Below are 56,295 nucleotides of genomic sequence, written 5' to 3'. Positions count from 1 at the left end.
TTCGAGAGTGTGATCCCGACATCGGTCGCCGCGCCGCTGCACCCGAACGCGGACGGCATGGTGGCCATCGGCGGGCTGGTCACCGCGGCGGTCAGCGGCTGAAGTCCCAGCGGGCGGCGCCGTGGGGCTCGGCGGTGGCGACGCCGACGGCCCGGTGCAGCGTGAGCCGGTACAGGTACCACGGCGCCGGCCCGGCGCTCGCCGCCATGAACGGCGCGTTGAATCCGCCGTCCTCCACCGTCGCGGGCCAGCCGCCCTCGCGGTAGACGGCCGCCACCCGCTCCAGCGTCGCCGGGTCGGCGACCCGGTGGGCCTCGCCTTCCATCGTGACGTCGAGGCCGCGCAGCCGCACCGACACCGTGCACGCCGGGTTCGCCGCCAGGTTGCGGGCCCGGCGGGTGCCCGGGCCGCTCACGAAGTACAGGGCGTCGGCCACCCAGATGGCGCCGACGCCGGCGGCGTGCGGCCGTCCGTCGGGGCGGACGGTCCCGACGAAGAACGTCAGGTCTTCCTTGGGGGTCTGGGTGGCGAGCAGGTCCCGCGCCCGGCTCCACGGCAGCGCCGCGGACCCGGAGGTTCGGTCGAGGTTCTGGGTTGCTTTCGGCTCCGTCATGCCTACGCGTCGAACGGGACAACGGCGGATCGACACGCGGCGAGAGTTTTCGCGCCGCCGGGGTCGTCGTCGCTGGTCGCGGGCACGATCGCCAGCTCGTCGACCCCCGCCTCCGCGTACTCGGCGGCCTTCGCGGCGATCTCCGCGCCGGATCCGAGCAGCCCGACCACGGCAATCGCCTCGACCGGCACCGCGGCCAGCAGCTCACGCGGGTGCGGCCGGGTGCGGGCGAAGTCGGTCAGGTCGCCGAAGCCCGCCGCGCGGAACATGTCCGCGTAGCCCGGCGCGGCGAGGTAGCCGACCACACCCCGGCGCAGCTGCTCCAGCTCGGCCGGCCCCGGGTCGGCCGCACCGATCACCCAGGCGGCGACCGGCGGCGGCGTGGCGCCGATGCGCGAAGCGGCTTCTCGCAGTCCTCGCACCAGCGTCGCCGCGGCCGCCGGGCTGACCAGGTTGATCACCATCCGGTCGGCGTGCCGCGCGGCGACGTCGAGCGCCCGCGGCCCGAACGCGGCGATCGTCAACGGGGTCTTCGGCGCGGGCAGCCGCAGCCGGTAGCCCTGCGAACCGACGACCTGGCCGTCTACAGTGGACTTCTCGCCGGTCAGGAGCTGCCGGACCGCGACGGCGGACTCCGCCAACGCCGTGGCCGCCCGATCGCGCGAACGCCCGTGCCAGCCGCGCACGACGACGTCGCTGGACGTCCCGAGCGCGACGCCGGTCGCCCGGCCGGTCAGCGCCGCGACCGACGCGACGCCCATGGCGATCGTCGCCGGGTCCCGCACGGTCACCGCCAGCGGCCCGAAAGTCAGGGAAATCCGCGAGGTGGTCGCCCCGATCGCCGTGCCGAGCGCGAAGGCGTCCCACGTCGCCATCTCGCCGATCCACAGCTCCGGATAACCCGCGGCTTCGGCCGCGCGGGCGGTCTCCAGCGCCTCCTCCGGCGGCCGGTCCTGCCAGAGCCCCAGCGAAACCGAAAGCCTCATGCGGTGACCACCATCGTGACGACCGTGGTGAACGAGCCGCCGACATTGAGCGTCAACGCCGTCCGGGCGCCCCCGATCTGCGTCTCGCCCGCCGTTCCGGTCACCTGCCGGGCCGCGTCGCGCAGCATGCGGACGCCGGTGGCGCCGACCGGGTGGCCGAGACCGATCAGGCCGCCGCCCGGGTTGATCCCGGCCGCGTCGAGCCCGCCGTCGGCGACGAACCGGCCGCCGTCGCCGGGCGGTGCCGCGCCGAGGTGCTCCAGCGCGACCAGGCCGGTGATCGTGAAGCAGTCGTGCAGCTCGACGACGTCGAGCGCGTCCGGCCCGGCGACGCCCGCCCGCCGGTAGGCGTCGACGACCGCGCCGCGCAGGTGCGGGAACAGGTACTCGCCCTCGGCCGCGAGCTTCTCGGCGAGGCCGATGTGCGCGGTGCGGTGCCCGAAGCCCGCGATGCGCGGGAAGCCGCCACCGAGCCGGGCGGCGAACGCGGGTGAAGCCAGCAGGACCGCCGCGGCGCCGTCGGTGATCCGGCCGCAGTCCTGCTTCCGCAGGCGACCCTCGATGACCGGGTTCAGGACGTCGTCGGGCCCGAACGCGCCGGCCGGGAACCGCCAGTCGCGGGCCTGCGCCACCGGATTGCGCGTCGCCCGGGCGAACGCGTGCTCGGCGAACAGCCCGAGGTGCCCGGGATCGAGGCCGTACCGCGCGTCGTAGGCGTCGGCCACCTCCGCGAACAGCGCCGGCCAGGGAAACTTCGCGGAGACGGCTTCGTGACCGGCCCACGCGGCGGACCCGAGGTGCTCGGCGGCCCGCTGCCCGTCGGTGTTGCGCATCAGCTCGACCCCGACGACCAGCGCCAGGTCGTAGCGGCCCGCTTCGAGGTCGGCGCACGCGGCGAGCACCGCGGTGCTGCCGGACGCGCACGCGGCTTCGTGCCGGGTGCTGGGCACGCCGTCGAGCTCCGGCACCGCGGCCACCAGCACGCCACCCAACTGGGCCTGGCCGGTGAACAGCTCCGCCGCGAGGTTCCCGACGTGCGCGACCTCGACGTCGGCGGCCGAAACACCGGCGTCCGCAAGGGCCGCGGGCACGACCTCGGCGAACAACTCGAGGAGCCCGCGTCCCTCCTTCGTGAAGTTGCGCGCGAAGTCGGTCTGCGCGCCGCCCAGGACGAACACCGTCATCGCCTCACCCCAGACTTTCCCGCAGCTGCCGCTTAAGGATCTTCCCCACCGGGTTGCGTGGCAAGGACTCCGCATACGCGAGCCGTTCCGGCAGCTTGAACGCGGCCACCTTCTGCTCCCTCAGGTACGCGACCAGCTCGTCCAGGGTCGGCTTGCGCGCGCCCGGCACGACGACCGCGCACACCCGCTCCCCCATGACCTCGTCGGGCACGCCGACCACCCCGACGTCGGCGACGTCCGGGTGCCCGGCCAGCAGCCCCTCGACCTCGGCGGGCGAGATGTTCATGCCGCCGCGGATCACGAGGTCCTTCCGCCGGTCGACGTACCGCAGGAACTCGCCGCGCTCGCCGTCGATCTCGAAGACGTCGCCGGTGTGGAAGTGCCCGTCCTCGTCGAAGGACGAGGTGTCCAGGGGTTCCCCCACCGACGTCAGGTAGCCCGCGAACACCGTCGGCCCGGCGATGCGCAGCTCACCGGGGTGTCCGGGTCCGGTCACCCGCTCGCCGGTGACCGGGTCGTGCAGCCGCACCGACGTCCAGCCGGCGACGGGCGTCGACCATGTGACGTCCGAGGCGTAGTTCGGGAAGTAGCTCGCGCGCTGATCGGGGTCGGGGATGTCGACCGGGCCGGACAGCAGCGCGGTGCCTTCGTTGGAGCCGAAGAAGTTGATGATGTCGATGCCGTACCGCTCGGCCCAGGTGCGCACCAGCCACGGCGAGAGCGGCGCCGAACCGGAGCCGATCTTCCGCAGGGCGGCAATGTTCACTCCGGACAGGATCTTCTCGTTGTGCAGCAACATGGTCAGCAACGCCGGCGGCGCGAGGGTGTAGGTCACGCCCTCGGCGGCGAGCTGCCCCAGGAACACCGGCAGGTCGAACGGGTGGTGTGGGACGAACCGCGCGCCGGTCAGCAGCCACGGCAGGAACATCCCGCCGATCCCGGCCATGTTCGTCATCGGGAACGGGGAAAGCAGGACGTCGTCGCGGGTGATCCCGGCGGCCTGGACGCAGCCCGCGGCCGTCGCGAGCCAGTCGCCGTGACAGCGCGGGACGGCTTTCGGCTCGGCCTCGGTGCCGGACGTCCAGCAGATCGTCACGCAGTCGTTCACGTCGGTGCCGAGTCCGGACAGATAGGAGTCCAAAGTGGATTGCTCCGCAGTGGACAGTGGATCTTCGGGCCAGGCCAGGGCGCCGGCCGGTTCGTCGTCCCCCCTGGCGACGACGAACCGGACCGACAGCGCCGAAGCGCTCAATAGCCCAAGGGCCGCCCCGGCGAGCGGGTGCTCGCCGTATCTGGATGCCGTGATCACCCCGACCGCCCCGGTGCGCCGGCACATCGGAACCATCTCGTGCTCCCGGTAGGACACCGGGAACGGGGTGACGACCGCACCGATCCGCACGATCGCGAGGAACGCCTGGACCAGGGCCGAGCAGTTCGGCAACTGCACAGCCACTACGTCACCTGCTCGCACCCCTCTGGCGAGCAGGAACGCGGCCAGGACGTCGACGCGTTCGTCGAGCCGGTTCCAGGTCCACCGCACCGGGTCGCGTCCGACCAGTGCGGTGGTGTTCGGTGGATCGACCAGCGCGAGACCCTCCGGGTCGGCACTGACCCGCTCCTTCACGAGCCGGTCGATCGTCTCCGCACTCCACCATCCCCGTGTCCGGAAGTTCCGGGCACGACCCTCTCGATGGCATCTCATGAACGGAGGTTTTCCAGCTGGTCCGCCCGGACCCAGGTCGCGTGAAAACCGAGCGGGACACGCTGGGGAAGCAGGACCCTGGCCACGGGTCCGGCAGCGAGGTCGGTGGCGTCGAAGATGTCCAGTTCCGAGCGCCCCTCGCGCTCGTCCTGCACGAACGTCACCAGATACCCGTCCGCCGAGTCGACGGGTGCTCCTTCGCAGGGTGCAAACGGAGCCTCACTGCCCCACCGGCCGGGACCGAACCGGTATTCGGTCTTCGTGCCGGCAAGATTGTCGTGGCGCACCAGCCCGTCGAACTTCAGCGTCGACTCGGGCGAGATGTGCACCGCGTAGGAGTACCGGTTCCGCCTGCCGACGCCGCGGGCGTCGACGGTCGGGAACTCGGTGTTGTCGTCGTCGAGCGGGGTTTCGCGGCACGCGCCGGTCCGCAGGTCGAAGCGGTAGCGGTGCAGCTGTGCGTCCAGCCGCAGGTAGGACAGCATCTTCGCGAGCGGCGTGTGCGCGTCGGCTCGCGGCTGGGGGTGCTGCACGCGGCAGACGTCGAGGACGACTTCGTCGCCCTCTTCCCAGGCGTTGACGACGTGGTAGATGTAGCACGGGCTCGCTTCGAACCACCGGATCTGGCTACCGTCTCCGTAGCGTGGCAGCACGCCGAAGCGGCTCGGTATCGACCGGTCGAAGTGCAGCTTGTGGCGGCCCTGCTTCGCCGCCGCGAGGTCCTGGACCAGCGGCAGGTCCATCAGCACCGCGTAGTGCTCGGTGATGGCCATGTCGTGCGGCAGGCGCGGGCCGGGCAGCTCGACGTCGGTGCTGGTCACGACCTTGCCGTCCGCGCTGATCACGCCGTAGCGCAGGTACGGCGGGCGGGGCCCGTAGTCGAACCAGAACAGCTCGCCGGTGGTCTCGTCGACCTTGGGATGGGCCATCATGTCGCCGGCCAGCGTGCCGAGGAAGTCCTCGGCGCCGAGGGTTTCCAGTGACAGCGGGTCGACCGCGTACGGCGAGCCGCACAGGTACCAGGTGGCGAGGATGCGGCCGCGGTGGAAGATGACGTCGGTGTTGGCGTTGTCCTTGAGCCCCAGGCCGTGGGAGTTGCCGAAGGGGTTGCCCTTCGGGTTCTCCATCACGCCGGTCCAGAGCGCCTTGCCGGCCGCGGACTCGGCTTCGAAGGCCTTGGTGCGGATCCAGCGGTTGCGGTAGCGGGCCTTGCCGTTCTCCAGGTGGACCGCGTGGATCATGCCGTCGCCGTCGAACCAGTGATAGCGGCCTTCCGGGGCGAACCGCGGGTTCGGGCCGTTGCGCAGGTAGACGCCGTTGAGGTCCTTCGGGATTTCGCCGATGACCTGCAGGTCTTCCGCGTCGATCTCGGTGCTGACCGGGGCGTGGACGCCGAGCAGGTAGGGGTTGTCCTCGCCGGTGTCCGCCGTCCGGGCCACCATCAGCGGCTGTTCGGAGGTGCTGGTCATCGGGCTGCTCCCTGACTCTCGGGCTCACCGCGCTGGCTGATGGAGACGAGACTATGATTTGTGTACCCAGGTGTCAATAGGCTTCTTTTGGTGTAGCCAGGTGTTACCCTGAGGGCGTCGTGTAACGAGGGGGAAGTGGTGACCGAAGCGACTGCACACCGCGTCCGGCCGGCGGGAGATCCGCTGCGCCGAGCGCTCGAGATCGTCGGCGACCAGTGGACGCTGCTGATCCTGCAGAGCCTCTTCCTGCGCTTCCGCCGGTACGAAGAGCTGCGCCTGCGGCTGGGCATCTCGCCGACGGCATTGTCGGGACGCCTGCGGGACATGGTGGACGCGGGCATGCTCGCCCGGGTGCCGTACCGGGACGCGCGCCGCACGCGGCACGAGTACCGGCTGACCGAGCGCGGCCTGGAGCTGTGGCCGCTGCTGATCTCGATCTGGGCGTGGGAGCGCGAGTGGGTCGAAGGCCGCCGCGAGGTGCTGCCGACGCTGATCCACCTCGACTGCGAGCTGGCTACATCAGCGCCCCTCGGCTGCGCCGCCTGCGGCCGCCGCGTCGATGCCCGTGACGTCCGCGCGGAACGGCTGGACAGCACCGGCGTCGCGGCGGCGACGGCGTCCAAGCGCTTCCGCCGCAAGGACGCCGATGCCCTGGCCAGCGACCCGATGATGTTCTTCCCGGACACGATGGAGCTGCTCGGCGACCGGTGGTCGACCGGCCTGCTGGTCTCGGCGCTGCTCGGCTGCCGGCACTTCTCGGAGTTCGAGCGCGAGCTGGGCATCGGGCCGAGCGTGCTGTCGGCCCGGCTGAGCAAGCTGGTCGAGGTCGGCGTCCTGCGCACCGGCGCGGCGAAGACCCGCACCGACGCCCGCGACTACCGGCTGACGGCGAAGGGCCTGGCGTTCTTCCCGGCGCTGGCGTTCATCGCGGAGTGGTCGCGCGGGTTCGAGGTGACCGGCCAGGAGCCGGACATCACGCTGCACCACGTCGAGTGCGGCGAGCGGCTGCGCCCGATGCTGCTGTGCGACCACTGCGGCCGCCCACTGACCCGCAAGTCGGTGCAGTTCGGCGGTGTACCGTCCCCCAAACACTGACGACGTGACCAAATCGACTCGCCAATCGCCCCGCCCGATGCCAGGCTGGAGCGGTCACACGTCGTCACTTTCGGAGGTAAGCATGAGTGAACCGGACCCCTCGCCCAGCGGCGAGGAGGACGACGACGTCAAGCGCAAGTTCCGCGAAGCGCTGGAGCGCAAGCAGGCTCACGCGCGCACGGGTTCGTCCCACGAGAACGGCGGCGGCAAGAACCAGCACGCCCACGGCCCGGCGGCGAACAAGAGGACGTTCCGCCGCAAGAGCGGCTGAGCCGCCGGCGCAAGACTCGTGAAGGCCACCTCGGGGAGTCCCCGAGGTGGCCTTCACGGTTTCAGGGCGTGAACTCGCCCAGGTGGTCCAGCACCACGAACTCGCTCCCCGGGCTCGCCGCCGCCACCGCCTTCCGCAGGACCTCCACCCCGCCGTTGGGGTCGTGCGCCTGGCCCAGCGGCAGGTCGAAGTCGTCCCAGTGCGTCGCCGCCACCCACCTCGGATCGCCCACGGTTCGCAGCAACCTCGGGACGTACTCCCGCACCTTCGCCCCGCCCGGCGGCAGCAGCACGACGTCCGGCCGCAACCCCGCCAGCTCGGACTCGACGTAGTTCGAACCGCCGAAGTCCAGCACGCTCGCCCCGCCGCCGGACACCAGGTACGCCAGCGTGCCGCCCTCCAGCAGGTCCGAGATCACGCGTGGCCGGTCACGGCGGGAAAGCGGCCGGGTTCCCGGGAACGCCACCTGGGCCCGGCCGCCCGTCGCCGAATGCAGGGACCGCAGCACGCGGATCGAGTACCCGTCGAACGCCAGGTCCTCGCCGCCCGTCGCGATCGCCAGCTGGTCCTCCGGGGCACCCATGGCTGCCATGAGACTCAAATGGGTCTCGGTGCCAATGACCGTCGCTCCGGTGCGTTCGGCCAGGTACGGGACGTCCGTCAGGTGGTCGTAGTGGCCGTGCGTCACCAGGATGTGGTCCGCGCGGAGGAAACCGCGGTCGAGGTAGCCGTCGATCAGGGCGCGGTTCACCGAGAGCGGCGTGCGGGGGTCCGCGCCCGCCGGGGTGTACGTCCCCGTCCTGAACCGGGTCAGCCACGGGTCGATGAGGACCGTCTTCGGCCCGATGCGGATTTCCCAGCCGTTGTTCCCCCACCAGCGCAGTGTCATCTCAGAACCGGTCATTTCAGAACCGGTCATCTCAGAACCGGCCATCCCAGAACCGGCCATCCCAGAACCGGCCATCCCCGAAGCCGCGCGTGCCGTGGCCGGTGCGCCCGCGAGGATGGCGGCGGCCGCCGCGCCCGCGCCGAACAGCCCGCGCCTGCTGAATCCTGTGTCCATGCCGGACACCCGACCACGAGCCGCGCATCGGTGTCCAAGATCGACCCGGCGGTATGTCGATATTCGAACGGCTATCGTCGCAGCGTGGACCACCTCCGTTCGCTGCGGTACTTCCTCGTCGTCGCCGACGAGCTGCACTTTGGCCGGGCCGCCGAACGGCTCGGGATCGCGCAGCCGCCGTTGAGCCAGCGCGTCAAGCGGCTCGAAGCCGAGCTGGGCGCGAAGCTGTTCGAGCGCGGCCGCCGCGTCACGCTCACCGAAGCCGGCGAAGTGCTGCGTGCCGAAGCCCGGGACCTGCTCTCCCGGTGGGACCGCATGACGGCGCTCGTCGCGAAGGCCGAACGCGGCGAGCTGGACAGCCTGCGCGCGGGCGTGCCCCCGGACCTGCCCGGCCGGGTGCTGGCCGCGATCCTGACGAAGTTCGCCGACGCGTGCCCGGCCGTGCGGCTGGACCTGCAGGAGCTCACCACCGCCGAACAGGCCCGGCTGCTCGCCGATCGCGAACTCGACGCCGGCCTCCTGCAGCTGCCGGTGGACGTGGTCGGGCTCGACCTCGGCCCGGTCGTCGACACCCCGCTGGGCGTGGTGCTGCCCCGCGACTCGCCGCTCGCCCGCCGCGCCGAGCTCACCCTCGCCGACCTGGCCGGGGAAGGCCTGGTGCACGCTCCGCGCGCCGCCGCGCCGGGAAGCTACGACACGCTGCTGCGCACCTGCTGGGACCACGGCTTCCGCCCGGCCGCGATCCGGCACGCCCGCAACCCCGAGTTCGTGCTCGGCCTGGTCCTGGCCGGGCACGGCGTGGCGTTCGAACCCGGCGCCCGCAAGGAACCCCGGGTGGTCTGGCGGCCGCTCGAAGGCGAGGTGCTGCGGGCCCGGATGGCGTTCGCCTGGCCCTCGACCAGCCCGCACCCGCAGGCGGCCGAACTCGCCGGAATCGCGGCCGCGGTCCTCGGGAACGACGGTGTCTCGCGCCTGGTGCCGCCTCCGCGGGGCCCCCGCCCGTGGGACGTGTTCTACGAACGCGGCGGCTGATCGGCCGCCGCAGCCGGCCCCGTCCGTGGAGCCTCCGCTACGCACGCAGCTGATCGACCGCCGCCCGCGCGGCCGCGCCGATCGCGCGGTCGATGTCCGGGCGCCGCAGCGTCTCCGCCCCGCCGGTCGTGAACACCGCCACCGCGTACGCGGCACCGTCCGGGTAGGTCGCGACGCCGATTTCGTTGCGGATCCCCGGCATCGTGCCCGTCTTGCCCGCCACCGCCACCTCCGGCGGGAACCCCGCCGCCAGCCGGTGCCAGCCGACCTGCGCGGACATCCACTCGCGGACCGGCGCACCGACGTCGTCGGCCCAGATCGCCGACAGCAGTGTCGTCATCTCGCGGGGTGTGGTCGCGGACGTCCGCAGTGGGTCCAGGGCCCGCAGCGGGCGGCCCGCCGAAGTGTCCTCGATGATCGTGCGCAGGACGTCCCGAGGCGCGCCGACGACGGAAGTCCGCGTCAGGCCCAGCTCGGCCAGCAGCGACCGGACGTTGTCCACGCCGACGCGGTCGAACAGCAGGTCCGCGGCCGTGTTGTCGGACACCGACAGGGCCAGCAGCGCCGCGTCCCGCAGGCTGTAGGAGACGTCGTCGGCGAACCCCGCCGAGCCGGTTCCGCCCAGCCGGTCCGCCGCGGTGGCGCGCACCCGGTCGGCCGGGTCCAGCTGCCCGGCCGCGACCTGGCGCGCGAACTCGAACGCCAAGGGCACCTTCACCACGGACGCCAGCACCACCGGCGAATCCGCGCCCCACCCCAGCGCATCGGAAGAACCGAGACGGCGGGCGTGCAGGAAGCCCTGCACGCCCGCCGCTTCGAAGAATGCGGAAGGACTCACCCGGTCATGATGGACCGCAGCCGCCCGACCTCCGCCATCCGGCGCTCGGCGAGGCGGTCGGCCGCCGTTGCGGGCGGCACGCCGTCCGCCTCCGCCAGCGCGAACACGGCCTTCGTCGTGTCGTAGATGGCCGTCGTCTTGCGCTTGGCGCGCTCGAAGGTGAAGCCGTGGCGCTCGTCGTCGACCTGGATCACCCCGCCCGCGTTCACCAGGTAGTCCGGGGCGTACAGGACGCCGCGGTCGGCCAGCTGCTTGTCGATGCCCGCGTGCGCGAGCTGGTTGTTCGCCGCGCCGCAGACGATGCGGGCGCCGAGGACCGGCACGGTCTCGTCGTTCAGGACGCCGCCCAGCGCGCACGGCGCGAAGACGTCCAGCTCGGTGCGCAGCAGGCTGTCCACATCGGACGCGACCTGCACGGACGGGTGGCTCTCGAGCGTGCGCGCAATCGCCGGCGCGTAGACGTCGGTGATGGTGACCTGCGCGCCCGCCTCCACGAGGTGCCCGACGAGGAGGTGGCCGACCTTGCCCACCCCCGCGACGCCGACGCGCTTGCCGGCCAGGTCCGGGCTGCCCCAGACGTGCTCGGCCGACGCCCGCATGCCCTGGAAGACGCCGAACGCGGTGAGCACGGACGAGTCGCCCGCGCCGCCGTCCTCGGGCGAGCGGCCGGTGACGTACTGGCACTCGCGGGCCACGACGTCCATGTCCTGCACGTAGGTGCCCACGTCGCAGGCCGTGATGTAGCGGCCGCCCAGGGACTGCACGAAGCGCCCGTACGCGCGCAGCAGCGCTTCGGACTTGAGGGTTTTCGGGTCGCCGATGATGACGGCCTTGCCGCCGCCGAGGTCGAGCCCGGCCAGCGCGTTCTTGTACGCCATGCCCTTGGACAGCGCGAGGACGTCGTCGAGCGCGCCGGATTCGGTGGCGTAGGGGTGGAAGCGCGTCCCGCCGAGTGCGGGGCCGAGCGCGGTGGAGTAGATGCCGATGATGGCCTTGAGGCCACTGGCCTGGTCGTGGCAGTACACGACCTGTTCGTGCCCGGTACCCCGGGCGAACACTCCGTCGGTCACGGTGGTGACTCCTTTGTCATCCGCGCCCGGTTTCGTGGCCGGGACGCGCTTCGGGTGGCCGGGAACCGGCGTCGGGCGGAGGTCGTCCGCCGCTGCGCCGGGTCCCGGCACCAACCTAGATCCCTACCGTTCGCCGGACCAGTGGAGGTCCGGCCTGAAGGGCACTTTCACGTGAAAGTGCCCTTCAGCGCACCACCGTGGCGAGCGTGCCCATCGCCGTCTCGAGCTGGGTGTCGGAGAGGTACGGCGCCGGGCCGAAGCGCAGGTGCGAGCCGCGGCTGTCGGTGCGGACGCCGTGGGCGGCCAGTGCCGCCTGCAGCCCGGCGGCGTCGGCGCAGCGCAGCGAGAGGAACCCGCCGAGCATCCCGAGCGGCGTCTCGCGGTCGCGCGTGACGACGTCCTCCGGCAGCGCGAGCTTGTCGAACACCGAGGCCAGGAGCCCCACCTGGTGCTGGGACACCTCGCGCAGGAACTCCGGGGTCAGCCCCTGCTCGGCGAAGAACCGCTGGACCCGGACGCCGCGGTAGTGGCTCACCGGGTCGTAGGTGGCGCCGGCGAACCGGTCGCCGCCGATGGCGTAGGGCACCCGGTCGGGGTGGCGTTCGTCGGCGAGCACGCCGAACTCGGCGTACCAGCCGGTGATCACCGGCCGCAGCTCCTGGGCGTGCGCGGGCAGCCGCAGGAAGCAGTTGCCCTCACCGAGCTGCAGGTACTTGTAGCCGCCGCCGAGCACCCAGGCGTTCGTGAGCCCGAGGTCGTGCAGCGCGAACGGCACGACGCCGAGCGCGTGGTAGGCATCCACGACGAGCTCGATCGACCGGCCGCGGCAGACGTCGGCGAGGTGCGCCAGGCCGGGGACCAGCCTCGACGTCTCGAACAGCACCGCGGACACCAGCACGGCGGCGGTGTTGCCGTCGACCTCGCCGGCGACCCGCTCGGCGAGCGTCGTCACCGGTTCCAGGGGCACCCGCACGACCTCGACGCCCTCCTCTTCGAGGCGGGCGAGCTGACGGCGCAGGGTGTGGAACTCGCCGTCGGTGGTGACCAGGCGCGGCCGTCGCGGCAGCTCCATCGCCGAGAGGAAGCGCAGCACCAGGTCGTGCGTGCTCGCGCCGAGCGCGTACTCGCCGTGCGGGTCGCCGAGCAGCATGCGGAAGCCCGCACGCAGCTCGTCCGCCTTGGCGAAGGCGCGCTCCCACTTGCCGTCGACGTCGCGGGCGGCGTCCGCGAAGGACTCGCGGAGCCCCTCCTCGGCGACGTCCGGCCAGGCCTGGTGCGAGTGTCCGGAAAGCAGGAGGCGGTCGGCCACCGCAAACCGGGTGTAGTGCGCGGCGAGGCTGTTGGCGTCCCCGCGCAGGTCGTCCAAAGTGGTCACAGTCGGCTCCGTACGGCCCAGAGATCCGGGAACATCGGCTGGAAAAGCGTGGTACGCAGGTAGGTCGCGCCGGATGATCCTCCCGTCCCGGTCTTGTCGCCGATGGTGCGTTCGACCATCTTCACGTGCCGGTAGCGCCACTCCTGCATCCCTTCGTCGAGATCGACCAGACACTCCGCGACGACCGAGGGTCCCCCGTCGTCGCTGTACACGTCCAGCAATATCGCCTGCAGGGCCGGGGACGGCTCCACCGGTCGAGTGACGTCTCGGTCACACTCGACCGCGTAGCCAGAAACCTTGAGGTACGTGAGAAAAGAGTCGAACAACGACGGGCGCGCCATCGCTTCGGCGATGCGTTTCCGCTGCTCGCCGCCCTCGGGGTAGTGCGCGAACACACGCTCGTCACGGCGTCCCAGTACCGCCTCCAGTTCGCGGAACTGGGCCGACTGGAAGCCGCTCGAAGCGTCCAAACGGGCGCGGAAACTGGTGAACTGGCTGGGCGTCATGGTTTCCAGCACGTCGATCTGCGCGACCGCGACCTTGAGGATGGTCAGGATCCGGCGCAGGGTGCGGATGGAGTGCGCGGTGGTGCCCTTTTCGAGGTTCGCCTGGAGGAAGGCGGCTTCGTGCAGGATCTGCTTGAACCACAGCTCGTACACCTGGTGGATCACGATGAACAGCAGTTCGTCGTGCTCGTCGGACCGCAGGCGCTGCGCGTTCAGCACGTCGTCCAGCCCGAGGTACGAGGTGTAACTCAAAGCTTCCTGGGTCGCTTGGCTGGGTTCGGTCATCCTCGGGTCACCTCGTCGAAGTGGCGTTGCGCAGAGTGCGCGAGCGCGGTGTACAGATCGTGGAACAACTCGACCGCCGCCGCCCGGCGGTCCGGGGCGGGCACCAGGTCGGCGGGCAGTTCGGGGTCGAGCGACGGGAACATGCGGAAGGTGTGCACCAGCCGGGTGCGCACCTCGAACGCCTCGGCGTCCGGCGGCTCCCGGCCCGCGTACCCGCCGAACTGGCCGACGAACGCGGCGTACCGCGCGGCCAGGTCGTCGAGGTCCCAGGCCCGGCCGGCGAACCGGCGGACGTCCAGCGCGGCCGACGGACGGCCGAGCAGCAGCCCGGCGTGCTCGGTGACGTCGAGTTCGCCGAGCAGGGCGACGACCTCGGCCTCGCGGTCGTGCGGGGCGATCCAGGTGCCGTCCTGGTAGGGCCCGAACCCGAGGAATCGCAGCCTCCGGACCAGGCGTTCCCTGGCCTGGCGGCGGCTCTCGGGGATGCTCTGCCACAGCACTGTCCACTCGCCCGCGGCGCGCTCGCGGCGGCCGAGGGAGAAGATCCGGTGGTCACCGTCGGCGAGCAGCGCGACGGTGCGCCGGGTCAGCGAGTAGTGCACGGTGCGGCCTTCGCGGTGGCGCTGCAGCAGGCCGCGGCGCACCAGGCGGGTGAGCGCGATCCGGGCGGCACCGTCGGAGAAGCCCAGCTCGGCGAGCACCGCGACCAGGCCGCCCGACCACACCCGGCGGGTTTCGCGCGGGTGCACGTAGCTGCCCAGCAACGTCATGACCAGCTCCTGAGGGCCGGCTTCGAAGGCATCGGCAGGCATGGGCGCAACTCTATACACCTCAGGCCGCTGCGGTGTAGCTTGATTTGCGTGACGTACTTCGCGGACCTCACTTCACCGCAGGTCGCTGCTCTCGCTTCGGGTGAGCGCGTACCGGTGCTGCTGCTTCCGCTCGGCGCGATCGAGCCGCACGGTCCGCACGCGCCGCTGGGCACGGACCCGCTGATCTCCCGCGGGATGTGCGAGCGCGCGGCTTCTCGCTTGGCCGCCGACGAGGACGTCCACGTGCTGGTGCTGCCCGAAGTGCCCTACGGCGTCACGCGGTTCGCGGCCGGGTTCGCCGGCGGCATCCACCTCGGCGAGGAGACGCTGCACTCGCTGCTCGTCGACATCGGCGCGGCGCTGATCGGCCAGCGGCTCCGGCGGATCCTGCTGGTCAACAACCACTTCGAGCCCGCGCACCTGGTCACCCTGCGACGCGCGGCCGAGACGCTGAACTTCGCCTACGACGGGCGCGTCGCCCTGCTCGACCTGGTCCGGCGGCGGCACGCCGAGCGGCTGACCGACGAGTTCCGGTCCGGCGAGTGCCACGCCGGGCGCTACGAGACGTCACTGGTGCTCGCCGACCGGCCCGAACTGGTGGACCAGGCGCTGATGCGGACGCTGCCGCACGTGCCGGTGAGCCTGGCCTCGGCTCCTTCCGACGGGGGCTTCCGGGAGATGGGCATGACCGAGGCGTACTGCGGCAAGCCCGCGGAGGCGACCGCATCCGAAGGGGAAGAGACGTTCTCGACGTTGACCGACCTGCTGGTGGAAGCGATCCGGGAGCTGGCCCGTGAGTGAGCCGTTCAACCTCGCCACGCACTTCCTCGACCGGCACGTGGCAGCGGGCCGGGGTGACCGGACCGCCCTGTTCGTCGGGGACCGGGCGGTCAGCTACGCGTCGCTCGCGGCGTTGGCGAACCGCGTCGGCAACGTGCTGCTGGATGCCGGCGTCCGTCGTGGACAGCGGGTGCTGCTGGCGCTGAGCGACGGCGACGAGTTCGTCGCGGCCTGGTACGGCGCGCAGAAGATCGGCGCGGTCACCGCCGAGGTCTACCCGTTCCTGCAGCCGAAGGACTACGCGTACTACCTCGGCTACACCGAGGCCGTCGCGGTGCTCGCCGACGCCGTCACGCTGCCCGCGCTGCGTGCCGCGGATGCCACCGGGCTGCTCGTCACGGGCGTTCCCGAAGCGGAGCTGCTCCCGGGCGAGCGTCCATTTCGGACGCTGGTCGACGCCGCGCCGTCCACGCTGGAGGCGGTACCGACCACTGTGGACGATGTCGGGATCTGGAAGTTCACCACGGGCAGCACCGGCGCGCCCAAAGCGTGCGTGCACACCCTGCGCAGTCCCTTGGAGAGCTTCGAGCGGTACGCCGTCCAGGTGCTTGGCCTGCGAGAGGACGATCGGGTCCTCGCCGTGCCGAAGCTCTTCTTCGGCTACGCACGTGATCTGGTGGCGCTGTTCCCGTTCGGGGTCGGCGCGGCCGGCATCGCGTTCCCCGAGCGCAGCACGGCGGACCTGATGTTCGAGCTGATCGCCCGCCACCGGCCGACCGTGCTGGTCAACGTGCCGACGATGATGAGCGCGATGGTCGTCCACCCGGCCGCGGCGGAGCAGGACCTGAGCTGCCTGCGGATGGCGACGTCGGCGGGTGAGGCGCTGCCGCCGGAGCTGCACCGCAGGTGGGACGCGGCCTTCGGGGTGCCGGTGGTGGACGGGATCGGCTCGTCCGAGGCGTACCACATCTACCTGTCGAACCGGCCGGGCGCCGCCCGCGCCGGCACGCTCGGCACGCCCGTTCCCGGCTACACCGCCCAGGTCGTCGACGAGCTCGGGAACCCGTTGCCGGACGGGGAGATCGGCCCGCTGCGGGTGACCGGGCCGACGATCGCGCGAGAGTACTTCGGCGACCCGGACAAGTCCGCGCGGACGTTCGACAGCGACACGCTGACCTCGGGCGACCTGTTCAGCCGTTCCCCGGACGGGTACTTCCGCCACCACGGCCGCGCCGACGCGCTGCTCAAGGTCGGCGGCGTGTTCGTCGCACCCGGCGAGATCGAGGACTGCCTGCTCGGCCACGCCGACGTGGTGGACTGCGCGGTGGTCGGCCACGAGGTCGACGGCCTGGTCGTGCCGCGCGCGTACGTCGTGGTGCGGGCTCCGGTGTCGGCCGATGACCTCAAGAATCACGCGAAAGCCCACCTGGCCAAGCACAAGTACCCCCGCGAGGTGGTCTTCATGACGGAACTCCCCCGCACCGCCAACGGAAAGCTCGACCGCCGCGCCCTGGCGGCCCGCCCGTGAGCCGCCTGGTGGTGGTGACCGGCGGAACGCGCGGAATCGGCGCGGCGATCGCGGCCCGGTTCCGTGCGTCCGGTGACACGGTGCTGGCGCCGGGCCGCGCGGACTGCGACGTGACTTCCGAGGAAGCCGTGACCGAGTACTTCGCTTCGGCGGGCCCGGTCGACGTGCTGGTCAACAACGCCGGCATCTCGTCGAGCGCCCCGGTTTCGCGGACCTCGCTGGCCGACTGGCGCGCGCAGTTCGAGGTGAACGCGACGGGCGCGTTCCTCTGCACGCGCGCGGTGCTGGACGGCATGCGCTCGCGCGACAGCGGCCGGATCGTCACGGTGGCGTCGACGGCATCGCACGTCGGCTACCGCTACACGGCCGGCTATACGGCGTCGAAGCACGCGGCGGTGGGTTTCATGCGCGCGGTGGCGGCGGAACTGGCCGGCACCGGCGTCACGGCGAACGCGGTGTGCCCGGCGTTCGTCCGCACCGACATGACGGCGACCTCGGTGGAGCGGATCGTCTCCCGGTCCGGGAGGTCCACTTCGGACGCGGAAGCGGCACTGGCGGCGGCGTCCCCGCTCGGCCGGCTGCTGGAGCCGGCGGAGGTGGCCTTCGCGGTGGCTTTCCTGGCGGCCCCGGAAGCCGCCGCGATCAACGGCCAGACCCTCGTACTCGACGGCGGAGGAATCCAGTCATGAGCCCGTTCCGCGCAACTGCCCCTCTGACTCGAGAATGGGAGCACTTCGGCTTCGCCGTGGCGGACGGGGTGGCCACGGTGACGTTCACCCGTCCTTCGAAGCTCAACGCGCTCACGTTCGACGTGTACGCGGACCTGCGCGACCTGGTGATCGAGCTTCCGCAGCACCCGGACGTCCGGGTGCTGGTGATCACAGGCGAAGGCCGCGGGTTCTGTTCCGGCGGCGACGTCGAGGAGATCATCGGCGAGCTGCAGAAGTTCGAGACGGCGGAGCTGCTGGAGTTCACCCGCATGACGGGCGCGGTGGTGAAGGCGCTGCGCGAGTGCCCGTTGCCGGTGATCGCGGCGGTCAACGGGGTGGCGGCGGGAGCGGGTTCGGTGATCGCGCTGGCCAGCGACTTCCGGTTGCTGGCGGAGTCGGCGAAGTTCGCGTTCCTGTTCACGAAGGTGGGTTTGGCCGGAGCGGACATGGGGTCGGCGTATCTGTTGCCGCGGCTGGTGGGTCTGGGCCGCGCGACGGAACTGCTGATCCTCGGGGACAAGGTTTCGGCTTCGCGCGCGTCGGAGATCGGCCTGGCCACGCAGGTGGTTCCCGACTCGGATCTCCCGGCGGTGGCTTCGGCTTTGGCCCGGCGGCTGGCAGACGGCCCGGCGCTGGCGTACGCGACGACGAAGGTGCTGCTGACCCGCGAGCTGGACATGGACTTGGGTTCCGCGATCGAGCTGGAGGCGATGACGCAGGCGCTGCTGATGACGGCCAAGGACCACAAGGAGTTCTATGCGGCTTGGACGGCGGGGCGGGAGCCTCGCTGGACGGGCCGTTAGGCGCCGAGTTCCCGACCCGTCCCCCAGGCCACGCTTGTCTGTCCCTTGTGGACTACCCGATCGAGTGATGATGTTCGAACAGGCGTTCGGCTAATGTCGGGGCATGGCCGAGACCGGGCAGACCGCAGCAGCGTGGCAGCTCTCCGACGAGGAGCTGGCCGCAGCTTTGTGCAGCTCCGAAAAGGCCATGCGCGCTGCGTATGCGCATCACCTGGACTTGGTGGCCGAGGCTGACCGGCGTGGACTCGGGCCCGCCACCGGGTACCGGGACACCGCCGGGTTTCTGGTCGGTTCCCAGGGTCTCTCCTGGGACGAGGCCCGCACGCGGGTCGCGATCGCCACCACCGATCTGCCCGGAGTGCGGACTTCGCTTGCCGCCGGGGAGATCGGTCCGGAGCACGCGGCGGAGATCGTGAAGGTGCTCCGGCAGGCCCCGCCCGCTCTCGGAATCGAGCGGGTGGCGGCACATGAGGAGACCCTGGTGGAGCTGGCGCGGCAGGCGACCCCGTCCACCGTGCGCAAAGCCGGGCAACGCCTCCTCGCCTACTGGGACCTCGAAAGCCAGGAACCCCGAGACCGCGAAGAGGGCCTGGCCCGCCCGCGACGGGAGTTCCGCTACACCTGGACCCGTGACGGCCGGATGAAGTTCACCGGCGAGTTCGACGCCGAGACCGGGCACCTGGCCGAAGATCTCTTCGTCCCGCTGGCCAAACCCGACGCCGCCGACGAACACGGCCACCCCGGCCCCCGCACCCTGGCGGAACGGCAGGGCGACGCGGTCGCGGCAATCTTCGACCTCGCGGCCCGGGCGAAGGGGTTGCCGGTGCGAGCCGGGGAACGCGCAGTCGCCACGGTCACCATTCCCTACGCGGATCTACTCCGCGAGAGCGGGCTCGTGACCCTCGACGACGGCCGGACCCTCACCGTGTCACAGCTGCGCAAGCTGCTGTGCGATGCCAAAATCTACCCGGCAGTGCTCGGCGGCGAAGGTCAAGTACTCGATCTGGGCCGCTCGGCCCGCACGGCCACCCCGGCACAGCGGCGGGCCCTGGCGATCCGGGACCGCGGGTGCACGAGGCCGGGCTGCCCGCGGGGTCCGAAGTGGACGACGCCGCACCACGTGATCTGGTGGGCCACCCAAGGCGGCGAAACCAACATCAACGATCTCGCCCTGGTCTGCGAACGCTGCCACCAGCTGATCCATCACGGCGGCTGGGACGTCCGCATCCACCACGACACCGTCTATTGGATCCCACCCGTCTGGCAGGACTCACGACGAAGACCGATCCGCAACACCGCCCACGACCCACCACAACACCAAGCCGCCTGACGCGGCGGGGGCAGCCGAGCCACAGAGCCGAGCCACCGACCGGTGCCTCGGCTATCCCACCGTGCCGTCCGGACGTTGCCCGGCATCACCCGGTGGTAGGCGTCACCGCGATCGCCGACTCCTCCAACGAGCCGAAGTACAGCTGCCCCTGCCACTCACGGACACCGACCAGCATGTGGAAACCCGGGATCTCCCCGCGCAGTTCCCGCACAACGCGACCATCCCCGGCGACACCCAGCACGCCGACCTCGCGACCCGGGCTGGGCTGCAGCGACGTCGGCAGCCGCCGGACACCCGCCCGCAGGAACGCCGGGAGCCGCCGCACCACGTCCAGCGCCGCCACCTTCGGCGACGCCTGCGTGATCCAGATCAGGCCGTCCGTGCCCGTCGAGATGTTGTCCGGGAAGCCCCACAGCCCGTCGACGAGGACGTCCGAGCGGCCGTCGGGCAGCCATACCCGGGAAACCCGGCAGGCGCCCGTCTCCGCCACAGCCACGAACGACTCGTCCGGGGCCAGCGCGACGCCGTTCGCGAACTGGAGGCCGTCCAGAAGCAGGTCGATCGTGCCATCCGGGGCGCGGCGCAGCAGCCGGCCACCCGCCGTCTGCTCGATCAGGTCGTCGCGCCAGTTTTCGATGCCGAAGCGGCGGGACGAATCCGTGAAGTAGATCGTCCCGTCGGAGGCCACCGCCGCGTTGTTGCAGAACACGAAGTCCAGGCCCAGCGCGGCAGTGGCCAGTACCGAAGGAGAGCCGCCGGCCAGCGGGACCACCAGCAGCCCGGCCCGCGCGTCGCAGATCAGCAGCTCGTCGTCGCCGTACAGCTCCAGCCCGAGCGGGCGGCCACCCGTGTCGGCGATGATGTCGATGTGCCGGCCGTCGGGCGACAGGCGCAGGATCCGGCCGTCGTCGACGCCGGTGTAGATCCGGCCCTCGGCGTCGACGACGACGTCCTCCGGGCCGTTGCCGTTCACCGGGTACAGCGTGACCTCGCCGAACCGCATCAGGTGCCTCCTAGCGATAGGTGAGCAACGAGGCCGTGTCCGCCTCGAAGTGCGGGTGCTCGTTGAACGACAGGAGCGTGACGCCGCCGCGGCCGGACACCAGCTTGGTGATCCCGCCGTTGACCGTGACGCGGTTGAGCTTGAGCAGCCCGGCTTCCGGAGTCCCCAGCAACAGGCCACAGATCGTGGCGATCACGCCGCCGGAGGTGAACACGACCGCGTGTTCCCCCTTGCCCAGCGACGCCACCAGGTCGCCCAGCGCGTCCCGGCAGCGCGCGAGGAACGCGGGCCACGTCTCGGCGCACGGCCCGTCGGCGCCGGCCGACGTCCACGCCGTCAGGGCTGCGTCCAGGACACCTTGATACGCGCGCGAATCCTCCTGCGGCGCCCCGCCGGCGTGGTGGCGCGCGATGTCGACGTGGTCGTATTCGTTCCAGTGTGGGTCCTCGACCACCGGGACGTCGCTGCCGAGCACCTTCAGCGCCGTCGCTGCGGTGTCGCGCTGCCGGGCCAGCGAGCCCGACTGGACCTGGCTGAACGAAACTTCGCGCCGCCGCAGTTCCGCACCGACCACAGTGGACTGTTCGAAGCCGCGCGGGGACAGTGCGTCGTAGTCGGCCGCGCCGAACGACGCCTGGCCGTGCCGGACCAGGTAGATCGCGCCCACTACACGCTCCCCTTCGCGATGATCTCGCGGCAGCGCCAGTCGAGGTACCCGACGAACTGCCAGAAGTCCTTGAACGCCGGGTTGCGGGTGGCGCCGTCGTGGTAGCGCCGGTACAGCTGCTGCAGCACCGCGGCGAGCCGGAACAGGCCGTAGACCTCGTAGAAGCGCCAGTCGCCGACCGAGAGCCCGGTTTTCTCGGCGTAGCGCGCGACGAACTCCTCACGGGTGAACATGCCGGGCAGGTGGGTCGGCTGGCGGCGGCTCGTGTGCATGACGTCGTCGTCCCCGGCCTGGACCCAGTAGGCGAGCATGCTGCCCAGCTCCATCAGCGGGTCGCCGAGCGTGGCCATCTCCCAGTCGAGGACGCCGGTGATGTTCAGCGTCGACGGGCCGTCCAGGACCAGGTTGTCGAGGCGGTAGTCGTTGTGGATCAGGCAGATCTCGACCTCGCCGGGCTGGTTCGCGGCCAGCCACGCGCGCACCTCGGCGAAGTCTCCGACGTTGTCCGTGCGCGCCGCCACGTACCGCTCGGACCAGCCGCGGATCTGCCGCTCGACATAACCGGCGCCCTTGCCGAGGTCCGCGAGCCCCGCCTTTTCGACGTCGACGGCGTGCAGGTCCACCAACCGGTCGACGACCTTGCCGGACAGCTCGCGCGCCTGGTCCGGGCTCAGTTCGAGACCGTCGGGCAGGTCGCCGCGCAGGATCAGGCCGTCCAGCTTCTCCATGACGTAGAAGTCGCCGCCGAGCACGGCCGGGTCGTCGCCGAACGCCACCATCCGCGGCACGTACGGGAAGACCGGCTTCAGCGCGTGCTGCACGCGGTACTCGCGCCGCATGTCGTGCGCCGACGCCGCTTTGTGCCCGGCGGGCGGGCGGCGCAGGATCAGCTCGCGGCCGGGATAGGTCAGCAGGTACGTCAGGTTGGACGCGCCACCGGGGAACTGCCGGACGTGCGGCGGTTCGTCCCCGAGGCCCTCGACCTTCGCGCTCAGCCAGGCGTGCACCGCGGTGGCGTCGAAGGCGTCCTCCGCGCGGACCTCGACCGGGGCGTTCACGCGAACTTCCGCAGCAGTGCGGCCGGCACGACGCGCATGACGACGCTCAGCGGCACCCACGGCCACGCCGGGACGTAGGCGCGGCGCGGTTCGGCTTCGATCGCCTTGGCCAGCGCCCGGGCACCGGTCTCGGCCTTGCCCAGCAACGGGTTCCGGCCGATCCGGTCGTTCATCTCCGACTCGATGTAGCCGGGCCGGATGTCGGTGACGGCGATGCCCTTGCGTTTCAGCTCGATCCGGGTGCCGTCGACGAACGCCGAGATCCCGGCCTTCGACGCGGCGTACGCGGTGAGTTTGCCCGGGAACGGGCGAAGGGCGCTGAACGAGGAGATGACGGCGAGGTGGCCGGCGCCCTGTTCGCGGAAGATCCCGGCGGCGGCCTCGATCTGGGCGGCGGCCGCGACGAAGTTGACCTCGAGGGTCTGGCGGTTGGCGTCGAACCGGCCCGTGCCGACCCGCTGCCCCTTCCCGAGCCCGGCGTTCACAATCACCCGGTCGAGGGACCCGAGCTCGGTGCGGAACTCCTCGAAGACGGCGAACACGCGGTCGTGGTCGGTGACGTCGAGGGTGCGCGTGACGACCTTGATCCCCGGGTGTGCCGCGGTCAGCTCGGCGGCCAGCTTCTCGAGCCGTTCGGTGCGTCGCGCGCACAGCGCGAGGTTGCGTCCCTTCGCCGCGAACTGGCGGGCCATGCCTTCGCCCAGCCCGCTGCTCGCGCCGGTGATCAGGATGTTCTGCCGAAGCGTCATGCCAGGAGGCTACCCGGTGGTAACAAGACCGGTGGCCCGGCGCTGGGGGCGTCGCCGGGCCACCGGTCATCGCGCGGCCACACCGGCCGGTCGCACAACTCGACCGGGTGAACCGGAGCCGGAACCGCTCGCGCGGCCGGTCGCACCTGCGCCCGGGCGGGCCGTGAGGGGGAGGCGGTGCCACCGGCGCAGGCAAGTCATACAAGCGCGTCGGCCCAGGCCGGGGCAATGGTTCACAGTTGCCAGTACTAGCCCGTTCGCCCGAGTGGCCGCCCGAGTGGCGCGGCCGAAGAGGGGGCGGAGACCGCGGGGAAAACTGCTAACGTGCTCCGTGTCGGGGATCGTCGGGGGACGGCATGGGGCGGGTCGGGATTTCAGCGATGGCGGGCAGCACGGTGGGTGACGGCCAGGAGAACGGGCGCACCGAATTCGCCATCCGGCTGCGCGCGGCCATCGCCACCAGCGGGCTGTCGCTCGACCGGATCCAGGCGCGGCTGCGGGCCCGCGGCGTCGTCGTCAGCGTCACCGCGCTCAGCTATTGGCAATCGGGCAAACGGCAGCCGGAGCGGCAGAGTTCGCTCTCGGCCGTCCGCACCCTCGAAGAGATCCTCGACGTCCCCGCCGGCTCCCTGCTCGGGCTGCTGCCCCCGCCACGGCCCCGCGGCGGCGCCGGGAAGCGCCAGGCCGGCGGCGAGCCGATGTCGTTCCCGCGCGAAGTGCTGCAGCCCCTGCTGGAAAAGGTCGGGGCGCCGCACGCACTCGACCGCCAGCAGCCGCTGAAGATGGTCGGGCTGCACGACCTGTGCGAGATCGCCGCGGACGGCGGGCAGCGGGCGGTGACCGCGCGCGCGGTGTTCCAGGCCGTCGCGGACGGCCAGGACCGCTGGCTGCTGGTCTACACCCAGGACGACCCGGCGGCGGGCGTCCCCGAGCTGCACGCCGTGCGCAACTGCCGGGTCGGCCGCGCGGAGATCGACGAGGCACACGGCCTGCTCGTCACCGAACTGCTCTTCGAGCAGCCGATCAACCGCGGCGAGACGCACCTGATCGAGTACACCCTGACCAACAGCGGGCCGCCGTACCCGGAGTGCCGCAACACGCACTACCGCGAGTTCCGCCGCCCGGTGCGGGAGTACCTCCTGGAGGTCAGGTTCGCCCCGGGCACGGCGCCGGGCCGCTGCTGGCAGTACTCGCGCAACGGCGCCAACGGCACGCTCGCCCGGCGGCCGCTGAAGCTCGACGGCGCGGACGGCGTCCACGCCGTGGCGTTCGACTTCGGACCGGGCGTCTTCGGCATCGACTGGGACTGACCGTCAGCTCGGCCGAGCCGCCGGCCGGCGTGGTTCACGACAGCCGCGTGCGCAGTACCTTCCCGGTCGCGTTGCGCGGCAGCTCGTCCAGGAACTCGACGTCCCGCGGCACCTTGTAGCGGGCCAGGTTCGCCTTGACGTAGTCGCGGATCTCGTCGGCGTCCAGGACAGCGCCCTCGGCCCGCACCACGAATGCCTTGAGCCGCTGGCCGAACTCCGGGTCCTCGACGCCGATCACCGCCGCCTCGATCACGTCTTCGCGCTCGACCAGCAGGTTCTCCACCTCGATCGGGAACACGTTCTCGCCGCCGGAGACGATCATCTCGTCGTCGCGGCCGTCGATGAACAGCAGGCCGTCCTCGTCGAAGTGGCCGACATCGCCGCTGGAGAGCAGGCCGTCGATGATCTCCTTGTGGCGGCCGTCGGTGTAGCCGCCGAAGCTGAGCCCGCTGCCGACGAACACGCGCCCGGTCACGTGCGGCTCGGTGACGCGGCGGCCATTCTGGTCGTAGAGCGCCACTTTGCAGCCGACCGGCGCGCGGCCGACCGTGCCCGGGGCCTTCACCCAGTCCTCCGGCGTCGCGACCGTCGCCACCGCGACCTCGGTGGAGCCGTAGAGGTTGTGCACGACCGGGCCGAACGCCTCGTTCGCCCGGTTGCCCAGGTCCGGCGACAGCGCCGAGCCGGCGACGAAGACGATCCGCAGCGCCGACGTGTCGTACTTCTGCCGGACCTCCTTCGGCAGGTCGACGATGCGCTGCAACATGGTCGGCACCAGCACGAGCGCGGTGCACTTGTGCTCGGCGACGCCGCGCAGCGCCTCCTCGGGGTTGAACTTGCGCCGCATGACGACCTTCGAGCCGAGCGCGAAGGACAGGATGAACTGCGAGAGGCCGGTGCCGTGGAACAGCGGCGCGCCCATGTAGGTGGCCTCGTTGGACCGCAGCGGGATCCGGTCGAGGAACTGCGCCGACGCCAGCGCGGAGGTGTGCGGCCGCGGCGCGCCCTTCGGCGTGCCGGTGGTGCCGCTGGTCAGCAGCACGAACCCGCCCGGCTTGGCCGGGGCGGGCCACGGCCGGTCGTCGGTGCTGGCGATGATCTCGTCGAGCACCGGGACGGTCCGGTCGGTGAGGTCGGAGTCCGGGTCGACCCAGGCGAGGTAGCGGTCGACGCCGTCCGGGATCGCGTCGAGCAGGCCGGTGAACTCCTGGTCGTAGACGAGCGCGGTGACACCTTCGCGCTTGGCGACGTCGGCCAGCTGCGGCTTCGCGAACCCGGTGTTCATCAGCAGCAGGCGGACGCCGAGCTTGCCCGCCGCGGCCATCGTGATGACCAGGCCGCGGTGGTCGCGGCACAGCGCGGCGACGACCTGGCCGGGCCGGATGCCGCGCTCGGACCAGGCCCTGGCCAGCGCGTTCGACTGGTCGTCGAGCTGTTTGTAGGTGAGCGGGCCGAGCTCGTCGATGATGCCGACGGCGGCCGGGTCGCGGCGGGCGGAGATGTGGTTGGCGCCGGCGAACGGGCCGAACTTCCGCAGCGCGACCAGCGAGCGGACGCCCTCGTCGACTCTGGGGAAGGGAACGAGGCCCGCCCGTCGCATCACGTCGACGCTGCGCACCGTCTCGGTCACCTTGTCCGCCACCGTGGTGGCGAGCGCGACCAGGCTCATCCGGGCACCTCCGTTGCTGCGGGGAAGAGAGCCCACGCCGACGGCGGGCGTACCGGCGGTATGGGGGCTACCGGAGAGTAAACCAACCGTGGGCCCAACGCACCAGCCCGCGAGCGGGCGACTGGGTCTTCTGGGCTTCGCCCCAGGGCGGGGGCTCCGCCACCCGCGGCCCCCGGAAACTGTCGGTGGTGGTCGGCATGATGTCGGGGTGCAGGTGATCGCGGGACGTGAGGAGGACGGGAGCTTCACCGTGCACACGCCGTCGGACACGGTGTCCGGCCTGGACGAGGCGGCTTTCGCGGGGCTGGCGCGGGAGCTGGAGGCGTCGCTGGCGCCGCGGTGGGTGTTTCCCTCGGTGGAGCGGACGTACCCGGTGCTGATGGCGGCCGGGCTGCGGGTGCGCCGCTGCTACGACCTCGCGCTGGCCGAGGGGCTGCTGCTGGCGTACGCGGGCGCGGAAGAGCAGTCGCGGAGCTTGCGCGCGGCCTGGGCCAGGGCGAACGGGGAGGAAGCGCCTTCCGAGCAGTCCGCCGTCGAGCTGGCGCAGCCGACGCTGTTCGAGACGCGGGTGCCGACGCTGCCCGAGGGCGTGACGGTCGTCACGGCGGTGCGGCGTGTCCTCGCGGAGCAGGAGCGGCGGGTGGCGGCGGCCGAGCACCCGGACCGGATGCGGCTGCTGCTGGCCGCGGAGTCGGCGAGCGCGCTGGCCGCCGCGGAGATGTCGGCCGACGGCCTGCCGTGGCGCGCCGACGTGCACGAGGCCCTGCTGGCCGCGCGGCTCGGCCCGCGTGTTCCCGCCGGGCAGCGGCCGAAGGCGCTGGTCGAGCTGGCGGCGAAGATCAGCGAGGCGTTCGGCGGGCGGCCGGTGAACCCGGACTCGCCGCCGAGCGTGGTCCGGGCGCTGGCCCGCGCGGGGATCGAGGTGCCGGCGGCGCGGAAGTACCTGCTGAAGGGGATCGACCACCCCGCGGTCGGGCCGTTGCTGGAGTACAAGGAGCTGTCGCGGCTGTACACGGCGAACGGCTGGGCGTGGCTCGACGAGTGGGTCGCCGACGGCCGGTTCCGCCCGCACTACGTCGTCGGCGGCGTGGTGTCCGGGCGGTGGGCCAGCCGCGGCGGCGGGGCGCTGCAGATCCCGAAGGTGCTGCGGACGTGCGTGCGCGCGGACCCGGGCTGGAAGCTCGTGGTGGCCGACGCGGCCCAGCTGGAGCCGCGGGTGCTCACGGCGCTGTCGGGCGACCGGCGGCTGGCCGACGTCGCGGCGGCGACGGACCTGTACGCGCGGCTGGGCGAGGCGCTGTTCTCCGGCGCGCACTGGGTGCCGGCCGCGGAGGACGACCGCGACGACCGGGCGCGCGCGAAGATCGCGATGCTGTCGGCGATGTACGGCGGCACGTCCGGCGAAGCGGGGCCGCTGCTGGGGTTGCTGCGGCAGCGGTTCCCGGACGCGGTGTCCTATGTGGAGCGTGCCGCCCAGGCGGGCGAGCGCGGCGAACGGGTCCGGTCGCGGCTGGGCCGCACTTCTCCCGCGCCTTCGGCCGCGTGGCGCGCGTTGACGGGCGGACTGGCGTCCGACGAAGCAGCGGAGCTGAAAGCCCGCCGGGCCTCGCGCGGCTGGGGCCGGTTCACCCGCAACTTCGTCGTCCAGGCGAGCGCGGCCGACATGACGGCGGTGATGCTGGCCACCCTCCGCACCCGCCTCCCCGCACCCGCCCACCTGGTCTTCTTCCAGCACGACGAGGTCATCGTCCACACCCCGGCGCCCCTGGCCGCCTCGGTCGCCGACGCCATCACGGACTCGGTTTCCGAGGCAGCCCGCCTCCTGTTCGGCCCGGCCTGCCCGGTCCGCTTCCCCATGCAAACCGCAGCAGTCGACACGTACGCCGACGCCAAATAGCCGGACCCAGCCGGACGACACGCGTACCCAGAAGGACGACACGCGTACACAGGTGGACGACACGGCCCAGGCCGGGGCGACCAAGCCGTGTCGTCCGGCCAGGCACGCGTGTCGTCCGGCCAGGCACACGGGGTGCTACGGGAACATCGGGAGGGTCTGCGTCCCGACGTCCTGGTTCGGCAGCGTCCGGCCCGGGTTGCCGCGGAAGTCGGTCCAGGCCGGGTGCAGGCGGAAGTCCGTGCCGACCGCCGCTGCCGTGTAGTCGCCGATGAACACCCCCTGCAGTTCCTTGCCCGTCTCCGCTCCCGTCGAGACGAACTGGACCTGCGGGTTCGCCGTCTGCGTGGTGATCCTGCGGAGCGGGGACAGGCCGTCACCCCAGCCGGTCGCGTACGCGTAGTCCAAGCCGATGCCGTTCGGGTCGTACGCGCGCGTGTACGACGTGACCGCGACCCGGCCGGCCAGGGCCGCCACCGCCGGGAACACCTCGTCGGCGCCCGTACCGATCTTCACCGGCTTCGACCAGCCGTGCCGGCCGTCCGACCCGCTGAGGAAGGCGTCTCCGTTCGTCTTCACGGACTCGCCGTCGCGGTACGTGCCGTTGCGGTCGTCGGCCCAGGTCACCCACAGGTGGTCCGTCACGCGGTCGTACGTCAGCTGCGGGAAGCTGTTGACCCGGAAGTTCTCGCCGGTCAGCGCGTTGTTGGCGACGTCTTCGTCGACCGGGAAGTCGAAGTCGAGCCCCACCTCGGTGTGCCGGAACGTCCGGCCGCCGTCGCGGGAGGTGGCCACGACGACCGCGTCGTGGTCGGCAGGCTGGTCGCACGCGGCCGTCGCGCACACCGACGTCTCGTACGCCACCTGCAGCGTCCCGTCGCGGGTCACCACCGGGTTCGAGCCGCTGCCGAACGGCGTGATCCCGCCGTGGAACCCGGTCAGCGACGGCGAAATCCGGCGCATCGGCGACCACGTCCGGCCGAAATCGCGGGACTTCGACAGCACGATCGGCGATTCGGTGAAGGCGCCGGTCGCGTCGTAGGTGAACTGCGTCCAGGTCACGTAGACGTCGCCGGTCACCGGGTCGGCGGCGATCCACTCCTTGTCGTTGAAGATGTTCGCGGGCGTCGGCGTGCCCGCCGGGGTGACGCCGTCGAGGTGCAGGATCGCCGGGTCGCCGAAGCTGCGGCCGCCGTCGTGGGACACCGACACCGCGATGCCGCTGGCGAGCTGCTGGTCGTCCGGCACGGCCGCGCGGCTGAACACCAGCGTCGCGTAATACACCGTGTTGTGCGGCCCGAACGCGATGGCGGGGTCACCGGCGGCGTCCATATAGGACAGCGGGGCGGCCGCCCCGGTCGGGTAGTCCAGGTGCGGCAGCTGGACGTTCGCCCAGGTCCGGCCGCCGTCGAACGACGTGTAGGCGAAGCCGCCGGAGTCGTTGCGGGCCTCGCGCGTGTTGTACAGCCGGTAGTCGTTCGCCCCGGCGACGATGTTGCGCGGGTTCTCCGGGTTGACGGCGATCGTGGTCTCGTTCTGGGCCGTGCTGCAGCCGGTCTGGCTGCCGGTCGGCACGATGGTGTCGCCGTCGATGACGTCGGTGTTCGGCGCGAGCGGCCGGTAGGGGTTCGGCTTGCCGATGTAGGTCTGGCAGAGCGCGGACAGCGCGGGGTCGTCGCCGTCCTCGTCTTCTCCCTCGGCGAACTGCTCCTTGAGCAGCGGGTTCGGCACGTTGTGCCGAGCCTCGGCCGCGTGTGCGGCGGGCGCGAAGACGAGCGGCAAGAGGAGCGCGAAGCAGGCGACGACGATTCTTCGCGTGGCGGACGAAACACCCAAGGACATCGGAAAGTCCTTTCCCAGGAAGGTCTCCAGCCGACCCAGGCTTGTCCCGCGGCGGAACGCGGTCAACCGACGGAAGTTCGAAGCCGGACATTCCCGGCATCACGCCAAGGCGTCGTCCAGCGCCTTCGTGATCCGCTTCAGCGACACCGGGTGCGCCGTCCCCAGCGTCTGGGCGAAGAACGAAACCCGCAGTTCCTCGATCATCCACCGCACCTCGCGCAACGCCGGCGACGACGTTCCCGGCGGCAGTGACGCCAGCGCGTCGGCGTACTCGCGGGTTATCCACGCGATGTCCGCCGTCCGCTGCAGGTCACGGGTCGGCTCCGAAGCCAGCTTCTCCAGCCGGCGCGAAATTCCCTGCAGGTACCGGACCACGTGCCGCAGCCGCGGAGCACCCGTCTCCGTCACGAAACCGGGGTACACCAGCGCCGCGAGCTGTGCGCGGATGTCGGCGAGGGACTCCGCGGGGCCGCGCGACGACGACAGCTGCACCTCGACGTCGTTCGCCGCGCGGAGGATCTTCTCGACGTCCGCCAGCACGCCGAGGACCTCCGGGTGCAGACTCACGCGGACCTTCTCCAGCAGCACCTTGAAGCCGGTTTCGTCGAAGACCGGACCGCCGCTCGCGGCCATCAGGGCGTCCACCGCGCAGTCGACGCAGTCCTCGAGCAGGGCCGCCACACTGCCGTGCGGGTTCCGGTTGAGCACCAGCTTCGACGAGTTGGACAGCGAGCGCGTGATGAACTTCATCGGCGAGCTCAGGTTCAGCCGCAGCATCCGCCGCGTGCCCGCCCACATCGCGTGTTCCTGCTGGGCCGGCGTGTCCAGCAGGCGCACCGCCACCGACGCGCCCTCGTCGACCAGGGCCGGGTACGCCTTGACGTCGTGGCCGCGCTGCGTCGACTCGAACACCTGCGGCAGCGAACCGAAGGACGGTTTCGTCAGCCCGGCCTTCTCGAGCGTGTTGGCCGCCTTCGAGATCGTCGCGCGGACCTTCGGGGCCAGCCGCCGCTGCAGCTCGGCAACGTCCTTGCCTTCGGCTACGCGCTTGCCGCGCTCGTCGACCACGCGGAACGTCATCTTCAGGTGCTCCGGCACCGACGAAAGGTCCCAGTCCGCGTACGGCACGGTGATTCCGCGCAGCGCCCGCAGCTCGCGGCCGAGCACCTCCAGCAGCGGACCGTCCGAAGGGGACACTCGCGAAAGGACGTCGCGGGCCGTGTCCGGCGCCGGGACGAAGTTGCGCCGCAACGCCTTCGGCAGCGACTTGATCAGCTGCGTGACCAGCTCCGCGCGGAGACCCGGCACCTGCCAGTCGAACCCGTCCGGCGTCACCTGGTTGAGCACCGGCAGCGGGACGTGCACGGTGACGCCGTCGGCGTCCGCGCCCGGCTCGAACTGGTAGGTCAGCGCGAAGACCTGCGTGCCCTGCGTCCACGAGTCCGGGTAGTCGCCCTCTCGGACGCTGTCCGCGGACTCGTTCATCAGCATGGACTTCTCGAACGACAGCAAATCCGGGTCCGTGTGGCGCGCCTTCTTCCACCAGCTGTCGAAGTGGCGCACCGAGACGACGTCCGCCGGGACCCGCGCGTCGTAGAACTCGTACAGCGTCTGGTCGTCGACCAGGATGTCGCGGCGCCGCGCGCGGTTTTCGAGGTCCTCGACCTCTTCCAGCAGCGCCCGGTTCTCGGCGAAGAAGTGGTGGCGCGTCTGCCAGTCCCCCTCGACCAGCGCGTTGCGGATGAACAGCGCCCGCGACATCTCCGGGTCGATCCGGCCGTAGTTGACGCGGCGGTCGGCGATCAGCGGGACGCCGTACAGCGTCACTTTCTCGGTCGCGATCACCGCGCCGTGCTTGCGTTCCCAGTGCGGCTCGGAATACGACCGCTTCACGACGTGCCCGGCCAGCGGCTCGACCCACTCGGGCTCGATGCGCGCGTTGACCCGCGCCCACAGCCGGGACGTTTCGACCAGCTCCGCCGACATCACCCAGCGCGGCTGCTTCTTGAACAGCGCCGACCCCGGGAACACGCCGAACCGGGCGCCCCGCGCGCCCAGGTAGTCGCCCTTGGCCGGGTCCTTGAGCCCGATGTGCGAGAGCAGCCCGGCGATCAGCGACGTGTGCACGCGCTGCGGGTCGACCGGGGCCGTGTTCGTATTCAGCGAGATGCCGAGCGGCTTGGCCAGCTGACGCAGCTGGCTGAAGATGTCCTGCCACTCGCGCAGCCGCAGGTAGTTGAGGTACTCGGTGCGGCACATGCGCCGGAACTGGTTACCGGACAACGCCTTCTGCTGCTCGGCGACGTACTCCCAGAGGTTCAGGTAGGCCAGGAAGTCCGACGTCGGGTCGGCGAACCGCGCGTGCTGGGCGTCGGCCGCCTGCTGCTTCTCGGCCGGGCGTTCCCGCGGGTCCTGAATGGACAGTGCGGCCGCGATGATCATCACTTCGCGGACACAGCCGTTGCGGGCCGCCTCCAGGACCATCCGGCCCATCCGCGGGTCGACGGGCAGCTGCGCGAGCTTGCGGCCGATGTCGGTGAGACGCCGGTCCGAGGAGCTGACGCTGTCGAACGCGCCCAGCTCCTGCAGCAGGCCGACGCCGTCGGCGACCTGGCGGCGGTCCGGCGGCTCGACGAACGGGAACGCGGCGATGTCGCCGAGGCCCAGCGACGTCATCTGCAGGATGACCGAGGCCAGGTTGGTCCGCAGGATCTCGGGATCGGTGAACTCGGGCCGCGCCTCGAAGTCCTCTTCGGAATACAGGCGGATGCAGATGCCGTCGGACGTGCGGCCGCAGCGGCCCTTGCGCTGGTTCGCCGACGCCTGCGACACCGGTTCGATCGGCAGCCGCTGCACCTTGGTCCGGTGGCTGTAGCGGGAGATCCGCGCGGTGCCCGGGTCGACGACGTACTTGATGCCCGGCACGGTCAGCGACGTCTCGGCGACGTTGGTGGCGAGCACGACCCGGCGCCCGGTGTGGGACTGGAAGATGCGCTGCTGCTCGGCCGCCGACAGCCGCGCGTACAGCGGCAGGACCTCGGTGCCCCGCAGGTTCGCCCGGTTCAGCACGTCCGCGGTGTCGCGGATCTCGCGCTCGCCGGAGAGGAACACCAGGATGTCGCCGGGTCCCTCGGCGCACAGCTCCTCGACGGCGTCGAGGATGCCTTGGGTCTGGTCGCGCTCGTCGGCGTCTTCGGAGGGATCGTCCGGGTCGACGAGCGGCCGGTAGCGCGTCTCGACCGGGTACGTCCGGCCGGAGACCTCGACGATCGGCGCGTCGTCGAAGTGCTTCGAAAAGCGTTCCGGGTCGATCGTCGCCGAGGTGATGATGACCTTGAGGTCGGGGCGGCGCGGCAGCAGCTGCTTGAGGTAGCCGAGGATGAAGTCGATGTTGAGGCTGCGCTCGTGAGCCTCGTCGATGATCAGCGTGTCGTACTGGCGCAGCGAGCGGTCGGTCTGGATCTCGGCCAGCAGGATGCCGTCGGTCATCAGCTTGACCAGCGTGTCCTGCCCGGACTGGTCGGTGAACCGGACCTTGTAGCCGACGGTCTCGCCGAGCTCGGTCTTCAGTTCGCTCGCAATCCGGTCGGCGACCGTGCGCGCGGCCAGCCGCCGCGGCTGGGTGTGCCCGATCTGGCCGCGGATGCCGCGGCCGAGCTCCAGGCAGATCTTCGGCAGCTGGGTGGTCTTGCCCGAGCCGGTCTCCCCCGCGACGATCACGACCTGGTGCTTGCCGATGGCGGCGGCGATCTCGTCCTTGAGCTTGCTGACCGGCAGCTCTTCGGGGTACTCGATCTTGGGCACGCTCTCGCGCCGCGACTGGACGCGCAGCTCGGCCTTGTCGATGTCGGCGGCGATCTGCGCCAGGGCGGAGTCACGGTCGCGGGCTTTGCGGGCGCCTTCGAGCCGGCGACGCAGCCGTTGCTCGTCGCGCGGCATCAGCTCGGGCAGGCGCGCTCGCAGCGCTTCAAAAGGAGATGGCTCGGACATTCTTGGTCCAAGGATAGCCGTGGGTGACGAAGCGGGCTTCCGAATATCCCCGCGACGTGACCGGCCACACCCGGACCTGGCCCCGAGCGCCCCAATGTGGCCTTCGGTGCGTCAGACGCACCGAAGGCCGCCTTGGGTGCGTCAGACGCAACCAAGGCCGCCTTGGGGCGCTTGGGATCAGCCGGGCTGGCCGGGCTGCTGCGGCGGCTGGATCGGGGCCTGCTGCTGCGGCGCGCCCTTGGCCCGCTTCATCGCCACCGAACCACCGATCAGCGCGATGCCGACCAGGCCGAGGACGATGCCGAACAGCGGCTGCATGTCGCTGGCCCAGGACAGGATCCGGAACTCGTAGTCGAACTGCTCGAGAATGATGGTGCCGAACCCGAGCACGGCGCACAGCACGCCGATCCGCATCATGATCGAAGACATGGGAATACCCCCTGGTGAAAGGACTGATGGAACCACCGGTCCGTCCCCGAGCGGCCGTGGCGAAGCAGAACCGTAGCGGCCCCCGGCCCGGCTGTCTCCGGAATTCCCGATTTGTTACCTCATGTCCGCTGGAGCGAGCCCGGGCCCAGGTCAGCCAGGGTGCGATGCCCCGAAAGCCCCATGGTCAGGTCGAAGTCCGCCAGCAGGCTGCGCAGGACGTGCCGGACGCCGTCCTCGCCCGCGTGGGCCAGGCCGTACACCCACGGGCGCCCGACCAGGACCGCCCGCGCGCCCAGGGCCAGTGCCTTGAGCACGTCGGCGCCGGTGCGGATGCCCGAGTCGAACAGCACCTCCAGCCGGTCGCCGACCGCCGCGACGATGCCCGGGAGGGCCTCCAGCGCGCCGATCGCGCCGTCGACCTGGCGGCCGCCGTGGTTGGAGACCACGATGCCGTCCATGCCGGCCTCGGCCGCGCGGCGCGCGTCGCCGACGTGCTGGATGCCCTTGAGGACGATCGGGCCGTCCCAGTGCTCGCGCAGGAACGGCAGCTGGTCCCACGTCCGGTCGGTGCCGGTGAGCATGCCGATCCACCGCAGGATCGCCATGTTCGGCTCCTCCTCCGGCGTCTTCTCCAGCAGGCCGCGGAAGACCGGGTCGGTGAACGGGACGGCGCAGCCTTCGCCCTTCAGGAACGGCAGGTACGCCTGGTCCAGATCGGACGGTCGCCAGGCGAGCGTCCAGGTGTCGAGGGTGACGACCAGGGCGGTGTAGCCGGCCTTCTTCGCCCGGGCCAGCAGGCTCGCGCAGACGTCGGGGTCGCCGGGCCAGTACAGCTGGAACCAGCGCGGGCCGTCGCCGTTGGCCGCGGCGACGTCCTCGATGCCGGTCGACGACGCCGTGGACAGGATGAACGGCAGGCCGACCGAGGCGGCGGCGCGAGCGGTCGCGGACTCGGCGTCCGGGTGGACGATCGACTGGACGCCGACCGGCGCGACGGCCACCGGCGCGGGCAGCCGGGTGCCGAGCACCGTCGTGGCCAGGTCGCGGTCGGTGGCTCCGGTCAGCATCCGCGGCACCACGCGCCAGCGGTCGAACGCCTCGCGGTTGGCGCGGGCGGTCGCGCCGGAGCCGGCCGCGCCCGCGACGTAGGAGAACGGCCCGGGTGCCATGACCTCGCGCGCCGACGCTTCGAGCTTCGTCGCGTCGGTCGAGCACGGCGGCAGCTGACCACCGAGTCCCTGCAGGTAGATCTCGTTCTGATAGCTGCCGAAGCGTTCGGTCACGGTGGCCTCCTCGCGGTCGAGAGGGGCACTGTACCCGCCGGTAGTTCACCCGGCGCCGGGAACTGACCGGCGGGTAACCTAGGCCCCGCGGACGTCCCTTCGAAGGAGCAGCCATGCGCACGTACGACGTGGTCCTGTTCGGCGCCACCGGATTCACCGGCGGCCTGACCGCCGAGTACCTGGCCCGCCACGCGCCCGCCGACCTGCGCTGGGCGCTGGCCGGGCGCAACCGCGGCAAGCTCGAAGCCGTCCGGACGCGGCTCGCGGAGCTCGACGACCGGTTCGGCGCGCTCGACCTGCTCGTCGCCGACTCCGGCGACCGGGCGTCGCTCGCGGCCGTCGCCGAGGCCACCAAGGTCGTGATCACGACCGTCGGCCCGTACCTGACGCACGGCGAGCCGCTGGTGGCGGCGTGCGCCGAAGCGGGCACCGACTACGTCGACCTCACCGGCGAGCCCGAGTTCGTCGACCGGATGTACCTGGCGCACGACCGGCGGGCCCGCGAGACCGGCGCCCGGCTGGTGCACGCGTGCGGATTCGACTCGATCCCGCACGACCTCGGCGCCTGGTTCACCGTGCAGCAGCTGCCCGAAGGCGTGCCGCTGAAGGTCGACGGCTACGTCCGGGCCGGCGGGATGCCCTCGGGCGGCACGTTCCTCAGCGCGCTGACCATCATGTCCCGCCTGCCGGCCGGGGCCCGGGCGGCCCGCGAGCGGGCGGCGGCCGAGCCGCGGCCGGCCGGGCGGTTCGCGCGCGCCCCGCTCGGGCGCCCGCACCGGGTCGCCGAGCCGGGCTGGTGGGCGGTGCCGCTGCCGACGATCGACGCCGAGGTCGTCCGCCGGTCGGCGGCCGCGTCCGAGCGCTACGGCCCGGACTTCACCTACCGGCACTTCGCCGCGGTGAAGCACCTGCCGGTGCTGGCCGGTGGGATGGCCGGGGCGGGCGCCCTGCTCGCCGCGGCGCAGATCCCGCCGGCCCGGCGGGCGCTGTCCCGGTTGCTGGCGCCCGGCAACGGCCCGAGTCCCGAGCGGCGCGCGCGGTCCTGGTTCTCGGTGCGGTTCATCGGCGAAGGCGGCGGTTCGCGGGTGGTGACCGAGGTGTCCGGCGGCGACCCGGGCTACGACGAGACGGCGAAGATGCTGGCCGAGTCGGCGCTGTGCCTGGCGACCGACGACCTCCCGGAGACGGCGGGCCAGGTGACCACGGCGACCGCCATGGGCGGGGCGCTCGTGGACCGGCTCACCAAGGCGGGCCTGCGTTTCGCGACGCTCTGACGGTGTCGGATCCGCCGGGGTTCGCAAAGTCCGTGGTGATCTCGTAGTCGCCTTCGCGGAACTCGCCCACCTGCGACCGCAGCCGGCCGGTCGAGAACGGCCAGCTGAAGCTGTTGCGCCCGTTGACATCCGTGTAGTAGCTCGAACAGCCGCCGGACTGGTACACCGTGCCCGGCAGCGCCGCCTGGACCTTCGCGTTGAACGCCGCCTGCGCCTCCGGGCGCACCGACAGCACCGTGCCTTTCGCACGCAGCGTCCGCGTCACCGCCGCCACCGTGTGGCGCAGCTGGGCCTCCAGGATCATGAACGCCGACGAGTGCCCGGTGCCGAGGCTCGGGCCCAGCAGCAGGTACAGGTTCGGGAAGCCGGCCACCGTCGTCCCCGCGTACGCCTGCGGACTGCCCTTCCAGTGGTCGTCCAGGCTCCGGCCGTCGCCGTCGAAGACGCGGGACGACACCGGCATGTCGAGGATGTGGAAACCCGTGCCGAAGACGATCGCGTCGACCTCCGCCGACGAACCGTCCGCACCGCGCACCCGGTTGCCGGAGACGGACCGCACCGCCGTCGGGTGAACGTCCACATGGGACTGCGTCAGCGACCGGTAGTACGTGTTGGACATCAGCAGCCGCTTGCAGCCCAGCGTGTAGTCCGGGGTCAGCGCCCGGCGCAGCGCCGGATCCCGCACCGCGAGCCGCAGGTGCGCGAGGCCGATCTTCTGCACCTGCCGCAGCAGCCACGGGTGCCGGAACCCGAAGCCGAGCGTCTCCATCGCGCCGTACTCCGCGCCGCGCAACGCCCGCTGCAGTGCCGGGAACCGCCGCAGCAGGAACCGCTCGACGCCGGGGACGTGGTGGTCCGGCTTCGGCAGCACCCACTGCGCGGTGCGCTGGAACAGGTGCAGCCGCTTCACTTCGGGCACGATCCGCGGGACGAACTGGACCGCGGACGCGCCGGTGCCGATCACCGCGACACGCTTGCCCGCCAGGTCGTAGCCGTGGTTCCAGCGCGCGGAGTGGAAGACCTCGCCCGGAAACTCGCCGAGCCCCGGCAGGTCCGGGATCAGCGGCTCGTGCCAGGGACCGGTGCCGGCGACCAGGACCCGGGCGCGGTAGGGACCTCGGGTCGTCTCCAGTTCCCAGCTGGCCTCACGGGCGTTCCACTGCGCGCGCGTCACCTCGACGCCGTGGCGGATCTTCCCGGTGACGCCGAAGCGGTCGGCCGTCTTCTGCAGGTACGCCCGGATTTCGGCCTGGCCGGCGAACGCGCGCGTCCAGCCGGGGTTGGGCGCGAAGGAGTAGGAGTACAGCGCGGACGGGACGTCGCAGGCGCAACCGGGGTAGGTGTTGTCGCGCCAGGTCCCGCCGAGGGCGTCGGCCTTCTCCAGCACGGCGAGGTCGCCGACGCCGGCCTGCGAGAGGCGGATGGCGGCGCCCAGCCCCGACGCCCCGGCACCGATGACGAGGACCGCGAAGTGGCGTTGTTCCATTTTCGGAGACTAACAGTATCCGAAAACCATCGGTACCCCAATTCCGTTGTTCGCTAGAGTCGGCCGCATGGCCCGACTCACCCGCGCGGAAAGCCAGGCGCGCACCCGCGAGCAGCTGATCGAGACCGCCAAGCTGCTCTTCCTGCGCGACGGCTACTCGGTGACGTCGCTGGAGAAGGTCGCCGACGAGGCCGGGTATTCGAAGGGCGCGGTGTACTCGAACTTCCGCAGCAAGGACGAGCTCTGCCTCACGGTGCTCGACCGGATCCACGACGAGCAGGTCGCCCTGATCGCCGAAGCACTGGCCGGCGCCGAGGGCGTGGAGGGGCTGCTCGCGGCGTTCCAGGCCTGGGCCGAGCGCAGCATCGGCGACGAGGCCTGGACCGCGCTCGAGGTCGAGTTCGCCGTGAACGCGCGGCGCGACCCGCACGTGCGCGCCGAACTGGCGGCGCGAGACAAGGCCATCCGCGACACCATCGCCGGCCTGCTCACCGGGTACGCCGAGCGGTTCGGGATCACGCTCCCGATGTCGGCCGACGACGCCGCGACGGCGTTGCTCAGCCTGGGCATCGGCCTCGGCGTGCAGCGCGCGATCGACCCGACGATCCCGGTGTCCGTGCTACCGGACGTCATCCGCCTCTTCTCCGGGGTGCACTGACCGGTGAAGGTCCTTTGAGGACCCGGCACGGTGGTCTGGACCGTTCACGAACATGAACGGATTCCGCCTCTTGTGGAGCTCGCTGACTCTTCGCTACCGTGTCGCTACGCCGCAGCTCCACCCGCATCACCCGTACCGCCGTGATCCGACGGCGCACCCGCGGAAAGGGTCTCTTCCCCATGAGCAAGAAGTTGCGGCCGGTCCTCATCGGCACACTCGGCGCCGCCTCCGTCGCGGCCCTCGTCATCACCACGCCCGCGTTCTCCTCGGCCGCGCCGGCGCCCGTGGCCGGCGCCTCCGTGTTCGCCGCCGGCGACCTTTCGGCCCCGGCCAAGAAGGAAATCGCGATGAAGCTGGTATCCAGCGCGGAAAACTCCTCGCTGGACTGGAAGGCGCAGTACAAGTACATCGAGGACATCGGCGACGGCCGCGGGTACACCGCGGGCATCATCGGCTTCTGTTCCGGCACCGGCGACATGCTCGAACTCGTCGAGGCGTACACGAATTCGGTGCCGGGCAACCCCCTCGCCAAGTACCTTCCGGCGCTGCGCAAGGTGAACGGCACGGACTCCCACGCGGGCCTCGGTTCGGCGTTCGAGAGCGCCTGGAAGCAGGCCGCGGCGACGACGGCGTTCCAGACCGCCCAGAACAACGAGCGCGACCGCGTGTACTTCAACCCGTCGGTCAACCAGGGCAAGTCGGACGGCCTGAGCAACCTCGGCCAGTTCGCCTACTACGACGCGATCGTGATGCACGGACCCGGCGACAGCTCGGACAGCTTCGGCGGCATCCGCAAGGCCGCGATGAAGAAGGCGAAGACCCCGGCCCAGGGCGGCGACGAGGCGACGTACCTCAAGGCGTTCTTCGCTGCCCGCAAGGTGATCATGAAGCAGGAAGAGGCACACGCGGACACGTCCCGGGTGGACACCGAGCAGGCCAAGTTCCTGAGCGAGGGGAACTTCGACCTGCACACGCCGTTGAAGTGGAAGGTGTACGGCGACTCGTACACGATCAACTGAGCCGGGCTATCGGGTCAGGAGCGCATCCGCCGTCCGGGTGTTCAGGATGCGCTCCGGCCCGATCCCCGCCTTGATCGCGCGCTCGCACCCGTAGCCCAGCCAATCCAGCTGGCCCGGCGCGTGCGCGTCGCTGTCGATCGTGAAGTCACACCCGATCTCCGCGGCCAGGCGCAGCAACCGCATCGGCGGGTCCAACCGCTCCGGGCGGGAATTGATCTCCACCGCGACGCCGTTCTCCCGGCACGCCGTGAACACCGCTTCGGCGTCGAACTCCGACTCCGGACGCCCGCGGCCCACCACCAGCCGGCCGGTGCAGTGGCCCAGCACCCGGACGTGCGGGTTGCGGACCGCCGCCACCATCCGGCGGGTCATGTCCCGCTTCGGCATCCGCAGCTTGGAATGCACGCTCGCCACCACGAAGTCCAGCTCCCCCAGCAGCTCCTCTTCCTGGTCGAGCGATCCGTCGTCGAGGATGTCGACCTCGATGCCCTGCAGCAGGCGGAACGGCGCCATCAGCTCGTTGGCCTTCGCCACGATCAGCATCTGCGTCCGCAGCCGGTCCGGGGAGAGCCCGTTCGCGACTGTCAGCCGGGGCGAGTGGTCGGTCAGCACCATCCACTCGTGGCCGACGTCCCGGCCCGCCACCGCCATCTCGCCGATCGAGCTTCCGCCGTCCGACCAGTCCGAATGGGTGTGGCAGTCGCCGCGCAACGCCGAGCGCAACGGCTCGCCGTCCGGCAGTTCCTTCTCGACGAGCTTGCCCCGGTACGCCGGATCACGGCCGGCCAGCGCGTCCTCGATGACTCCGGCCGTGGCCTTCCCGATGCCCGGCAACGACGTCAGCGTGCCGTTCTCCGCCAGCTGCTTCAGCTTCTCGGCGCCGATCTTGTCGACCGTCGCCGCCGCGCTGCGGAACGCCCGGACGCGGTAGGTCGGTTCCCCCGCGCGTTCGAGCTGGAACGCGATCTCCCGCAACGCCCATGCCGGATCCATGGGACCTGTCTACCCCCTCCGGGGCAGGTGATGCAGCTCGACGTCCACCAGCGCGCCGTCTTCGACGCGGCACGTCTGGTACGTGCAGTGCGGCTGGCGACGGCGGTCGGTCGGCGAACCCGGGTTGAGCAGCCGCATCCCGGACGGCGCCACCGTGTCCCACGGGATGTGGCTGTGCCCGAAGACCAGCACGTCGGTGTCCGGGAACTGCGCGTCGCACCGCTGCTCACGGCCCTGCTTGGCGCCCGTTTCGTGGATCACCGCCAGGCGCACGCCGCCGAGCTCCGCCCGGGCGATCTCGGGCAGCCGCGCCCGCAGCGCCGGGCCGTCGTTGTTGCCGTACACGCCGATCAGCCGCTTGCTGCGCCCCTCGAGCTCGTCCAGCAGGGCGACCTCGACCCAGTCGCCCGCGTGCACGACGACGTCGGCGGCCGCCACCTCGGCCCACACCTGCGGCGGCAGCTCGCGGGCGCGGGCCGGCAGGTGGGTGTCCGAGATGAGCAGCAGCCTCATCCGATGGCCGTCAGCACCCGATCGAGGAACCCGCCGATGTGGTCGCGCAGCAGGGCGGCCGCGCCCTCGGCGTCACCCTTCTTCGCCGCGGCCAGCACCGCCCGGTGCTCGGTCCACTCCTTCTTCCAACTGGGGTTGGCCTCCCAGCCGACGACGCTGATCAGCGCCGCGCGGTCCTTGAGGTCGTCGAGGATGCTGACCAGCAGCGGGTTGCCGCAGCCGCGGTAGAGGGCGCGGTGGAAGCGGCGGTTCAGCAGGCTCAGCGCGGCCTGGTCCTTGTCCGCGATCGCCGACGACGCCTCCTTCAGCGCCTCCGCCGCGTCTTCCAGCAGCTCGGGGTCGTTCCGCTCGACGGTCCGCCGGACAGCCTCGGGTTCGAGCACCATCCGCACGTCGTAGACGGACTTCGCGAGCTCGGCGTCGACCGTGATCACCGACGCGCCCTTGTACGGGCTGAACGTCACCAGCCCGGAGTTGGACAGCACCTTGAGCGCCTCGCGCACCGGGGTCTTCGAGACGCCGAGCCGCGCGGCCAGCTCCGCCTCGACGAGCGGCTGGCCGGGCACCAGCTCCCGGGTCAGGATGGCGCGGCGGATCTCCTCCAGGACCACTTCGGTCCGGGAGGCGGGCAGGCTGAACGTCCCGGTCATCGGCGCGCTCCCTAGTTCGTGTGCGGAACCCATTCAACCAGGTCAGGCAGATCGTATATCAGATGCCATACTGGATCGCATGAAACGACCCGAGGAACTCCGCAGCCACCGGTGGTTCGGCGGCGACGAACTGCGCAACTTCAGCCACCGCGCCCGCAGCCGCCAGCTCGGCTACAACCCGGAAGAGCACCTCGGCAAACCCGTCATCGGCATCCTCAACACCTGGTCGGACATCAACCCCTGTCACATGCACCTGCGTGAACGCGCCGAGCAGGTCAAGCGCGGCGTCTGGCAGGCCGGCGGCTTCCCGCTGGAGTTCCCGGTCGCCACCCTGTCGGAGACCTACCAGAAGCCCACCCCCATGCTCTACCGCAACCTGCTTGCCATGGAGACCGAGGAGATCCTGCGGTCCTACCCGATCGACGGCGCCGTCCTGATGGGCGGCTGCGACAAGACCACGCCGGCGCTGCTGATGGGCGCGGCAAGCGCCGGGTTGCCCGCCATCTTCGTCCCGGCCGGCCCGATGCTGCGCGGCCACTGGCGCAACGAGGTCCTCGGCAGCGGCACCGACATGTGGAAGTACTGGGACGACAAGCGCGCGGGGCTGATCGGCGACGCCGAAATGTCCGAACTGGAGCGCGGGCTGGCCCGCTCGCCGGGACACTGCATGACCATGGGGACGGCGTCCACCATGACCTCGGCCGCCGAGGTGCTGGGCATGACCCTGCCGGGTGCCGCGTCGATCCCCGCCGTCGACTCGGCGCACCACCGGATGGCCGCCGCCAGCGGCGCGCGGATCGTCGACATGGTGTGGGAGGACCTGACCATCACGCAGGTCCTGGACAAGCGGGCCTACGCCGACGCGATCACCACCGTGCTCGCGCTCGGCGGCTCGACCAACGCCGTGATCCACCTGATCGCGATGGCCGGCCGCAGCGGGATCCCGCTTTCGCTGGCCGACTTCGACGCGATCGCGCGGCGCGTACCGGTGCTGGCGAACCTCCGCCCCGGCGGCGACTGGCTGATGGAGGACTTCTACTACGCCGGCGGCCTGCCCGGGCTGCTGTCGCGGCTGACCGACCTGCTGCACCCCGACCGGCTCACCGTCACCGGCCGCACCCTCGGCGAGAACCTCGCGCCGGCGCGCGTCCACAACGACGACGTCATCCGCACGCGGGACAACCCGGTCGCCGCCGAGGGCGGGGTCGCGGTGCTGCACGGGAACCTGGCGCCGTCGGGGGCGGTCATCAAGCACATCGCGGCCGAGAAGCACCTGCTGACGCACACCGGCCCGGCCGTGGTGTTCGAGAACTACCCCGACCTGAAGAAGCGGATCGACGACCCGTCGATCACCGCGGACTCGGTGCTGGTGCTGCGCGGCTCCGGCCCGCTGGGCGGCCCCGGCATGCCCGAGTACGGGATGCTGCCGATCCCCGCCCACCTGCTCGAACAGGGCGTCCGGGACATGGTCCGGATCTCCGACGCGCGGATGAGCGGGACGAGCTACGGCGCCTGCGTCCTGCACGTGGCCCCCGAGTCGCACGTCGGCGGCCCGCTGGCCCTGGTCCGCGACGGCGACCTGATCACCTTGGACGTTCCTTCGCGCACCCTGCGGCTCGAGGTGTCCGATGAGGAACTGGCGCGGCGGCGTTCGGAATGGACCGCGCCGGCCCCCCGGTTCGAGCGCGGTTACGGCGCGCTCTACACCGAACACATCACGCAGGCGGACGAAGGCTGCGACTTCGATTTCCTGGCCCGGGCCGGCCACAACCCCGAGCCCGACGCCGGCTGACCGCGTTGTGCCGCAAAGGGGCACTTTCACGTGAAAGTGCCCGGTTGATCCCCCGTTAGGGCGAGTCGTACGGCTTGTCCGGGTGCCCCGTACGCTGATCCCGGCACCGACGCAACCCGGTGCCGCGTCGAAGGGGTGGAGAGTTGCCGTACGAACCGCACTGGCCCGACTCGCACGGCGAGCAGACCGACGTCCTGCCGGTCGTCCGGCCCGAGCCGGCACCGGGCCCCGCCACCGCGAAGCGCTCCTTCCGCAAGGCCGGCCTGATCGCGGGCGGCGTGTTCGGCGTGCTGGTCGCGATCTACGGGATCGACCTCCTGATCAGCCAGGGCAGTGTCCCGCGCGGGGTGACCGTGGCCGGCGTCGACGTCGGCGGCATGGGCCGCGAGGCGGCCGAGCAGGAACTGCGCGGGAAGATCGAGCCGCGGCTGACGCGCCCGCTCGCCGTCACCGCGGGCGAGTACCACGGCACGCTGTCGCCGACGCTCGCCGGACTGAAGCTCGACTGGCCGCAGACCCTCGACCAGGCCGGCGAGCAGCCGCTGAACCCCTTCACGCGCCTGTCGTCGCTGTTCTCCAGCCGCGAGGTCGGCGTCGTCAGCCACGCCGAGGAAGCCAAGCTCACCGCCGCGCTCGAGACGCTGCGCGGCCAGGTCGACCGCGACCCGGTCGAAGGCACCGTGAAGTTCGAGGGCGTCGACCCGGTCGCCGTGCCGCCGAAGACCGGGCAGAAGCTCGACCTGCCGGCCGCGACCGCCGCCGTCGTCGAGAAGTGGGCGAGCGGGGAAACCCTGGCGCTGCCGGTGACGAACACGCCGGTGCGCACCACGCCCGAAGGCGTCCAGGCGGCGCTCGACGGCTTCGCGCGGCCCGCCGTCTCCGGCCCGCTGGTGGTCAAGGGCGAAGGCAAGAACGCGACCGTGAAGCCGGAGGCGATCGCCACGGCGCTCAGCTTCGAACCGGCCGAGGGTGGCGGCCTGACGCCGAAGATCGACAACAAGAAGATCGCCGAAGCCGCCGGGCCGCAGCTGAAGTCCACCGAGAAGGAGGGCAAGGACGCGACCGTCGTCTTCGAGGGCGGCAAGCCCGCGGTCGACCCCTCCACCGACGGCCGGACCGTCGACTGGGACCCCAGCCTCAAGCCGCTGCCCGACGTGCTGAAGAAGACCGACGGCCGCGAGGTCCCGGCCATCTACAAGGACAGCCCGGCGAAGGTGACCACCGACCAGGCGAACCAGCTGGGCATCAAGGAAGTCGTCGGCGAGTTCAAGACCGAGAAGTTCGCGACCGACTCCGGGGTGAACATCCGGACCGTCGCCCAGAAGGTGAACGGCGCCATCGTCAAGCCCGGGGAAACCTTCAGCCTCAACGGTTTCACCGGCCCGCGCGGCACGGCCCAGGGTTACGTCGAGGCGGGCGTGATCAAGGACGGCGCCCCCGGCCGCGAGGTCGGCGGCGGCATCTCGCAGTTCGCGACCACGTTGTACAACGCGTCCTACTTCGCGGGCCTGAAGGACGCCGGGCACAAGGAACACAGCTACTACATCAGCCGTTACCCCGCCGCGCGCGAGGCGACGGTGTTCCAGAACCCCAACGGGTCCAGCGTCATCGACCTCAAGTTCACCAACGACTCGCCGACCGGCATCGCGATCCAGACGATCTGGACGTCGTCGTCGATCACCGTGAAGCTGTGGGGCACCAAGCGCTACACCGTCGAGTCGATCCCGGGCGGCCAGTCCAACCAGAGCGACCCGCCGACCAAGCCGGGCCCGGCGGAGAACTGCCACGCTTCGAACGGCGCGCAGGGGTTCACCACCTCCGACACGCGTGTGCTGAAGGACGTCGCCACCGGCCGCGAAGTGAGCCGCTCGACCCGGACCGTCCACTACAACCCGCAGCCGAAAATCGTCTGCGGCGAAGGCCAGTGACCTCCTAACGGCCGTTCACGCTGGGCGTCCGCGGCGGTACGCTGTGTGCCCATGACGGCGCGCGCGGTGAGCTTCCGGGACGTCCTCGCCGTGTCCGAGTTCCGGGCGCTGTTCTCGGCCCAGCTGGTCTCGGTCACCGGTGACCAGCTGGCCCGGGTCGCGCTGTCGATCCTGGTCTACGACCGGACGAACTCGCCGGGCTGGGCCGCGCTGACCTACGCGCTGACGTTCCTGCCGGACCTCGTCGGCGGGCCGCTGCTGTCCGGGCTGGCCGACCGGCACCCGCCGCGGACGGTGATGGTCCTGGCGGACGTCCTGCGGGCGGTCGCGGTGGCCGCGATGGCGGCGCCCGGGCTCCCGCTGCCCGTGGTGGCGGCGCTGCTGGTCGGCGTCCAGCTGTTCAACCCGGTCTGGAACTCCGCGCGGGCGGCCCTGCTGCCGCAGGTGCTGCCGGGCGAGACGTTCGTGCCCGGGATGGGCCTGCTGATGATGCTGGTGCAAGCGGGCCAGGTCGCCGGGTTCGCGCTCGGCGGGCTGCTCGTGGCCGGCCTCGGCACCGGCGGCGCCCTCATGGCGGACGCGGCGAGCTTCGCGGTGTCGGCCCTGTTCCTGACCGCCGGCGTCCGGCCGCGGCCGCCGCGCGAAACCTCCGGCGTCCGGTGGTGGCCGCACGTCCGGGCGGGCTGGTCCGTCGTGGCCGGCGACCGGCAGCGGCTCGCCCTGGTGGCGCTGGGGTGCGTGTCGGGGTGCTACATCGCGGGCGAGGCGATCGCCGCGCCGTACGCCGCCGAGCTCGGCGGGGGCGCGGTGGTCGTCGGACTGCTGCTCGGGGCGTTCGCGCTGGGGAACGTGGCCGGCATGGCCGTGCTCTCGCGCATCCCGCACGCGCAGCGGGCGTCCTTGCCGGGGCCGCTCGCGGTGCTGGCCTGCGCGAGTTTGCTGGGCTGCGCGCTGAAACCGGACCTGGTGGCCACGTTGGCGCTGTTCACGCTGTCCGGAGTGGCCAGTTCGTACAACTTGATCGCCAACACGACGTTCGTGCAGCTGACACCGGACGCCCAGCGCGCCCAGGCGTTCGGGTTCGCGCTGACGGCGTTGCGGGTTTCGCAGGGCCTGGGCGTGGTGCTGGCCGGCGTGGCGGCCGAACGGGTGGCCCCGCACGGCGTCGTCGCGGGCGCCGGGGCGATCGGTGTGCTGGCGGCGTTCGGTGCGGCCCGGCTGTGGCGGCGGGCACAGCCGGATCCCCGGTGACCGGCCCCGCCGGGTACCGGTCACCGGGCACGGGTCAGGGCCGCGTCCAGTCGGTCGGGATCCGGCGCGGGGTCCAGTCCGTGGGGCACTGCGCTGGCGCGACGCCGGGCCGGGTCCAATCGGTCGGCAGCTCGCGGACGGTCCAGTCGGTGGGCAGTTCGCGGGCGGTCCAGTCGGTCGGCAGCTGCCGCGGGGTCCAGTCGGTCGGGATCGCGCGGGTCCAGTCGGTGGGGAGCTGCCGGGTCCAGTCGGTCGGCCGCTGCGCGCGCCGGCGGGACGGGACGATGTTGGCGTTGGGCAGGAAGTGCGACATGATTTCTCCAGTTCGTAAGGGATTTTGCACAGTGCGTGACCGGACGGTAGCCCGACCAGCCTAGTGACACACCGCGTTCATTCGATTACAGTGACGAATTCTGCGAAGAGTTCCATCCTGAGCAGAAGGGCGTTTCGTGGGATTGTCCGGGTCCCCAGGGCGAAAGCCCAGCTCAGAACGTCCACGATCAGGTATCCGAAGGTGGGCGATGTGGAAGCTGGCCACTCCGGTGTTCGGCTACGTCCTCATCGTCGACGCACTGGCGCTGATCGCGGTCCTTTCGACGGCCGCGCTGGTGCCGATCACCACCCAATCGCTGCTCTGGTGTGGACTGATCCTCGCCGGTGAGGTCGTGCATCTCGAAGCGGCGCAACGCATCGAGCGCATCCGCGAGCTGGCCGCCGACGGCCGGCCGCACATGCACCTGCAGTCGATCTGGATCTTCGCCGGGCTGCTCCTGCTGCCGCCGCCGTTGGCCACCTTGGTCATCGTCGTCAGTTATGCCCATTCCTGGGTTCGCGTCTACAAACGGCGGGGCGTGATTCACCGGAAAGTGTTCTCCGGCGCCACGGTGATCCTGGCGTGCGCCGCCGCGGGGGCGGTGCTGTGGGCCGGCACCGGACACGTGGCGCCTTATGTTCCCTATCTGGACGGCTTCGGCGGGATGATCGCGCTGCTGACGTCCGGGATCGTCTACTTCGGCCTGAACTACGTGCTCGTGATCGTGGCGATCCTGCTGAGCAACCCGGGCAAGCCGCCGCGGCAGGCGTTCGGCAACCCGTCCGACGTGCTGATCGTGCTGGCCGCGGTCGGCGTCGGCTGCGGCATCGCGCTGGTGATGACGGTCCGGCCATGGCTGCTGCCCGTGCTCATGGTGACGCCGGTGGCGCTGCACATCGGCCTGCTGCTCCCCCAGTTCCAGGCGGCCGCGCGCACGGACTCCAAGACGGCCCTGCTCGCGCCGGAGTTCTGGGTCCAGCTGGCCCGCAACGAGCTGGCCCGCGCCGCGGAGCTGTCCTCGACGGCCGGCGTGCTGATGATCGACATCGACCACTTCAAGGCCATCGACGACGGCAACGGCCACCTGGCGGGCGACGAGGTCCTGCGCGCGGTCGCGGCGGCGATCCAGGGCTCGGTCCGCGGCGGCGACTACGTGGGCCGCTTCGGCGGCGACGAATTCGTCGTGCTGCTCCCGGGCACGACCAGCGCGGAGATCACGTCGGTCGCGGACCGCATCCGCACGGCGATCGCCCGGATCGAGGTCCCGGTCCCGGTGATCCGCCCGGGCAAGCCCGAGGTGATCAGCGGCCTGACGGCCTCGATCGGCGCGGCGGTGTACCCGGAAACGGCGACCGAGTACACGATCCTGCTGCAGGCAGCGGACGACGCGGTGTTCGAAGCGAAGGCGGGCGGCCGCGACCGCGTGGTCCTGGCGACCGCCCGCACCGAGCTGGCCCGCCCGGAGGTCCCGGACGTCCGCTGAACTTCGTGAAGGCCACCTTGAGGAAGGTGAACTTCGTGAAGGCCACCTTGAGGAAGGTCAACTTCGTGAAGGTGGCCTTCACGAACTACGGCAGGGTGGCGAGCGAGGCTTCGAGCGTCGCCTCGGAGAGTTCGTCGTCCACGATGTTCCCGGCGAGGTACGCGCCGTACGCCGGCAGGTCGAGGTGGGCGTGGCCGCACAGCGCCGTGAGGATCACCTTCTCCTCACCGGTTTCCTTGCACCGCAACGCTTCCTGGATGCACGCCGCGAGCGCGTGCGTCGGCTCGGGGGCCGGGATGATGCCTTCGGACCGGGCGAACCGCACGCCCGCCGCGAAGCACTCCTGCTGGCCGATCGCCAGCGCCTCGATCAGGCCGAGTTCGTAAATGTGCGAGATCAGCGGGGACATCCCGTGGTAGCGCAGGCCGCCCGCGTGGATCGGGTCCGGGATGAACTCGTGGCCCAGCGTGTGCATCTTGAGCAACGGCGTCAGCCCGGCCGTGTCACCGAAGTCGTAGGCGTACTTGCCGCGCGTCAGGGACGGGCACGCGGCCGGCTCGACCGCGCGGATCACCGGGTTCATCCGGCCGGCCAGCTTCTCGCGCAGGAACGGGAAGGCGAGCCCGCCGAAGTTGGAGCCGCCGCCGGTGCAGCCGACCAGGACGTCGGGGGTGTCGCCGGCCAGCTCGAACTGCTTCAGCGCTTCTTCGCCGATGACCGTCTGGTGCAGCAGCACGTGGTTGAGCACGCTGCCCAGCGCGTACCGCGTGTCCGGGTCCTGCGCCGCCTGCTCGACGGCTTCGCTGATCGCGATGCCGAGGCTGCCGGTGGAGTCCGGGTGCTGCTTGAGGATCGCGCGACCGGACTCGGTCAGCTCGGACGGGCTCGGGTGGACGGTCGCGCCGAACGTCTCCATCATCAGCTTGCGGTAGGGCTTCTGGTCGTAGGACGCGCGCACCTGCCAGACCTCGCACTGGAGACCGAACTGGGCGCAGGCGAAGGCGAGCGCGCTCCCCCACTGGCCGGCGCCCGTCTCGGTGGTCAGCCGCGTGACGCCTTCGGCTGCGTTGTAGAACGCCTGCGGGACAGCGGTGTTCGGCTTGTGGGAGCCGACCGGGCTGACACCCTCGTACTTGTAGTAGATCCGCGCGGGGGTGCCCAGCGCCTTCTCCAGCCGGCGCGCCCGGAACAGCGGCGACGGGCGCCAGAGCCGGTAGACCTCCCGAACCTCTTCCGGAATGTCGACATAGCGATCAGTCGTCACTTCCTGGGCGATGAGCGCCTGCGGGAACAGCGGCGCGAGGTCGTCCGGGCCCACGGGCTCGCGCGTGCCAGGGTGCAACGGCGGTGGCGGCGGCTCGGGCAGGTCGGGGATGACGTTGTACCACTGGGTCGGGAGATCGCTTTCGTCCAGGACGTACTTGGTCCGCTCAGCCATCACGCCTCCTTGGTCGGCACCTCAACTTAGGACGCTCCCGGCCACCGAACCAGTACGGTGATCGGGTGACGAACCCGATGCTCGCCGACCTCCCGATGTGGCAGCCCCCGTCCGGCCGCGGGCCGGGCCTGGTGCTGGTCCAGGAGATCTTCGGCCTCGACGACTACCTGCGCTCGGTCGCGGCGGACCTGGCCGCCGCGGGCTACGTGGTGGCGGTCCCGGAGCTGTTCCGGCGGACGGCGCCGGGCTGGTCCGCCACCCACGACGAGGCGGGGGTCGCCGCTTCGATGAAGGTGGCGGCCTCCTTCGACCCGGCGCTGGGACTGTCGGACGTCCTCGCCACGGTCGCGCACCTGCGTTCGCTGCCGTCGGCGACCGGTGGCGTGGGCGTCCTGGGGTTCTGCCTGGGCGGCTCGCTGGCGTTCGCGGCGGCGGCCGAGGGCGACCCGGACGTGGCGGTGTCGTTCTACGGCTCGACGGTGGCGGCACAGATCGACGGGCTTTCCCGGATCGCGTGCCCGATCCAGTTCCACTTCGGCGGCCAGGACCCGTACATCCCGCGCTCCGACGTGGCCGTGGTGGAGGCGGCCGTCGCCGCGCACCCGGGTGCGGAGATCCACGTGCAGGAAGAGGCCGGGCACGCGTTCCACAACAACGTGGCGCCGATGTTCCACCACCCCGAAGCGGCGGCCCGGGCCTGGGAGCTGACCACGGAATTCCTGCGGCGGACCCTGCCCGCGTGAAGGCTGCGCTCTTCCGGGGTACCGGCGGGCGGCCCGGCGTGCTCGTCGAGGCCGGCTTCCTGGTGCTGTGGTTCTTCATCTTCGCGCGGCTCGACGCCCTCGTGGGCAAGGATTTCGCGGCCGCCGAAGCCAATGCGCTGGCCCTGCAGACCGTGGAACACCTGGCGCACCTCGACATCGAGCGGAGCGCGAACGCCTGGCTCGCCGCGCATCCGGTCCTCGGCCACCTGGCGGTGTACCTGTACCGGCTGTACTACCTGGTGGTCGCCGGCGTGCTGCTGTGGGTGTTCGTCCGGCACGCCGAGGTCTACCGCCACGTCCGCCGGACGATGGTCGCGATGATGGCCCTGGTCCTGCCGGTCTACTGGGCGGTGCCGATGTCGCCGCCGCGGTTCGCCCTGCCCGGCACGGTGGACATCGTTGCCCGGTACGACTTCCTGGGCCTGGAGAGCTGGACGCATCCCACCCACCACACGGCGATGCCCAGCATGCACGTCGGCTGGTCGCTGTGGTGCGCGTATGCCGTGTGGACGGCGCTGCGGGGCACACACCCACGTCTGGCGCTGTCGGCGTGGTTGTTCCCGGCGCTCATGGTGGCGGACGTCTTCGCCACCGGGAACCACTACGTCCTGGACGTCGCGGGCAGTGTCGCGCTGCTGGCTGTCGCCGTCTCGGCCGCGACGCTGTGGGGGCGCCTCACGGCCCTCCGCAGAACTTCCGCTCGGCTGCGGACGGATCCGCGGGAACGGTGACGCCCGTCCGGTGCCAGGCGCCGGTCAGGTTGTCCCAGAACCGCTGGAACGTCAGCGGATCCCGGGTCGAGCGCCGGATCTCCGCGAGGTCGCCGCAGCCGAGCGCGTGCCGCGCGGCGGCCACCTGCTCCGGGGTGACCGCGCCGGGCACGGCGAAGTTCCCCGACGGGTGGACCGGCGCCGCCGGGTCGGCGTGCTCGGCGAGCAGCCAGGCGTTGCCCAGCGGCTTCGAGTGGCCCGACCGGATCGGGGGCCGCGCTCTAGGATCTCGCCGTGGCTTCGACGAATTCACAGACCACCGGACTTTGGTCCATCCGAAGGCACATCGTCGCGGTGGTGCTGATCGGGCTCAGCGTGTTCGCGGTCGCCGCCGCGCTCCTGTGGCTGGCACTGGGCCTGCCCGCCGCGCCGAGCCCGGACACCCGGCTGAACGTCGTCAAGATCGCGTTGTCGGTGGTGGCCGGGGTCGGCGGGGTCGTCGCACTGGTGGTCGCCTACCGCAAGCAACGGATCGGCGAGGTCGCCGAAGCCCGCGAGCGCGTCAAGGTGCTGAACGAGCGCTTCGCCTGCGCGTGCGCCCAGATCGGCCACGAGAAGCCGACCGTCCGGCTCGCCGGGGTCTACGCCATGGCCAGCCTGGCCGACGAATGGCTCGAACAGCGCCAGGTGTGCATCGACGTGCTGTGCGCGTACCTGCGTATTCCCTACGAGCCCGCGGTGAATTCGCCGTGGTACCACGACGAGGAATCCGAGGTGCGCCTCTCGATCACGAGCGTGATCAGCGATCACCTCCGCCCCGGGGCACCGGTCAGCTGGCAGGGTCACGAGTTCAACCTGCTCCGGGCCGTGCTCCGTTCGGCCGATTTTGCGGACATCCGGATGACCGGCGGCCGGCTGCTGCTCAGCCTGGCCCGATTCCCCCCAGGCTGGATCTCGTTCGACGGAATGCACGTCAGCGGCGGCGAAGTCTGGTTCGGCGGCGCCACGTTCGACGGCGCCCGGGTGACATTCGAAAACGCCGAATTCAGCGGGGGCCGCGTCCAGTTCGACGGCGCCGCGTTCACCGGCGGCGAGGTGAGCTTCCGCGGCGCCCGGTTCACCGGCGGCGAAGTCGACCTCTCCGAGGTCAGCGTCGACGACTACACCACGCCACCCGTGTTCGACGAGTGGGAGACCCCGCCGCCCGGGCTGCTGCTGCCCGGCGACTAGGGCAAATGGTCGTTTCCGCTTCCGTTGTCGAATATATTCGACAACGGAAAAACGTTGACTGTGAGCGCGCGAATGATTACATTTTTCGAGCCTGATTGTTAGCGCGAACAAGTCCGCGAAGGAGAACCCATGAGGTCATCCCACCGTGCGGGTCGCGTCCGGCGCAGCCGTGCCAGGCGCGCGCTGATCACCTTGCTCAGCACCGTTCTCGCAGCCACCGCGGCGGCCGTGCTCACCCCCGCTGCGGCGTCGGCGGCCACCGTCGACCCGGGTGCGTGGTACGTGCTCGTCAACCGCAACAGCGGCAAGGCGCTGGACGTCGCGAGCGCGTCCACCGCCGACGGCGCGGCGATCCACCAGTGGTCCCGGCACGACGGCGCCAACCAGCAGTGGCAGTTCGTGGACTCCGGCAACGGCTACTACCGGCTGAAGTCGAAGAACTCCGGCAAGGTCCTCGACATCGGCAACTGGTCGACCGCCGACGGCGCGAAGGTCCAGCAGTGGACCGACCTCAACGGCACCAACCAGCAGTTCAGCCTCGCCGACTCCGACGGCGGCTACCTCCGGCTGCTCAACCGCAACAGCGGGAAAGCCGTGGAGGTGACCGGCGCCTCGACCGCGGACGGCGCGGCCGTCGTCCAGTACGGCGACTGGAAGGGCGCCAACCAGCAGTGGCAGCTCGTCCGGCTGGGCGACACCGGCTCGTGCGCCCTCCCCTCGACCTACCGCTGGTCTTCGACGGGCGTGCTGGCGAACCCGAAATCGGACTGGGTCGCGCTCAAGGACTTCAGCAGCGTCGTCTACAACGGCAAGCACGTGGTCTACGGGTCGACGACCAACTCGGCGGGGGCGTACGGCTCGATGGCCTTCAGCCCGTTCACGAACTGGTCCGACCTGGCCTCGGCCGGCCAGAACGGGATGACCACCGGCACCGTCGCCCCGACCCTGTTCTACTTCGCGCCGAAGAACATCTGGGTGCTCGCCTACCAGTGGGGCCCGACCACGTTCAGCTACCGGACGTCGAGCGACCCCACGAACGCGAACGGCTGGTCCTCGCCGCAGACGCTGTTCACCGGCACCATCCCCGGCGGGGCGCCCCTCGACCAGACCCTCATCGGCGACGGCACGAACATGTACCTGTTCTTCGCCGGCGACAACGGCAACATCTACCGCGCCGGCATGCCGATCGGGAATTTCCCCGGCAGCTTCGGCTCGTCGTACACGACGATCATGAGCGACACCACGGCCAACCTGTTCGAGGCGGTCGAGGTCTACAAGGTCAAGGACCAGAACCAGTACCTGATGATCGTCGAGGCGATGGGCGCGAACGGCCGCTTCTTCCGCTCGTTCACCGCCACCAGCCTGGGCGGGACGTGGACCCCGCAAGCCGCCACCGAGAGCAACCCCTTCGCGGGCAAGGCCAACAGCGGCGCCACCTGGACCAACGACATCAGCCACGGCGACCTGGTCCGCACCAACCCCGATCAGACCAAGACCATCGACCCCTGCAACCTGCAGCTGCTCTACCAAGGCCGGGACCCGAGCTCCGACGGCACCGACTACAACCACCTGCCCTGGCGGCCGGGCGTGCTGACCCTGCAGCGCTGACCGCTGACCGCTGACCGGGCCGGCGCCCTCGTCCCGCTGCGGGCGAGGGCACCGGCGCCAGCTAGATTCCCGGCATCGGCGGCCAAGGCGGATCCACCGGCACGTGCGGGTCGCGCGCGCCCGCCCACCAGCCGGCCGCGGCGGCCACCGGCAGGCACGCCGCGGCGAGGATGAGACCGAGGGCGACCGTCGAGGCGTGCTCCTGGGGGTGGCCGAGCGTCCAGCCCAGCGCGGGGGTGACGGCGGCCAGTCCGGTCAGGACGCCGGCAGCGGCGACCACCAGCATGCGTGCCGAGACCAGGGGCCGTGGCACCACGACGAGCGCGATACCGATGGCGATCAGGCACCCGGCGGTCACCAGCCAGAGTCCGGTCGTCGACCCGGCGTTCGAGCCCAAGACCACCACGATGCCGCTGAGCGGGAAGGCAAAGAAGAGGAACAAGGCGATCGGGAGCGCCGCGACGAGCCCGCGGCCGCGGCGGGCGCGCACCCGGCCGGCCGCCACCATCGTCCCGATCAGCATCGCGAGCAGGGCGAGCGGCCCGGCCGTGAGGAGGTCGTCCCCGATCACCCGGCCGAACGCGGTGAGCGGTGCCGGCCGGAGGTCCAGCCCGGTTTCGGCGACCACGACCGGCACGCGGCGCCAGGCCCCGTCGGGACCGCGCACCGCCAGCCCTTCCACCCCGTTGGCCACGATCACCTGGTGTCCACCCGCGACGGCGCGGACGGAGAGCGCCACACTGGCCAGTTTGGACACCCGGGTCACCGAGCCGGGAAACGGGTGCTGCCGCTTGACGAAGTCCCACCGCGCGGCGGGCACCTCCCAGGCCGTGTGCCAGGTCCGGCCCGCGTCCGTCGTCTCGTCGACGCCGAGCAGGCGGCCTCCGCGGGTGTCCTCGGAGTCGACGACATCGGCGCCGTGCACCCGGTAGCAGTGCTCGGCGGCCTCGGGCGCGCAGGCTTCGACCTGCTGCCGGGGCTCCGGCCAGGGCGTCGGGGGTGCCTCCGACAGGAACCTCCAGCCGTCGACGCCCGAGGTGGAGACGTAGATCCCCCCGTCCGCCTCGATCATCACCTGCGTGCCTTGGCTTCTCACGGAGTCGACCGACGGGAGCGTCGTGGAGGGGGCCGACGTCGCGGTGATCGCCAGCAGGGTGAATGGCGCCACGAGCACCACCCGCACCCGGAACGCCGCCGCGCCGTCTAGCGCCGGAGGGGCGGCCGCCACCCGGCGCCAGGCCCACCAGGACAGGCCCAGCGCGGGCAGCGCCACCAGATCCGTCGGATCGGCCAGGACCACCGAAGGCCCGTTGACGACCGACCACGCCGCCGATGCGCCGCCGGCGCCCGCGGCGGTCAGCTTGACCAGCGCGAACCCGGCCCCGGTCGCCAGCACCGCGGCCGCGGCGGCGGTGCGGCGGGCGAGGAACAGGCCGAGCAGCAGCCCGAGCACCGGCGGGGCCACCAGCAGCCCGGCGACGTCGCTGAGCTTGCCGGTGACCGGTCCCGGCCAGACGTGTTTGAACACGTGGTCGTTCAGCAGCAGCACCGCGGTGGCGCCGACGAGCAGCGGATGCGCCAGCCAGCGCAGGAAGACCCCAGTTCGCACCTGGTACAGCCTGCGGTGCGGTGATCACGGCCGTGACACGGCTCGGCCCCGGATCGGGTCGGGAGCTAGTGCTACAGGGACACTTGTGTGCGTGACCCTGGGGAAACAAGGTCACCGTTTGCCGTGGCTGGTGGTCGTGAGTGGTAATTCGGGTTTGAACCCGAATTACCACTCACGACCACCAGCCACGGCAAACGGTGACTTTCCCCAGGTCACGCACACAAGTGTCC

50 protein-coding genes (1 of these 50 only partly in view) are annotated in these 56,295 nt (G+C 71.3%); 22 read left to right on the top strand and 28 right to left on the bottom strand.

The genetic code is table 11. From position 1 onward, the window contains the following. On the top strand, positions 1–102 hold the end of the coding sequence (locus ACLJQF_RS41245; protein ID WP_410615792.1) for an SGNH/GDSL hydrolase family protein. It extends 744 nt beyond the left edge of the window; 102 of the gene's 846 nt are visible here — the last part of the coding sequence; its start codon lies off the left edge, out of view; the stop codon is at positions 100–102. Here ACLJQF_RS41245 and ACLJQF_RS41240 read toward each other — a convergent pair. The 5 genes from ACLJQF_RS41240 to ACLJQF_RS41220 all read right to left on the bottom strand — a co-directional run bounded on the left by ACLJQF_RS41240 (position 92) and on the right by ACLJQF_RS41220 (position 5,954). After that, positions 92–613 carry a pyridoxamine 5'-phosphate oxidase family protein gene (locus tag ACLJQF_RS41240; protein ID WP_410615739.1) on the bottom strand — a complete coding sequence of 174 codons (522 nt, stop codon included), beginning with the start codon at positions 611–613 and terminating at the stop codon, positions 92–94. The two genes, ACLJQF_RS41245 and ACLJQF_RS41240, sit on opposite strands and share 11 nt — an antisense overlap. A 2-nt stretch (positions 614–615) precedes the next feature. Next, the gene (locus tag ACLJQF_RS41235) at positions 616–1,599 is read right to left on the bottom strand and encodes an LLM class F420-dependent oxidoreductase (protein ID WP_410615738.1); all 984 of its coding nucleotides are present in this window, start codon (positions 1,597–1,599) and stop codon (positions 616–618) included. Continuing rightward, positions 1,596–2,783: an acetyl-CoA acetyltransferase gene (locus ACLJQF_RS41230; RefSeq protein WP_410615737.1), complete on the bottom strand. Its 1,188-nt coding sequence runs from the start codon at positions 2,781–2,783 to the stop codon at positions 1,596–1,598. The genes ACLJQF_RS41235 and ACLJQF_RS41230 overlap by 4 nt, the downstream gene beginning before the upstream one ends. Before the next feature lie 4 nt (positions 2,784–2,787). Then, the gene (locus ACLJQF_RS41225) at positions 2,788–4,407 is read right to left on the bottom strand and encodes a class I adenylate-forming enzyme family protein (protein WP_410615736.1); all 1,620 of its coding nucleotides are present in this window, start codon (positions 4,405–4,407) and stop codon (positions 2,788–2,790) included. A 74-nt stretch (positions 4,408–4,481) separates the two neighbouring features. Next, positions 4,482–5,954: a carotenoid oxygenase family protein gene (locus ACLJQF_RS41220; protein WP_410615735.1), complete on the bottom strand. Its 1,473-nt coding sequence runs from the start codon at positions 5,952–5,954 to the stop codon at positions 4,482–4,484. Between the two features lie 138 nt (positions 5,955–6,092). Between ACLJQF_RS41220 and ACLJQF_RS41215 the strand changes: the two genes are divergently transcribed. Both ACLJQF_RS41215 and ACLJQF_RS41210 read left to right on the top strand, forming a co-directional pair. Next, entirely contained in the window at positions 6,093–7,049 is a 957-nt protein-coding gene (locus ACLJQF_RS41215; RefSeq protein ID WP_410615734.1) for a winged helix-turn-helix transcriptional regulator, read from the top strand. Positions 7,050–7,131: 82 nt separating this feature from the next. Beyond that, complete coding sequence (locus ACLJQF_RS41210) at positions 7,132–7,320, top strand: DUF5302 domain-containing protein (RefSeq protein ID WP_410615733.1); 189 nt, start codon at positions 7,132–7,134, stop codon at positions 7,318–7,320. 61 nt (positions 7,321–7,381) lie between these two features. On the opposite strand, the gene ACLJQF_RS41205 is transcribed toward ACLJQF_RS41210, so the two are convergent. Then, the gene (locus tag ACLJQF_RS41205; protein WP_410615732.1) at positions 7,382–8,383 is read right to left on the bottom strand and encodes an MBL fold metallo-hydrolase; all 1,002 of its coding nucleotides are present in this window, start codon (positions 8,381–8,383) and stop codon (positions 7,382–7,384) included. 84 nt (positions 8,384–8,467) lie between these two features. Here ACLJQF_RS41205 and ACLJQF_RS41200 point away from each other — a divergent pair, with 84 nt between their 5' ends. Next, a complete protein-coding gene (locus tag ACLJQF_RS41200) occupies positions 8,468–9,415 on the top strand; it encodes a LysR substrate-binding domain-containing protein (RefSeq protein WP_410615731.1) in 948 nt (315 codons plus the stop codon). A gap of 37 nt (positions 9,416–9,452) precedes the next feature. Here ACLJQF_RS41200 and ACLJQF_RS41195 read toward each other — a convergent pair whose 3' ends face one another. From ACLJQF_RS41195 to ACLJQF_RS41175, 5 genes are all read right to left on the bottom strand, one after another. Further along, entirely contained in the window at positions 9,453–10,253 is an 801-nt protein-coding gene (locus ACLJQF_RS41195) for a serine hydrolase (RefSeq protein ID WP_410615730.1), read from the bottom strand. Further along, positions 10,250–11,323 carry a Glu/Leu/Phe/Val dehydrogenase dimerization domain-containing protein gene (locus ACLJQF_RS41190; protein ID WP_410615729.1) on the bottom strand — a complete coding sequence of 358 codons (1,074 nt, stop codon included), beginning with the start codon at positions 11,321–11,323 and terminating at the stop codon, positions 10,250–10,252. The genes ACLJQF_RS41195 and ACLJQF_RS41190 overlap by 4 nt, the downstream gene beginning before the upstream one ends. A gap of 184 nt (positions 11,324–11,507) precedes the next feature. Then, positions 11,508–12,698, bottom strand: a complete 1,191-nt coding sequence (locus ACLJQF_RS41185; RefSeq protein ID WP_410615728.1) for a kynureninase — start codon at positions 12,696–12,698, stop codon at positions 11,508–11,510. Beyond that, positions 12,695–13,489, bottom strand: a complete 795-nt coding sequence (locus tag ACLJQF_RS41180) for a tryptophan 2,3-dioxygenase (RefSeq protein ID WP_410615727.1) — start codon at positions 13,487–13,489, stop codon at positions 12,695–12,697. Before ACLJQF_RS41180 ends, ACLJQF_RS41185 begins: the two co-directional genes overlap by 4 nt. Then, positions 13,486–14,301 (bottom strand): PaaX family transcriptional regulator C-terminal domain-containing protein, encoded by an 816-nt coding sequence (locus ACLJQF_RS41175; RefSeq protein WP_410615726.1) that lies wholly within the window; start codon positions 14,299–14,301, stop codon positions 13,486–13,488. The genes ACLJQF_RS41180 and ACLJQF_RS41175 overlap by 4 nt, the downstream gene beginning before the upstream one ends. A gap of 48 nt (positions 14,302–14,349) precedes the next feature. Here ACLJQF_RS41175 and ACLJQF_RS41170 point away from each other — a divergent pair, with 48 nt between their 5' ends. The 5 genes from ACLJQF_RS41170 (at position 14,350) to ACLJQF_RS41150 (ending at position 19,452) form a co-directional block, all read left to right on the top strand. After that, entirely contained in the window at positions 14,350–15,102 is a 753-nt protein-coding gene (locus tag ACLJQF_RS41170) for a creatininase family protein (protein WP_410615725.1), read from the top strand. Then, positions 15,095–16,609, top strand: a complete 1,515-nt coding sequence (locus ACLJQF_RS41165; RefSeq protein ID WP_410615724.1) for a benzoate-CoA ligase family protein — start codon at positions 15,095–15,097, stop codon at positions 16,607–16,609. Before ACLJQF_RS41170 ends, ACLJQF_RS41165 begins: the two co-directional genes overlap by 8 nt. After that, a complete protein-coding gene (locus ACLJQF_RS41160; protein WP_410615723.1) occupies positions 16,606–17,298 on the top strand; it encodes an SDR family NAD(P)-dependent oxidoreductase in 693 nt (230 codons plus the stop codon). Before ACLJQF_RS41165 ends, ACLJQF_RS41160 begins: the two co-directional genes overlap by 4 nt. Further along, a complete protein-coding gene (locus ACLJQF_RS41155; protein ID WP_410615722.1) occupies positions 17,295–18,122 on the top strand; it encodes an enoyl-CoA hydratase family protein in 828 nt (275 codons plus the stop codon). Before ACLJQF_RS41160 ends, ACLJQF_RS41155 begins: the two co-directional genes overlap by 4 nt. 103 nt (positions 18,123–18,225) lie before the next feature. Continuing rightward, a complete protein-coding gene (locus ACLJQF_RS41150; protein WP_410615721.1) occupies positions 18,226–19,452 on the top strand; it encodes a DUF222 domain-containing protein in 1,227 nt (408 codons plus the stop codon). A gap of 85 nt (positions 19,453–19,537) precedes the next feature. Here ACLJQF_RS41150 and ACLJQF_RS41145 read toward each other — a convergent pair whose 3' ends face one another. The 4 genes from ACLJQF_RS41145 to ACLJQF_RS41130 are packed head-to-tail and all read right to left on the bottom strand — an operon-like array spanning position 19,538 to position 22,929. Next, on the bottom strand, positions 19,538–20,455 hold the full coding sequence (locus tag ACLJQF_RS41145; protein ID WP_410615720.1) for an SMP-30/gluconolactonase/LRE family protein: 918 nt from the start codon (positions 20,453–20,455) through the stop codon (positions 19,538–19,540). Between the two features lie 10 nt (positions 20,456–20,465). Further along, positions 20,466–21,122 (bottom strand): histidine phosphatase family protein, encoded by a 657-nt coding sequence (locus ACLJQF_RS41140; RefSeq protein ID WP_410615719.1) that lies wholly within the window; start codon positions 21,120–21,122, stop codon positions 20,466–20,468. Further along, positions 21,122–22,180, bottom strand: coding sequence for a phosphotransferase family protein (locus ACLJQF_RS41135; protein ID WP_410615718.1), 1,059 nt, complete (start codon positions 22,178–22,180; stop codon positions 21,122–21,124). Before ACLJQF_RS41135 ends, ACLJQF_RS41140 begins: the two co-directional genes overlap by 1 nt. Continuing rightward, positions 22,177–22,929 carry an SDR family oxidoreductase gene (locus ACLJQF_RS41130; protein ID WP_410615717.1) on the bottom strand — a complete coding sequence of 251 codons (753 nt, stop codon included), beginning with the start codon at positions 22,927–22,929 and terminating at the stop codon, positions 22,177–22,179. Before ACLJQF_RS41130 ends, ACLJQF_RS41135 begins: the two co-directional genes overlap by 4 nt. Before the next feature lie 380 nt (positions 22,930–23,309). Here ACLJQF_RS41130 and ACLJQF_RS41125 point away from each other — a divergent pair, with 380 nt between their 5' ends. Further along, the gene (locus ACLJQF_RS41125) at positions 23,310–24,239 is read left to right on the top strand and encodes a hypothetical protein (RefSeq protein ID WP_410615716.1); all 930 of its coding nucleotides are present in this window, start codon (positions 23,310–23,312) and stop codon (positions 24,237–24,239) included. Positions 24,240–24,273: 34 nt separating this feature from the next. On the opposite strand, the gene ACLJQF_RS41120 is transcribed toward ACLJQF_RS41125, so the two are convergent. Continuing rightward, a complete protein-coding gene (locus ACLJQF_RS41120) occupies positions 24,274–25,908 on the bottom strand; it encodes an acyl-CoA synthetase (protein WP_410615715.1) in 1,635 nt (544 codons plus the stop codon). Between the two features lie 208 nt (positions 25,909–26,116). On the opposite strand from ACLJQF_RS41120, the gene ACLJQF_RS41115 reads away from it, so the two are divergent. Then, a complete protein-coding gene (locus ACLJQF_RS41115; RefSeq protein WP_410615714.1) occupies positions 26,117–27,805 on the top strand; it encodes a bifunctional 3'-5' exonuclease/DNA polymerase in 1,689 nt (562 codons plus the stop codon). A 135-nt stretch (positions 27,806–27,940) separates the two neighbouring features. On the opposite strand, the gene ACLJQF_RS41110 is transcribed toward ACLJQF_RS41115, so the two are convergent. The 4 genes from ACLJQF_RS41110 to ACLJQF_RS41095 form a co-directional block, all read right to left on the bottom strand. Then, a complete protein-coding gene (locus tag ACLJQF_RS41110; RefSeq protein WP_410615713.1) occupies positions 27,941–29,644 on the bottom strand; it encodes a sialidase family protein in 1,704 nt (567 codons plus the stop codon). Between the two features lie 99 nt (positions 29,645–29,743). Beyond that, positions 29,744–33,634 carry an ATP-dependent RNA helicase HrpA gene (gene hrpA / locus ACLJQF_RS41105; protein ID WP_410615712.1) on the bottom strand — a complete coding sequence of 1,297 codons (3,891 nt, stop codon included), beginning with the start codon at positions 33,632–33,634 and terminating at the stop codon, positions 29,744–29,746. A 177-nt stretch (positions 33,635–33,811) separates the two neighbouring features. After that, positions 33,812–34,063 (bottom strand): hypothetical protein, encoded by a 252-nt coding sequence (locus ACLJQF_RS41100; protein WP_410615711.1) that lies wholly within the window; start codon positions 34,061–34,063, stop codon positions 33,812–33,814. Positions 34,064–34,182: 119 nt separating this feature from the next. Beyond that, on the bottom strand, positions 34,183–35,346 hold the full coding sequence (locus ACLJQF_RS41095) for a lactate 2-monooxygenase (RefSeq protein WP_410615710.1): 1,164 nt from the start codon (positions 35,344–35,346) through the stop codon (positions 34,183–34,185). Positions 35,347–35,459: 113 nt separating this feature from the next. Between ACLJQF_RS41095 and ACLJQF_RS41090 the strand changes: the two genes are divergently transcribed. Next, positions 35,460–36,620, top strand: coding sequence for a saccharopine dehydrogenase family protein (locus tag ACLJQF_RS41090; protein WP_410615709.1), 1,161 nt, complete (start codon positions 35,460–35,462; stop codon positions 36,618–36,620). Here the strand turns inward: ACLJQF_RS41090 and ACLJQF_RS41085 are convergent. Further along, on the bottom strand, positions 36,586–38,106 hold the full coding sequence (locus ACLJQF_RS41085; RefSeq protein WP_410615708.1) for a flavin-containing monooxygenase: 1,521 nt from the start codon (positions 38,104–38,106) through the stop codon (positions 36,586–36,588). The genes ACLJQF_RS41090 and ACLJQF_RS41085 overlap by 35 nt on opposite strands. Positions 38,107–38,173: 67 nt before the next feature. Between ACLJQF_RS41085 and ACLJQF_RS41080 the strand changes: the two genes are divergently transcribed. Both ACLJQF_RS41080 and ACLJQF_RS41075 read left to right on the top strand, forming a co-directional pair. Continuing rightward, positions 38,174–38,764 (top strand): TetR/AcrR family transcriptional regulator, encoded by a 591-nt coding sequence (locus ACLJQF_RS41080; RefSeq protein WP_410615707.1) that lies wholly within the window; start codon positions 38,174–38,176, stop codon positions 38,762–38,764. Between the two features lie 179 nt (positions 38,765–38,943). Then, positions 38,944–39,783 (top strand): chitosanase, encoded by an 840-nt coding sequence (locus tag ACLJQF_RS41075; RefSeq protein ID WP_410615706.1) that lies wholly within the window; start codon positions 38,944–38,946, stop codon positions 39,781–39,783. Positions 39,784–39,789: 6 nt separating this feature from the next. Here ACLJQF_RS41075 and ACLJQF_RS41070 read toward each other — a convergent pair whose 3' ends face one another. The 3 genes from ACLJQF_RS41070 to ACLJQF_RS41060 are packed head-to-tail and all read right to left on the bottom strand — an operon-like array spanning position 39,790 to position 41,939. Further along, positions 39,790–40,776 (bottom strand): PHP domain-containing protein, encoded by a 987-nt coding sequence (locus tag ACLJQF_RS41070; protein ID WP_410615705.1) that lies wholly within the window; start codon positions 40,774–40,776, stop codon positions 39,790–39,792. Positions 40,777–40,785: 9 nt separating this feature from the next. After that, positions 40,786–41,289, bottom strand: coding sequence for a metallophosphoesterase family protein (locus ACLJQF_RS41065; protein WP_410615704.1), 504 nt, complete (start codon positions 41,287–41,289; stop codon positions 40,786–40,788). Then, positions 41,286–41,939: a GntR family transcriptional regulator gene (locus tag ACLJQF_RS41060; RefSeq protein ID WP_410615703.1), complete on the bottom strand. Its 654-nt coding sequence runs from the start codon at positions 41,937–41,939 to the stop codon at positions 41,286–41,288. The genes ACLJQF_RS41065 and ACLJQF_RS41060 overlap by 4 nt, the downstream gene beginning before the upstream one ends. Positions 41,940–42,018: 79 nt before the next feature. On the opposite strand from ACLJQF_RS41060, the gene araD reads away from it, so the two are divergent. The 3 genes from araD to ACLJQF_RS41045 all read left to right on the top strand — a co-directional run bounded on the left by araD (position 42,019) and on the right by ACLJQF_RS41045 (position 46,910). Then, a complete protein-coding gene (araD, locus tag ACLJQF_RS41055; RefSeq protein WP_410615702.1) occupies positions 42,019–43,731 on the top strand; it encodes an L-arabinonate dehydratase in 1,713 nt (570 codons plus the stop codon). A gap of 143 nt (positions 43,732–43,874) precedes the next feature. After that, positions 43,875–45,659: a VanW family protein gene (locus tag ACLJQF_RS41050; RefSeq protein ID WP_410615701.1), complete on the top strand. Its 1,785-nt coding sequence runs from the start codon at positions 43,875–43,877 to the stop codon at positions 45,657–45,659. A gap of 51 nt (positions 45,660–45,710) precedes the next feature. Then, a complete protein-coding gene (locus tag ACLJQF_RS41045) occupies positions 45,711–46,910 on the top strand; it encodes an MFS transporter (RefSeq protein WP_410615700.1) in 1,200 nt (399 codons plus the stop codon). Positions 46,911–46,944: 34 nt separating this feature from the next. Here the strand turns inward: ACLJQF_RS41045 and ACLJQF_RS41040 are convergent, their stop codons facing one another. Beyond that, entirely contained in the window at positions 46,945–47,223 is a 279-nt protein-coding gene (locus tag ACLJQF_RS41040) for a hypothetical protein (RefSeq protein WP_410615699.1), read from the bottom strand. A gap of 208 nt (positions 47,224–47,431) precedes the next feature. On the opposite strand from ACLJQF_RS41040, the gene ACLJQF_RS41035 reads away from it, so the two are divergent. After that, positions 47,432–48,706 carry a diguanylate cyclase gene (locus ACLJQF_RS41035; RefSeq protein ID WP_410615698.1) on the top strand — a complete coding sequence of 425 codons (1,275 nt, stop codon included), beginning with the start codon at positions 47,432–47,434 and terminating at the stop codon, positions 48,704–48,706. 85 nt (positions 48,707–48,791) lie between these two features. Here the strand turns inward: ACLJQF_RS41035 and ACLJQF_RS41030 are convergent, their stop codons facing one another. Further along, the gene (locus ACLJQF_RS41030) at positions 48,792–50,144 is read right to left on the bottom strand and encodes a TrpB-like pyridoxal phosphate-dependent enzyme (protein ID WP_410615697.1); all 1,353 of its coding nucleotides are present in this window, start codon (positions 50,142–50,144) and stop codon (positions 48,792–48,794) included. 77 nt (positions 50,145–50,221) lie between these two features. On the opposite strand from ACLJQF_RS41030, the gene ACLJQF_RS41025 reads away from it, so the two are divergent. Both ACLJQF_RS41025 and ACLJQF_RS41020 read left to right on the top strand, forming a co-directional pair. Then, a complete protein-coding gene (locus tag ACLJQF_RS41025; RefSeq protein ID WP_410615791.1) occupies positions 50,222–50,887 on the top strand; it encodes a dienelactone hydrolase family protein in 666 nt (221 codons plus the stop codon). Then, positions 50,884–51,639 carry a phosphatase PAP2 family protein gene (locus tag ACLJQF_RS41020; protein ID WP_410615696.1) on the top strand — a complete coding sequence of 252 codons (756 nt, stop codon included), beginning with the start codon at positions 50,884–50,886 and terminating at the stop codon, positions 51,637–51,639. The genes ACLJQF_RS41025 and ACLJQF_RS41020 overlap by 4 nt, the downstream gene beginning before the upstream one ends. Here the strand turns inward: ACLJQF_RS41020 and ACLJQF_RS41015 are convergent. Beyond that, positions 51,584–51,931 carry a hypothetical protein gene (locus ACLJQF_RS41015; RefSeq protein WP_410615695.1) on the bottom strand — a complete coding sequence of 116 codons (348 nt, stop codon included), beginning with the start codon at positions 51,929–51,931 and terminating at the stop codon, positions 51,584–51,586. The two genes, ACLJQF_RS41020 and ACLJQF_RS41015, sit on opposite strands and share 56 nt — an antisense overlap. 44 nt (positions 51,932–51,975) lie before the next feature. Between ACLJQF_RS41015 and ACLJQF_RS41010 the strand changes: the two genes are divergently transcribed. Both ACLJQF_RS41010 and ACLJQF_RS41005 read left to right on the top strand, forming a co-directional pair. After that, the gene (locus ACLJQF_RS41010; RefSeq protein WP_410615694.1) at positions 51,976–52,848 is read left to right on the top strand and encodes a pentapeptide repeat-containing protein; all 873 of its coding nucleotides are present in this window, start codon (positions 51,976–51,978) and stop codon (positions 52,846–52,848) included. Between the two features lie 129 nt (positions 52,849–52,977). After that, positions 52,978–54,456, top strand: coding sequence for a non-reducing end alpha-L-arabinofuranosidase family hydrolase (locus ACLJQF_RS41005; protein WP_410615693.1), 1,479 nt, complete (start codon positions 52,978–52,980; stop codon positions 54,454–54,456). A gap of 61 nt (positions 54,457–54,517) precedes the next feature. Here the strand turns inward: ACLJQF_RS41005 and ACLJQF_RS41000 are convergent, their stop codons facing one another. Then, positions 54,518–56,065 carry a hypothetical protein gene (locus ACLJQF_RS41000; RefSeq protein WP_410615692.1) on the bottom strand — a complete coding sequence of 516 codons (1,548 nt, stop codon included), beginning with the start codon at positions 56,063–56,065 and terminating at the stop codon, positions 54,518–54,520. Positions 56,066–56,295: the final 230 nt, after the last annotated feature.

This window comes from Amycolatopsis sp. lyj-109 (genome assembly GCF_046548995.1).
GTDB lineage: Bacteria > Actinomycetota > Actinomycetes > Mycobacteriales > Pseudonocardiaceae > Amycolatopsis.
Note: the sequence above shows the minus strand (reverse complement) of the source record. Positions and strands in the feature narration are given on the sequence as shown.

What these genes read in the sequence shown, in the direction of transcription:
- ACLJQF_RS41040 (WP_410615699.1), bottom strand. Translation starts at nt 47,223, where the DNA reads ATGTCGCACTTCCTGCCCAACGCCAACATCGTCCCGTCCCGCCGGCGC.
- ACLJQF_RS41205 (WP_410615732.1), bottom strand. Translation starts at nt 8,383, where the DNA reads ATGGACACAGGATTCAGCAGGCGCGGGCTGTTCGGCGCGGGCGCGGCG.
- ACLJQF_RS41085 (WP_410615708.1), bottom strand. Translation starts at nt 38,106, where the DNA reads ATGGAACAACGCCACTTCGCGGTCCTCGTCATCGGTGCCGGGGCGTCG.
- ACLJQF_RS41150 (WP_410615721.1), top strand. Translation starts at nt 18,226, where the DNA reads ATGGCCGAGACCGGGCAGACCGCAGCAGCGTGGCAGCTCTCCGACGAG.
- ACLJQF_RS41125 (WP_410615716.1), top strand. Translation starts at nt 23,310, where the DNA reads ATGGCGGGCAGCACGGTGGGTGACGGCCAGGAGAACGGGCGCACCGAA.
- ACLJQF_RS41155 (WP_410615722.1), top strand. Translation starts at nt 17,295, where the DNA reads ATGAGCCCGTTCCGCGCAACTGCCCCTCTGACTCGAGAATGGGAGCAC.
- ACLJQF_RS41145 (WP_410615720.1), bottom strand. Translation starts at nt 20,455, where the DNA reads ATGCGGTTCGGCGAGGTCACGCTGTACCCGGTGAACGGCAACGGCCCG.
- ACLJQF_RS41235 (WP_410615738.1), bottom strand. Translation starts at nt 1,599, where the DNA reads ATGAGGCTTTCGGTTTCGCTGGGGCTCTGGCAGGACCGGCCGCCGGAG.
- ACLJQF_RS41075 (WP_410615706.1), top strand. Translation starts at nt 38,944, where the DNA reads ATGAGCAAGAAGTTGCGGCCGGTCCTCATCGGCACACTCGGCGCCGCC.
- ACLJQF_RS41110 (WP_410615713.1), bottom strand. Translation starts at nt 29,644, where the DNA reads ATGTCCTTGGGTGTTTCGTCCGCCACGCGAAGAATCGTCGTCGCCTGC.
- ACLJQF_RS41070 (WP_410615705.1), bottom strand. Translation starts at nt 40,776, where the DNA reads ATGGATCCGGCATGGGCGTTGCGGGAGATCGCGTTCCAGCTCGAACGC.
- ACLJQF_RS41025 (WP_410615791.1), top strand. Translation starts at nt 50,222, where the DNA reads ATGCTCGCCGACCTCCCGATGTGGCAGCCCCCGTCCGGCCGCGGGCCG.
- ACLJQF_RS41120 (WP_410615715.1), bottom strand. Translation starts at nt 25,908, where the DNA reads ATGAGCCTGGTCGCGCTCGCCACCACGGTGGCGGACAAGGTGACCGAG.
- ACLJQF_RS41035 (WP_410615698.1), top strand. Translation starts at nt 47,432, where the DNA reads ATGTGGAAGCTGGCCACTCCGGTGTTCGGCTACGTCCTCATCGTCGAC.
- ACLJQF_RS41100 (WP_410615711.1), bottom strand. Translation starts at nt 34,063, where the DNA reads ATGTCTTCGATCATGATGCGGATCGGCGTGCTGTGCGCCGTGCTCGGG.
- ACLJQF_RS41090 (WP_410615709.1), top strand. Translation starts at nt 35,460, where the DNA reads ATGCGCACGTACGACGTGGTCCTGTTCGGCGCCACCGGATTCACCGGC.
- ACLJQF_RS41065 (WP_410615704.1), bottom strand. Translation starts at nt 41,289, where the DNA reads ATGAGGCTGCTGCTCATCTCGGACACCCACCTGCCGGCCCGCGCCCGC.
- ACLJQF_RS41230 (WP_410615737.1), bottom strand. Translation starts at nt 2,783, where the DNA reads ATGACGGTGTTCGTCCTGGGCGGCGCGCAGACCGACTTCGCGCGCAAC.
- ACLJQF_RS41005 (WP_410615693.1), top strand. Translation starts at nt 52,978, where the DNA reads ATGAGGTCATCCCACCGTGCGGGTCGCGTCCGGCGCAGCCGTGCCAGG.
- ACLJQF_RS41080 (WP_410615707.1), top strand. Translation starts at nt 38,174, where the DNA reads ATGGCCCGACTCACCCGCGCGGAAAGCCAGGCGCGCACCCGCGAGCAG.
- ACLJQF_RS41240 (WP_410615739.1), bottom strand. Translation starts at nt 613, where the DNA reads ATGACGGAGCCGAAAGCAACCCAGAACCTCGACCGAACCTCCGGGTCC.
- ACLJQF_RS41210 (WP_410615733.1), top strand. Translation starts at nt 7,132, where the DNA reads ATGAGTGAACCGGACCCCTCGCCCAGCGGCGAGGAGGACGACGACGTC.
- ACLJQF_RS41060 (WP_410615703.1), bottom strand. Translation starts at nt 41,939, where the DNA reads ATGACCGGGACGTTCAGCCTGCCCGCCTCCCGGACCGAAGTGGTCCTG.
- ACLJQF_RS41130 (WP_410615717.1), bottom strand. Translation starts at nt 22,929, where the DNA reads ATGACGCTTCGGCAGAACATCCTGATCACCGGCGCGAGCAGCGGGCTG.
- ACLJQF_RS41175 (WP_410615726.1), bottom strand. Translation starts at nt 14,301, where the DNA reads ATGCCTGCCGATGCCTTCGAAGCCGGCCCTCAGGAGCTGGTCATGACG.
- ACLJQF_RS41220 (WP_410615735.1), bottom strand. Translation starts at nt 5,954, where the DNA reads ATGACCAGCACCTCCGAACAGCCGCTGATGGTGGCCCGGACGGCGGAC.
- ACLJQF_RS41045 (WP_410615700.1), top strand. Translation starts at nt 45,711, where the DNA reads ATGACGGCGCGCGCGGTGAGCTTCCGGGACGTCCTCGCCGTGTCCGAG.
- araD (WP_410615702.1), top strand. Translation starts at nt 42,019, where the DNA reads ATGAAACGACCCGAGGAACTCCGCAGCCACCGGTGGTTCGGCGGCGAC.
- ACLJQF_RS41180 (WP_410615727.1), bottom strand. Translation starts at nt 13,489, where the DNA reads ATGACCGAACCCAGCCAAGCGACCCAGGAAGCTTTGAGTTACACCTCG.
- ACLJQF_RS41030 (WP_410615697.1), bottom strand. Translation starts at nt 50,144, where the DNA reads ATGGCTGAGCGGACCAAGTACGTCCTGGACGAAAGCGATCTCCCGACC.
- hrpA (WP_410615712.1), bottom strand. Translation starts at nt 33,634, where the DNA reads ATGTCCGAGCCATCTCCTTTTGAAGCGCTGCGAGCGCGCCTGCCCGAG.